Source organism: Acinetobacter sp. YH12021 (assembly GCF_013420145.1).
Taxonomy (GTDB): domain Bacteria; phylum Pseudomonadota; class Gammaproteobacteria; order Pseudomonadales; family Moraxellaceae; genus Acinetobacter; species Acinetobacter towneri.
In genome coordinates this window covers 1-56,688 of record NZ_VOYT01000012.1, presented here as the reverse complement: position 1 = coordinate 56,688, position 56,688 = coordinate 1, and the positions used below count along the sequence as shown (strand labels likewise).

The 56,688-nt window shown below is 42.4% G+C and carries 58 protein-coding genes and 2 pseudogenes (1 of these 60 only partly in view); 27 read left to right on the top strand and 33 right to left on the bottom strand.

Annotated features, from left to right (window positions below; all coding sequences use genetic code 11):
• The 10 genes from FTT91_RS10270 to FTT91_RS10225 form a co-directional block, all read right to left on the bottom strand.
• Positions 1-332 carry the 5' portion of an FKBP-type peptidyl-prolyl cis-trans isomerase gene (locus tag FTT91_RS10270; RefSeq protein ID WP_180169360.1) on the bottom strand. 358 nt of this gene lie to the left of the window's left edge, so only the first 332 of its 690 coding nucleotides appear in the window; it begins with the start codon at positions 330-332; the stop codon falls past the left edge of the window.
• Positions 333-388: 56 nt separating this feature from the next.
• On the bottom strand, positions 389-1,093 hold the full coding sequence (locus FTT91_RS10265) for an FKBP-type peptidyl-prolyl cis-trans isomerase (RefSeq protein ID WP_004974091.1): 705 nt from the start codon (positions 1,091-1,093) through the stop codon (positions 389-391).
• Between the two features lie 238 nt (positions 1,094-1,331).
• Positions 1,332-2,354 (bottom strand): NAD(P)-dependent alcohol dehydrogenase, encoded by a 1,023-nt coding sequence (locus tag FTT91_RS10260; RefSeq protein WP_180169359.1) that lies wholly within the window; start codon positions 2,352-2,354, stop codon positions 1,332-1,334.
• A 40-nt stretch (positions 2,355-2,394) separates the two neighbouring features.
• A complete protein-coding gene (locus FTT91_RS10255; protein ID WP_180169358.1) occupies positions 2,395-2,979 on the bottom strand; it encodes a DNA-3-methyladenine glycosylase I in 585 nt (194 codons plus the stop codon).
• 40 nt (positions 2,980-3,019) lie between these two features.
• A complete protein-coding gene (locus FTT91_RS10250) occupies positions 3,020-3,265 on the bottom strand; it encodes a hypothetical protein (protein ID WP_004974096.1) in 246 nt (81 codons plus the stop codon).
• An 18-nt stretch (positions 3,266-3,283) separates the two neighbouring features.
• Positions 3,284-3,823, bottom strand: coding sequence for a M23 family metallopeptidase (locus tag FTT91_RS10245; protein ID WP_180169357.1), 540 nt, complete (start codon positions 3,821-3,823; stop codon positions 3,284-3,286).
• Between the two features lie 60 nt (positions 3,824-3,883).
• Entirely contained in the window at positions 3,884-4,918 is a 1,035-nt protein-coding gene (mutY, locus tag FTT91_RS10240; RefSeq protein ID WP_131261235.1) for an A/G-specific adenine glycosylase, read from the bottom strand.
• 136 nt (positions 4,919-5,054) lie between these two features.
• Entirely contained in the window at positions 5,055-5,417 is a 363-nt protein-coding gene (locus tag FTT91_RS10235) for an HIT family protein (RefSeq protein ID WP_070155794.1), read from the bottom strand.
• Positions 5,418-5,486: 69 nt separating this feature from the next.
• Positions 5,487-6,227: a dienelactone hydrolase family protein gene (locus FTT91_RS10230; protein ID WP_136144130.1), complete on the bottom strand. Its 741-nt coding sequence runs from the start codon at positions 6,225-6,227 to the stop codon at positions 5,487-5,489.
• Positions 6,228-6,434: 207 nt separating this feature from the next.
• The gene (locus tag FTT91_RS10225) at positions 6,435-6,593 is read right to left on the bottom strand and encodes a DUF1328 domain-containing protein (RefSeq protein ID WP_179994334.1); all 159 of its coding nucleotides are present in this window, start codon (positions 6,591-6,593) and stop codon (positions 6,435-6,437) included.
• A 191-nt stretch (positions 6,594-6,784) separates the two neighbouring features.
• Between FTT91_RS10225 and FTT91_RS10220 the strand changes: the two genes are divergently transcribed.
• Both FTT91_RS10220 and FTT91_RS10215 read left to right on the top strand, forming a co-directional pair.
• Positions 6,785-7,237 carry a YcgN family cysteine cluster protein gene (locus FTT91_RS10220; protein WP_136144131.1) on the top strand — a complete coding sequence of 151 codons (453 nt, stop codon included), beginning with the start codon at positions 6,785-6,787 and terminating at the stop codon, positions 7,235-7,237.
• A 117-nt stretch (positions 7,238-7,354) separates the two neighbouring features.
• A complete protein-coding gene (locus FTT91_RS10215; protein WP_004974112.1) occupies positions 7,355-8,623 on the top strand; it encodes a replication-associated recombination protein A in 1,269 nt (422 codons plus the stop codon).
• A gap of 114 nt (positions 8,624-8,737) precedes the next feature.
• Here the strand turns inward: FTT91_RS10215 and FTT91_RS10210 are convergent, their stop codons facing one another.
• From FTT91_RS10210 to dapA, 4 genes are all read right to left on the bottom strand, one after another.
• Positions 8,738-8,950, bottom strand: a complete 213-nt coding sequence (locus FTT91_RS10210; protein ID WP_004974113.1) for a cold-shock protein — start codon at positions 8,948-8,950, stop codon at positions 8,738-8,740.
• Positions 8,951-9,309: 359 nt separating this feature from the next.
• The gene (purC, locus tag FTT91_RS10205; protein ID WP_004974116.1) at positions 9,310-10,029 is read right to left on the bottom strand and encodes a phosphoribosylaminoimidazolesuccinocarboxamide synthase; all 720 of its coding nucleotides are present in this window, start codon (positions 10,027-10,029) and stop codon (positions 9,310-9,312) included.
• 36 nt (positions 10,030-10,065) lie between these two features.
• Positions 10,066-10,665 carry a hypothetical protein gene (locus tag FTT91_RS10200; protein WP_026438344.1) on the bottom strand — a complete coding sequence of 200 codons (600 nt, stop codon included), beginning with the start codon at positions 10,663-10,665 and terminating at the stop codon, positions 10,066-10,068.
• A 14-nt stretch (positions 10,666-10,679) separates the two neighbouring features.
• A complete protein-coding gene (gene dapA / locus FTT91_RS10195) occupies positions 10,680-11,579 on the bottom strand; it encodes a 4-hydroxy-tetrahydrodipicolinate synthase (protein WP_131261232.1) in 900 nt (299 codons plus the stop codon).
• A 1,002-nt stretch (positions 11,580-12,581) separates the two neighbouring features.
• On the opposite strand from dapA, the gene mhpT reads away from it, so the two are divergent.
• The 4 genes from mhpT (at position 12,582) to ppk1 (ending at position 17,375) form a co-directional block, all read left to right on the top strand.
• The gene (gene mhpT / locus FTT91_RS10190; protein WP_131261231.1) at positions 12,582-13,808 is read left to right on the top strand and encodes a 3-(3-hydroxy-phenyl)propionate transporter MhpT; all 1,227 of its coding nucleotides are present in this window, start codon (positions 12,582-12,584) and stop codon (positions 13,806-13,808) included.
• Positions 13,809-14,004: 196 nt separating this feature from the next.
• Positions 14,005-14,406 carry a hypothetical protein gene (locus FTT91_RS10185; protein ID WP_131261230.1) on the top strand — a complete coding sequence of 134 codons (402 nt, stop codon included), beginning with the start codon at positions 14,005-14,007 and terminating at the stop codon, positions 14,404-14,406.
• A gap of 47 nt (positions 14,407-14,453) precedes the next feature.
• On the top strand, positions 14,454-15,080 hold the full coding sequence (gene pncA / locus FTT91_RS10180; protein ID WP_104852749.1) for a bifunctional nicotinamidase/pyrazinamidase: 627 nt from the start codon (positions 14,454-14,456) through the stop codon (positions 15,078-15,080).
• 231 nt (positions 15,081-15,311) lie between these two features.
• Entirely contained in the window at positions 15,312-17,375 is a 2,064-nt protein-coding gene (gene ppk1, locus FTT91_RS10175) for a polyphosphate kinase 1 (RefSeq protein WP_131261229.1), read from the top strand.
• 106 nt (positions 17,376-17,481) lie between these two features.
• Here ppk1 and FTT91_RS10170 read toward each other — a convergent pair whose 3' ends face one another.
• Entirely contained in the window at positions 17,482-18,741 is a 1,260-nt protein-coding gene (locus FTT91_RS10170) for a hypothetical protein (protein ID WP_180169356.1), read from the bottom strand.
• A 78-nt stretch (positions 18,742-18,819) separates the two neighbouring features.
• Here FTT91_RS10170 and serB point away from each other — a divergent pair, with 78 nt between their 5' ends.
• The 3 genes from serB to FTT91_RS10155 all read left to right on the top strand — a co-directional run bounded on the left by serB (position 18,820) and on the right by FTT91_RS10155 (position 21,466).
• Positions 18,820-20,040: a phosphoserine phosphatase SerB gene (serB, locus tag FTT91_RS10165; protein ID WP_004974136.1), complete on the top strand. Its 1,221-nt coding sequence runs from the start codon at positions 18,820-18,822 to the stop codon at positions 20,038-20,040.
• A 401-nt stretch (positions 20,041-20,441) separates the two neighbouring features.
• Positions 20,442-20,777, top strand: coding sequence for a ciprofloxacin tolerance protein AciT (gene aciT / locus FTT91_RS10160; RefSeq protein ID WP_180169355.1), 336 nt, complete (start codon positions 20,442-20,444; stop codon positions 20,775-20,777).
• A 209-nt stretch (positions 20,778-20,986) separates the two neighbouring features.
• Positions 20,987-21,466, top strand: coding sequence for a hypothetical protein (locus FTT91_RS10155; RefSeq protein WP_004974140.1), 480 nt, complete (start codon positions 20,987-20,989; stop codon positions 21,464-21,466).
• A gap of 62 nt (positions 21,467-21,528) precedes the next feature.
• Here FTT91_RS10155 and dtd read toward each other — a convergent pair whose 3' ends face one another.
• Positions 21,529-21,969, bottom strand: coding sequence for a D-aminoacyl-tRNA deacylase (gene dtd, locus FTT91_RS10150; protein ID WP_004974142.1), 441 nt, complete (start codon positions 21,967-21,969; stop codon positions 21,529-21,531).
• Positions 21,970-22,202: 233 nt separating this feature from the next.
• Between dtd and pncB the strand changes: the two genes are divergently transcribed.
• From pncB to FTT91_RS10130, 4 genes are all read left to right on the top strand, one after another.
• Positions 22,203-23,408 (top strand): nicotinate phosphoribosyltransferase, encoded by a 1,206-nt coding sequence (pncB, locus tag FTT91_RS10145; protein WP_180169354.1) that lies wholly within the window; start codon positions 22,203-22,205, stop codon positions 23,406-23,408.
• Between the two features lie 164 nt (positions 23,409-23,572).
• Entirely contained in the window at positions 23,573-24,415 is an 843-nt protein-coding gene (locus tag FTT91_RS10140; protein WP_180169353.1) for a sulfurtransferase, read from the top strand.
• The gene (gene asd, locus FTT91_RS10135) at positions 24,412-25,263 is read left to right on the top strand and encodes an archaetidylserine decarboxylase (RefSeq protein ID WP_104852745.1); all 852 of its coding nucleotides are present in this window, start codon (positions 24,412-24,414) and stop codon (positions 25,261-25,263) included. Before FTT91_RS10140 ends, asd begins: the two co-directional genes overlap by 4 nt.
• A gap of 89 nt (positions 25,264-25,352) precedes the next feature.
• Positions 25,353-26,279 (top strand): LemA family protein, encoded by a 927-nt coding sequence (locus FTT91_RS10130; RefSeq protein ID WP_158660398.1) that lies wholly within the window; start codon positions 25,353-25,355, stop codon positions 26,277-26,279.
• Positions 26,280-26,325: 46 nt separating this feature from the next.
• On the opposite strand, the gene phoR is transcribed toward FTT91_RS10130, so the two are convergent.
• The 3 genes from phoR to FTT91_RS10115 all read right to left on the bottom strand — a co-directional run bounded on the left by phoR (position 26,326) and on the right by FTT91_RS10115 (position 29,242).
• Entirely contained in the window at positions 26,326-27,684 is a 1,359-nt protein-coding gene (gene phoR / locus FTT91_RS10125) for a phosphate regulon sensor histidine kinase PhoR (protein ID WP_104852743.1), read from the bottom strand.
• Positions 27,685-27,693: 9 nt separating this feature from the next.
• Positions 27,694-28,404: a phosphate regulon transcriptional regulator PhoB gene (gene phoB, locus FTT91_RS10120; RefSeq protein ID WP_004974162.1), complete on the bottom strand. Its 711-nt coding sequence runs from the start codon at positions 28,402-28,404 to the stop codon at positions 27,694-27,696.
• A gap of 118 nt (positions 28,405-28,522) precedes the next feature.
• Positions 28,523-29,242 carry a TetR/AcrR family transcriptional regulator gene (locus FTT91_RS10115; RefSeq protein ID WP_004974164.1) on the bottom strand — a complete coding sequence of 240 codons (720 nt, stop codon included), beginning with the start codon at positions 29,240-29,242 and terminating at the stop codon, positions 28,523-28,525.
• A gap of 213 nt (positions 29,243-29,455) precedes the next feature.
• Here FTT91_RS10115 and FTT91_RS10110 point away from each other — a divergent pair, with 213 nt between their 5' ends.
• Entirely contained in the window at positions 29,456-30,295 is an 840-nt protein-coding gene (locus FTT91_RS10110; RefSeq protein ID WP_180169352.1) for an SDR family oxidoreductase, read from the top strand.
• 26 nt (positions 30,296-30,321) lie between these two features.
• Here FTT91_RS10110 and FTT91_RS10105 read toward each other — a convergent pair whose 3' ends face one another.
• The 5 genes from FTT91_RS10105 to FTT91_RS10085 all read right to left on the bottom strand — a co-directional run bounded on the left by FTT91_RS10105 (position 30,322) and on the right by FTT91_RS10085 (position 35,624).
• A complete protein-coding gene (locus tag FTT91_RS10105) occupies positions 30,322-31,689 on the bottom strand; it encodes an MATE family efflux transporter (protein ID WP_180169351.1) in 1,368 nt (455 codons plus the stop codon).
• A 114-nt stretch (positions 31,690-31,803) separates the two neighbouring features.
• A complete protein-coding gene (locus tag FTT91_RS10100) occupies positions 31,804-32,958 on the bottom strand; it encodes a methionine aminotransferase (protein WP_180169350.1) in 1,155 nt (384 codons plus the stop codon).
• Positions 32,959-33,116: 158 nt separating this feature from the next.
• Positions 33,117-34,445 carry a DUF445 domain-containing protein gene (locus tag FTT91_RS10095; protein WP_180169349.1) on the bottom strand — a complete coding sequence of 443 codons (1,329 nt, stop codon included), beginning with the start codon at positions 34,443-34,445 and terminating at the stop codon, positions 33,117-33,119.
• A gap of 18 nt (positions 34,446-34,463) precedes the next feature.
• Entirely contained in the window at positions 34,464-35,039 is a 576-nt protein-coding gene (locus FTT91_RS10090) for a hypothetical protein (RefSeq protein ID WP_180169348.1), read from the bottom strand.
• A gap of 45 nt (positions 35,040-35,084) precedes the next feature.
• Positions 35,085-35,624 (bottom strand): DUF924 family protein, encoded by a 540-nt coding sequence (locus FTT91_RS10085; protein WP_179990727.1) that lies wholly within the window; start codon positions 35,622-35,624, stop codon positions 35,085-35,087.
• Between the two features lie 318 nt (positions 35,625-35,942).
• Between FTT91_RS10085 and gshA the strand changes: the two genes are divergently transcribed.
• Positions 35,943-37,520 carry a glutamate--cysteine ligase gene (gene gshA, locus FTT91_RS10080; protein WP_180169347.1) on the top strand — a complete coding sequence of 526 codons (1,578 nt, stop codon included), beginning with the start codon at positions 35,943-35,945 and terminating at the stop codon, positions 37,518-37,520.
• A gap of 18 nt (positions 37,521-37,538) precedes the next feature.
• Positions 37,539-38,072, top strand: a complete 534-nt coding sequence (locus FTT91_RS10075) for a disulfide bond formation protein B (protein ID WP_178867076.1) — start codon at positions 37,539-37,541, stop codon at positions 38,070-38,072.
• Between the two features lie 142 nt (positions 38,073-38,214).
• Here the strand turns inward: FTT91_RS10075 and FTT91_RS10070 are convergent, their stop codons facing one another.
• On the bottom strand, positions 38,215-39,546 hold the full coding sequence (locus tag FTT91_RS10070; RefSeq protein ID WP_180169346.1) for an alpha/beta fold hydrolase: 1,332 nt from the start codon (positions 39,544-39,546) through the stop codon (positions 38,215-38,217).
• Between the two features lie 308 nt (positions 39,547-39,854).
• Between FTT91_RS10070 and FTT91_RS10065 the strand changes: the two genes are divergently transcribed.
• Complete coding sequence (locus FTT91_RS10065) at positions 39,855-40,439, top strand: YqiA/YcfP family alpha/beta fold hydrolase (protein WP_180169345.1); 585 nt, start codon at positions 39,855-39,857, stop codon at positions 40,437-40,439.
• Between the two features lie 14 nt (positions 40,440-40,453).
• The gene (gene parE / locus FTT91_RS10060) at positions 40,454-42,334 is read left to right on the top strand and encodes a DNA topoisomerase IV subunit B (RefSeq protein ID WP_004974183.1); all 1,881 of its coding nucleotides are present in this window, start codon (positions 40,454-40,456) and stop codon (positions 42,332-42,334) included.
• A gap of 76 nt (positions 42,335-42,410) precedes the next feature.
• Here parE and FTT91_RS10055 read toward each other — a convergent pair.
• The 5 genes and pseudogenes from FTT91_RS10055 to FTT91_RS10035 all read right to left on the bottom strand — a co-directional run bounded on the left by FTT91_RS10055 (position 42,411) and on the right by FTT91_RS10035 (position 46,776).
• Positions 42,411-43,112 (bottom strand): annotated as a pseudogene (locus FTT91_RS10055) (phospholipase D family protein).
• A 137-nt stretch (positions 43,113-43,249) separates the two neighbouring features.
• Entirely contained in the window at positions 43,250-44,665 is a 1,416-nt protein-coding gene (locus tag FTT91_RS10050) for a DASS family sodium-coupled anion symporter (protein ID WP_136144361.1), read from the bottom strand.
• Positions 44,666-44,842: 177 nt separating this feature from the next.
• Positions 44,843-45,625, bottom strand: a complete 783-nt coding sequence (locus tag FTT91_RS10045) for a sulfite exporter TauE/SafE family protein (RefSeq protein ID WP_180169344.1) — start codon at positions 45,623-45,625, stop codon at positions 44,843-44,845.
• A 172-nt stretch (positions 45,626-45,797) separates the two neighbouring features.
• Positions 45,798-46,535 carry an outer membrane protein OmpK gene (locus tag FTT91_RS10040; protein WP_180169343.1) on the bottom strand — a complete coding sequence of 246 codons (738 nt, stop codon included), beginning with the start codon at positions 46,533-46,535 and terminating at the stop codon, positions 45,798-45,800.
• 67 nt (positions 46,536-46,602) lie between these two features.
• On the bottom strand, positions 46,603-46,776 hold the full coding sequence (locus FTT91_RS10035) for a hypothetical protein (protein ID WP_180169342.1): 174 nt from the start codon (positions 46,774-46,776) through the stop codon (positions 46,603-46,605).
• A gap of 308 nt (positions 46,777-47,084) precedes the next feature.
• On the opposite strand from FTT91_RS10035, the gene FTT91_RS10030 reads away from it, so the two are divergent.
• The 6 genes from FTT91_RS10030 (at position 47,085) to FTT91_RS10005 (ending at position 52,356) form a co-directional block, all read left to right on the top strand.
• Complete coding sequence (locus tag FTT91_RS10030; RefSeq protein WP_004974190.1) at positions 47,085-47,450, top strand: HPF/RaiA family ribosome-associated protein; 366 nt, start codon at positions 47,085-47,087, stop codon at positions 47,448-47,450.
• 164 nt (positions 47,451-47,614) lie between these two features.
• Positions 47,615-48,157 carry an ankyrin repeat domain-containing protein gene (locus FTT91_RS10025; RefSeq protein ID WP_004974192.1) on the top strand — a complete coding sequence of 181 codons (543 nt, stop codon included), beginning with the start codon at positions 47,615-47,617 and terminating at the stop codon, positions 48,155-48,157.
• A gap of 16 nt (positions 48,158-48,173) precedes the next feature.
• Complete coding sequence (locus FTT91_RS10020; protein WP_180169341.1) at positions 48,174-48,944, top strand: transporter; 771 nt, start codon at positions 48,174-48,176, stop codon at positions 48,942-48,944.
• A 172-nt stretch (positions 48,945-49,116) separates the two neighbouring features.
• Positions 49,117-50,949: a protein-disulfide reductase DsbD gene (dsbD, locus tag FTT91_RS10015; protein ID WP_180169366.1), complete on the top strand. Its 1,833-nt coding sequence runs from the start codon at positions 49,117-49,119 to the stop codon at positions 50,947-50,949.
• Positions 50,946-51,626: a glutathione S-transferase family protein gene (locus FTT91_RS10010; RefSeq protein WP_096901631.1), complete on the top strand. Its 681-nt coding sequence runs from the start codon at positions 50,946-50,948 to the stop codon at positions 51,624-51,626. Before dsbD ends, FTT91_RS10010 begins: the two co-directional genes overlap by 4 nt.
• 166 nt (positions 51,627-51,792) lie before the next feature.
• Positions 51,793-52,356 carry an FMN-dependent NADH-azoreductase gene (locus FTT91_RS10005; RefSeq protein ID WP_004974205.1) on the top strand — a complete coding sequence of 188 codons (564 nt, stop codon included), beginning with the start codon at positions 51,793-51,795 and terminating at the stop codon, positions 52,354-52,356.
• A gap of 107 nt (positions 52,357-52,463) precedes the next feature.
• On the opposite strand, the gene FTT91_RS10000 is transcribed toward FTT91_RS10005, so the two are convergent.
• The gene (locus FTT91_RS10000) at positions 52,464-53,375 is read right to left on the bottom strand and encodes an alpha/beta hydrolase (RefSeq protein WP_004974206.1); all 912 of its coding nucleotides are present in this window, start codon (positions 53,373-53,375) and stop codon (positions 52,464-52,466) included.
• A 154-nt stretch (positions 53,376-53,529) separates the two neighbouring features.
• Here FTT91_RS10000 and FTT91_RS09995 point away from each other — a divergent pair, with 154 nt between their 5' ends.
• The gene (locus tag FTT91_RS09995) at positions 53,530-53,967 is read left to right on the top strand and encodes a DUF2147 domain-containing protein (RefSeq protein ID WP_004974208.1); all 438 of its coding nucleotides are present in this window, start codon (positions 53,530-53,532) and stop codon (positions 53,965-53,967) included.
• Positions 53,968-54,061: 94 nt separating this feature from the next.
• Here FTT91_RS09995 and FTT91_RS09990 read toward each other — a convergent pair whose 3' ends face one another.
• Both FTT91_RS09990 and FTT91_RS09985 read right to left on the bottom strand, forming a co-directional pair.
• Positions 54,062-54,409 (bottom strand): Spx/MgsR family RNA polymerase-binding regulatory protein, encoded by a 348-nt coding sequence (locus FTT91_RS09990; RefSeq protein ID WP_096901634.1) that lies wholly within the window; start codon positions 54,407-54,409, stop codon positions 54,062-54,064.
• Positions 54,410-54,954: 545 nt separating this feature from the next.
• Positions 54,955-55,773: an exodeoxyribonuclease III gene (locus tag FTT91_RS09985; protein ID WP_179988755.1), complete on the bottom strand. Its 819-nt coding sequence runs from the start codon at positions 55,771-55,773 to the stop codon at positions 54,955-54,957.
• A 39-nt stretch (positions 55,774-55,812) separates the two neighbouring features.
• Here FTT91_RS09985 and pyrE point away from each other — a divergent pair, with 39 nt between their 5' ends.
• Positions 55,813-56,463 (top strand): orotate phosphoribosyltransferase, encoded by a 651-nt coding sequence (pyrE, locus tag FTT91_RS09980; protein WP_131261213.1) that lies wholly within the window; start codon positions 55,813-55,815, stop codon positions 56,461-56,463.
• 121 nt (positions 56,464-56,584) lie between these two features.
• Positions 56,585-56,688 (top strand): annotated as a pseudogene (locus FTT91_RS09975) (IS5/IS1182 family transposase); the annotation flags it as partial.

The window sequence follows — 56,688 nt, the reverse complement described above, 5'->3', positions numbered from 1 at the left end:
TTTAAAAAGGCTTGCCCAATTTTAGCATTGCTATCGGCTACTTTTTTAAGCTCAATCAGTTGTTTGGCTTCGGCTTGCTTTTTGAATTGAGTCAGCACTCGTGCCATTTCTTCATCGCTTAAACTGGCGGCTTGGTCTTGTGTTGCCATTTTTAAGCCAGCAATGAAGGCTTCGAGATCAATATCTTTTAAGGTTTCCGCATTGCTGCGCCCCATTAAATAACCAAAGCTATAACCGACCTGATCTGCAACAGGACTTTTATTGGTCACGGTTTTGGCAAAACTGCCACTGCTGAGCAGTGCGATACACACAAGGGCAAGGTGTTTTTTCATTCTTTTCGTCCTAAGACCATACAGGAGAGCCAAGCTCTCCTGAAAGGGTGATGTTGTTATTTCACTTCAATCAGTTCAACATCAAAAATTAAGGTGCTGTTGGCAGGAATCATGCCTGGTACACCTTGTTCGCCGTAGCCCAGTTTCGATGGAATATACAGCGTAGCTTTACCGCCTTCCTTCATGAGCTGTAAACCTTCAGTCCAGCCCGGAATGACTTGATTCAGTGGGAATTCAATTGGCTCACCACGTTGTACCGAGCTGTCAAATACTTTGCCATCGACCAGTTTACCCGTGTAGTGCACTTTGACCACAGAGCTTGCCGTTGGCTGTTTGCCTGTGCCTTCTTTAATCACTTGATATTGCAAGCCAGAAGCTGTGGTTTGTACGCCTGCTTTTTTGCCATTTTCAGTTAAGAATGAATCACTGGCTGTTTGCGCAGCTTGCGCTTGAGTGGCTTGTTTTTGTTGCAACTCTTGCTGGAATTGCTCATAGGCTTTTTGTAATTCTTCTTCGGTGTAGGCAGGTTGTTTACGCGCATGACCTTCACGCACACCTGTTACAAAGCTGTTGATGTCTAGCTCTGGTGGGGTTTGATGTGCCACTTCATAACCCAAAGCGTAGCTGATTTTTTCAACCGCAGAAGCATTTGCCGACGCTTTAGAGGTCGCCACTGCTGGGTTTTGAGAGGCATAATAAACAGGAACAAGTGCAGCACCGCCTAAAATTACAGCAACAGCGATGGGTAAGGCTTTACTCATAGGTTTTCTCAAATTCATTTTATAGTTAAAAAAGCAGCATTCATCTTAGCAGACTTTTTCACAGACTTTTCTAGTTTGGCACGTGGCTTTGCAGCCTGTGTCGATTCAACTTTTTAATATATGCTGCTTACGCAGTTTATTCTATAACAGACTGAATATCTAAAACATTTTTTATACATAAATCTTGCCCATCTGAGATGAGCAAGACCGTTAAATTGGGCAAGATTTAACTTAAAAGTCAGTCAAAGTCGGCCTTTAACACAACCCGATAGCGTGCCTTGCCCTGATGCAAATGTTCAATTGCCTGATTGATCTGTGACATCGGAAAAACTTCCACCTGTGGGGCAATCTGTTTGCGTGCGGCAAATTGTAGTAATTGACGCAGCGCTGCAGGCGAACCTGTCGATGAACCAGTAACCGATTTTGCACCACCAATCAAGCTGCCTGCCTTAATAGGCATGGGTTCCAGCGCTAAACCTAGCATGTGAATAGTGCCATGCGGTGCCAGCGTGCTTAAATAGGCATTCCAGTCCAAGCTCACATTTACCGTACTTAAAATCAGGTCAAATTTGCCACGTTGGGTTTTAAGCGCAGCGGCATCACGGCTGTTCACCACATGATCTGCCCCCATGGCCAACAATTCTGCAGTTTTGTCGGGGTTAGTACTAAAGGCCGTAATTTCACAGCCCCATGCTTTTAAGAGTTTGATTGCAATGTGGCCTAAGCCACCAATACCAATCACAGCAACATGATGCACTGCCTGAATTTGGTGTTTCAGGATCGGATCAAATACGGTAATTCCCCCACAGAGTAACGGCCCTGCACTGATAAGATCGATCGCATCGGGTAAGGGGATGACCCATTGCCAGCCTGCTCGGACTTTGTCGGCAAAACCGCCTGCATGCCCGACAATGGTGGCTGTAGTGCCATTGCTGCATAGTACTTGTTCACCCGCAATACAGGCATCGCAGTATTGGCAACTGTCTGCTGTCCAGCCAATGCCTACACGTTGCCCCACGGTTAAGCCTTTGGCCTCACTGCCTAATTGGGTAATCGTGCCAATAATTTCATGTCCTGCCACCACAGGATAGACCGAAGAATGCCAGTCATTTTGAATGACCGAGAGATCGGAATGACATAAGCCGCAATATTCAACTTTGACTTCCACCTGATGTGCCTGCAGTTCACCTGCATCAAACTCATAGGCTTGTAGTGGTTCACCCGCTTGCATTGCGGCATAGGCTCGAATGGTATTACTCATATTGCACTGTCCTTGTCATGGGCTGACTGTGTGATTACGGCTAAGGATTAGTATGCTGAACCTGTGTCAGGGTTTTAAAGTTGCAGTGATTTTCATGGTCATTGACCATACCAACGGCCTGCATAAAGGCATAACAGGTAGTTGGCCCTACAAATTTAAACCCTTTTTTCTTTAAGGCTTTAGACATGGCCAAACTGGTTGTGGTTTGTGCAGGGGCAAGACGATAGTCTGGCACGTCATTAGAAATTGGCTGCTGTGCGACAAAATCCCAAAGCCATGTCACGACGTCTATATCGGCATCTTTTAGTTTTTGCCATGCACGTGCGTTGTCACTAATTGCTTGTAATTTGCCTCGATGGCGAATTAATCCAGCATCTTGTAATTTGAGCGTAAGATCATCATCACTAAATGCGGCAATTTCAGCAATGCTGTATTGGAAAAAATGTTGACGATACGCCTCACGTTTTTTTAATACAGTAATCCAAGACAAGCCTGCTTGCTGTCCTTCCAAACACAGCATTTCAAATAAATGTGCTTCGGCAAATACAGCTTGTCCCCACTCTAAATCATGATAGGAAATATAGAGCGGATCATCGGAACACCAGCCACAGCGTTGTATCGTCATGGGTCATGCTCCTTATTGAATAGATGTGAATGGGACAGGCTTAAAGCTGAAATGCTGCCCATTGGTCATGTTGGTTATCCCAATAATATAGTTCTGCCTGTTGCAGATCGTGAAAGGAAATCCAGTTGTCTTTACCGATTTTATCTGAATAGCCTGTGCTGATGAGCAGGGCATCTTCAGTAATTTCCATGACCCAGCCTTGATGGACTTGTCCTGCCAATACAATTTTTTGTTGATTGCCAGATTCTGCAAATTCCACCAATCGATTTATCAAGGCTTCAGACATGAAATGTTCCTAACAAAATTAACGTAAATAAGGATAAGGATTGACCGCACCGCGTCCTTTACCATTTAAATAAAGTCCGTAATGCAAATGTGCGGCAGTGTGTCGGGCGTTGCCTGTATTGCCGACATAGCCAATATGCGTTCCTGCCTTGACATAATCGCCCACGCTTAAACCGCGTTTATGTCCATCCAAGTGTGCATAGTAATGCCAAGTGCCTGCAGGCCCTAATATCCAAATTACTTTACCACCTAAGCGATTATCGCGTAAGTCTGCAATTAAACCTTCTGTAGCGCTATACACTTTGCTGCCTTTGGCGGCAAGAATATCAATGCCTTCATGCAAACGTCCGCTACTACGAGATGCACCCCAAGTGTCATTCAACTGATGCGCTTTAATGCCCTGCACAGGAATGGGCAAGCGAGTTTTTAAACTCATTTGATTGAGTTTTTGCACCAAGGCAGGCGGGAGTGGGGTACTAGGACGTTTCGGTGCAGAACTACAGGCCGCAATCAATAAGGTAAAGAGTGACAGGCTTAAAACAGCAATCCATCGAAACATAAGACATCCTTGTAATGGCAGTGAAAGCAAAGATTTCATTCATCACGATGCTTGACTATGTCACAGATTGATTGCCGAGATCAATTTTTTCATGGCCGTCGGAATGCCCAAATCGCTGGCTTGTTGCGGACTATACCAATCTGCATTCAGTTCTATTGCCAAGTGTTCTTGTAGATCAGCATCGACCTGAAAACACAGTGCTTCAAGCTGCCAAGTGAAATGGGTAAAGCTATGTGAAATCTGTGCGCGTTGCTGTACTTGTTTAAGGCTCAAGCTTTGACACAGTTGCTCAAAAGCCTGTGCATCTTCAATGACAGGCAAACACCATAGTCCACCCCAAAGTCCTGTATTGGGACGTTGTTGCCATAACCACTGATCTGCGCATTGCAGTACTAAGACCTGTGCAGATTTAACGGGTACGGCTTTTTTCGGTTTTTTAAAGGGCAATTCCTGCTCTAAACCTTGTTGATGTGCTTTGCAGTGTTGTTGCATTGGGCAATATAAGCACAGTGGTTTTTTGGGGGTACAAATGGTGGCGCCCAAATCCATAATAGCCTGCGTATAGTCGTGATTACGCACTTCGGGGCAGAGCTGTTCTGCCAGTTGCCACATGGCACGTTCATGTACAGGTTTGGATAAATCATCTTCAATAGCAAAAAAACGTGCTAAAACCCGTTTGACGTTGCCATCCATAATGACGCCGTATTGGCGTAAACCCAGCGACATCATGGCACCACCCGTAGAGCGACCAATGCCCGGCAAAGCCATCCACTGTTCGAGCGTACTTGGAAAATGTCCTTGCTGTGCCACAATGGCTGCGGCTTTATGCAAGTTGCGGGCGCGGGCGTAATAGCCTAAACCTGCCCAATACGGTGCAACTTCATCCCAAGTTGCACGTCCTAAATCTTGCACTGTCGGAAAGCGCTGCAAAAAACGCTCAAAATATTGCAATACGGTTTTGACCTGAGTTTGTTGCAGCATGATTTCAGACACCCACACCGCATAGGGATCATCGGCGACTTGCCACGGCAGGTCATGGCGTCCGTGTTGATCGAACCACGTGAGGAGAGCATCGGAAAATGAAAAAGCAGTCATGCGAACCCAGTTTGTAAAGTAGCGGCTTAGTATAGCCAAACTGGCGTGGGAATTACGTGCATAAAAAAAGAAGATGAGCGTGCATCTTCTTCTTTAGGTTTGGTTTCACTTGGTTTGGGATAAAACGAGTCGTGGTTTAAATTTGACCGCTCATACCCCAACGGTTATCCAATTTTAAGGTCTGACCTTCATAGCGTGGAATAATGTGGATGTGTAAATGCTCAGATTTAGCATCAAACACATCGCCATCATTAAAACCCACATGGAAACCTGCAGGTTGATGACGCAATTGCAACTCATTGCGCGCCAATTCTAATAAAGACAATAAACTTTTACGTTCTTTGTCTGTAATGTCAAAAAAAGAGCCGACGTGACGTAGCGGAATGATCACGCAATGTCCTTTAGACAGGGCATTGGGTTCAGGCAAAATTACCCCAAATTCATTTTTTGCCAAAACATCATAATCATCAAAATTGCAATAAGGGCATTGCTCAGTCATTGTTATATCCTCTTCTTTAAAATTTTCTTGGCTTGCGTTGAGTATATGCTGCGTAATGTGAACAGCAGATTAATCTGCTAAACGACGATCCAACACTTCATACATGGCAGCTAAACCTTGTTGCTCTGCCGATGCGTTATAGCCTAAATCGACCCCATTGGCTTTGGCACGTTCATCAGCTTGAGGGTTACTAAAGCCGTGTTTGGCATCTTCAAAAATAATCACTTCATGCTCTACTTGAGCCGCGTGCATTTCTTCACGGAAACTTGCGACGTCGTCTAAAGTCACCATGCTGTCCAGTTCACCATGCAACACCAAAATCTCGGCTTGTACCTGACCTTGTTGTGCAGGGGCTTTCGGGCTGAGGTTGGCGTGGAAGGTCACCACTGCTTTTAATGCTGCGCCAGAACGAGCCAAATCCAGAACGACTTTGCCGCCATAACAGAAACCAATTGCAGCGAGTTTATCGCGATTTACTTCAGGTTGGGCAGCTAAAGTGTCCAAAGCTGCAGACGCACGAGTCACAATTGTGTCAGCATCTGCAAAAGTTTGCATCATCCATTCATTGGCTTGGGCTGCGGTGGTGGTGACTTTTTTATCGCCATACATATCAATCGCTAAGGCTGCAAAACCATGTTCAGCCAATTCACGCGCGCGTTGTTCGGTGTATTCGTTACGTCCCCACCATTCAGGTGCGACAATCACCCCCGCGACAGCTTGTGCTGTTTCTGGTGCAGCAAAATAACCGATCAGTTTGCTGCCATCTGCAGCCGTATATTCAATTTCGCGAGTTTTGATTGCTAAAGCCATGCCTTATTCCTTATCGTTTTCAATGCCATGATTAAAGCATAATAATATGGCACGCATTTTTAAAAACAGGGTAAATACTGCCTATAAATGTGAGAAAATATTTTTAAAATAGCCAAATTGGCATTTGTTGCGTAAAAAGCGGACATAAAAAAAGAAGGAAAAATCCTTCTTTTTTATCTGATTTTTAGGAATTTATAGACGAGGTCACTAGATTTTTCCGCGAGAGAGGAAACCAACAACTGCCAAAATCACAGCAATCACCAATAAAATAATGGCAAAGTCTTTGGATAAACCTGCGACACCACCAAAACCAAGTAAACTCGCGATTAACGCAATCACTGCGAAGATTATAGCCCAACGAAACATAATTGTTCTCCATGTGTTTTTATAGCTTCTGAATTTAGTATAGGGAGCTGAACGCAGCACACTGTTTTGTTTTTGTGTATTAAATGTTCAGTTGTTTGAGTTAAGTGTTTGATTCATTTAAAGACTAAACAAAAGCAACAAGTTGAAACAAGACTGTTATAATGACGCAGTTTTGTTATTTTCTGTGCGCTATGTCTGATCAATTACGACCTGAATTTTGGAAAAACTATCCGCTGAATGCCTTAAATACTGCGGAATGGGAAGCCTTGTGCGATGGTTGCGGTTTATGCTGTTTGGTCAAACTAGAAGATGAAGACACGCAAGAAGTGGCCTATACCAAAGTGGCGTGCAAGTTACTGGACTGTAACACAGCACGTTGTTCAGATTATGCCAATCGCTTTGACTTTGTGCCCGATTGCATTCAACTTACCCCCGAAAAACTAGAAAAAATTCACTGGTTGCCGCCAAGTTGTGCCTATCGTCGTTTAAAACAGGGCAAAAATTTGCCATCTTGGCATTACTTAAATACGGGCTCACGCCAAAGTGTGATTAAAGCCAAAAAATCTGCGGCAGGGCGTTGTATTTCAGAACTGGATGTTGCAGAAGAAGATATAGAAGATTATGTGGTGCGTTGGGTGCGTTAATTCATACTGCAGAATAAACTTTGAATCGTGTTTTAGCGATAAATCGGTACGATTAGAAATACTCCAAAGCTTGAGATCATAGTAGACTAGGTTGAAGTCAAGTATAGAAATAACAAGATGTCAGAGAGTCATATTCCACTGCCTGAGCGTTTGCGTCCACGCGATTTATCGCAAATTATTGGTCAAGATCATCTTTTAGGTGAGCAAGCGCCGTTACGCCAAATGATTGATCAGGGGCATTTGCCTTCAATTATTTTCTGGGGGCCACCAGGGGTGGGGAAAACCACCATCGCTTTGCTGTTGGCGCAGGCGGTAGATCGTCCTTTTATCAGCCTTTCTGCCTTGAATACTGGGGTCAAAGAGCTGCGTGAAATTATTGCCGAAGGCGGCGATTTGCTCACACCAGTGGTGTTTATTGATGAAATTCATCGCTTTAATAAGTCGCAGCAAGATGCCTTATTAAATGCGGTGGAAAAGGGCAAAATCACCTTAATTGGTGCGACCACTGAAAATCCATCTTTTGAAGTCAATAGTGCGCTGCTTTCACGTTGTCAGGTCTATACCTTAAAGGCTTTAGATGCCGATTCGATTCAGACTTTGCTTACTCAAGCCATTCAGCAAGATCAATTCTTAAAAGACCGTTATATTCAGATTGAAGAATTTGATGCTCTGATTCAGTTTGCTGCAGGTGATGCACGCAAGGCTTTAAACCTACTGGACTTGGTGGCAAGCACCTTTGAACCCGAGGTGGAAAATATCATCACCAATGCGATTGTGGTCAAGGTTGCGCAACAAAACATTGCCCGTTATGACAAGTCAGGCGAGCAACATTATGATTTGGTATCGGCTTTTATTAAGTCAATTCGTGGCAGTGACCCCGATGCTGCATTGTATTGGATGGCGCGCATGCTCAAAGGCGGTGAAGACCCGAGCTTTATTGCGCGTCGCATGTTGATTGCTGCTTCGGAAGATATTGGCAATTCAAATCCGAATGCCTTGTTATTGGCAGGCGAGTGTTTCCGCTCGGTACAAGTGCTGGGTATGCCCGAAGCGCGGATTATTTTAGGACAATGTGCAGTATATTTGGCAACCAGTGCCAAAAGTAACAGTACTTATTTGGCAATTAATAAAGCCATGGATTTGGCTGAAAAAACCGCCAACTTACCTGTGCCACTGCATTTGCGTAATGCACCGACCAAACTGATGAAAGAACAAGGCTATGGCGTAGATTATTTGTATCCGCACAATTACCCAGAGCATTTTGTGCTACAGGACTATTTGCCGCCTGAACTGAAAGGCACAAAGTTGTATGAGTCGGCACGTAATAAACGTGAAGTGGAAGGTGAGCGTTTACAACAACGTCGTTGGCAGCAGACTCAATCCTAAGCGATTTGGTATAGCTGAAAAGATATTTGTAAAAGTATTGGCATAAAAAAAGCTCAAGAATCAACTTGAGCTTTTTTAGATTTGTTTGCAGCCTTGAGTGCTGCATTCAAAGGTTTAAAGCGGTTTGATGTTTACAGCATTCGGGCCTTTTTGACCTTGCGCAATGCTGAATTCAACTTGCTGACCTTCGTGTAAAGTCTTGAAGCCTGAGTGTGCGATTTCGCTGAAATGCGCAAACACATCTGGACCAGATTCTGGTTGAATAAAACCAAAACCTTTAGTTTCGTTAAACCACTTTACCGTGCCTTTCATTGTCGGATTTGACATAGGGAAATATCCTGCTGAATTTTAATATGTTGCAATCTAAAAAAGATTTGGAATAACTGGGAAAAAGATGCGACTTAAAATCTGAACAAACGAAGGATTACAAAATAAAACTACGGACTTAGACGATTAAAACGAACTTCATATTTTTCTAGTATGACAACAAGCATACACGGAATTGCAGAATACACAATTTAAATTCAGATAAATTTAAAAATAGGCAGACAGACTGGGCATTGTGGATGGGGCGATTTTTTCAAAGATTTGGTTTGTAAACCCTGTTTGGTCTACAGCAAAATACAAAAAACCGAGCAATGTTGCTCGGTTTTGGGAATTCAGCTTTTAAAATTGAAAAGCTTGAATTAGATATTGTCTAAGTCGATGCCTAAACGTGCAGCAACTTCTTCATAAGCTTCAACCACACCGCCTAAACCTTGACGGAAACGGTCTTTGTCGAGTTTCTTCTTGGTGTCTTTGTCCCATAAACGGCAACCGTCTGGAGAGAACTCATCACCCAACACAATACGGTCGTGGAATACACCAAACTCAAGTTTGAAGTCGACCAAAATCATGTTACCTGCATCAAACAATGCTTTTAATACATCGTTGACTTGGTAAGTTAATTCTTTCATTTTTGCCAATTGTTCAGCATTGGCCCAACCTAAAGCAATCGCTTGAGATTCGTTTACCATTGGGTCGCCAAGAGCGTCATCTTTAAAGAACAATTCAAATGTAGGTGGGGTCAGTTCTTTACCTTCTTCTACACCTAAACGACGGCAGAGTGAACCTGCAGCGTAGTTACGAATAACGCACTCTACAGGAATCATGTCTAACTTTTTCACCAATACTTCGTTTGGTGTAAGTAGTTTTTCAAAGTGAGTTTCGATACCCGCTTCAGCCAATTTTTCCATGATAAAGGCGTTAAAACGGTTGTTCACCTTACCTTTACGATCTAGTTGTTCGATTTTTTCGCCATTGAACGCAGAGGCATCATCACGAAAGACTAAAATCAGGTGGTCTGCACTGTCTGTGGTATAAACAGATTTTGCTTTACCAGTATAGAGCAAGGTTTGTTTTAACATGAGGGAACCTTTTTCAAAAAAAAATGCCTAGTACGGCTAGGCTGGCCAATTTTGGTAAATCTGGGCCAACAGATCTGCAGCTTTTTCTTGATCTGCAAAGCTGTTATCGGCATTGAATACAGCTAGGTTGTTGCTCGAACCGACAGAGGTCAATCTTAAGACATAAATCTGTTGATCGACCTTAATGGTTGCCTCGTAACGGTTCTTACTTTGACCAACAATGCTGTAATTCAGACTGCTGAGGGTGGCAAGTGTGTATTGCCAAATTGTAGCAGAATTTCCATCAATTTTGAGCAACGGATTTTGGTTTCCGTCAACTACGGGTTGAGGACGTCCAATTTGCGTACTGTCTTGAACTGTGTTGCTGCTGGCTTGCATGGCTTCAGGACGTGGCATCGCAAAACGGTTGCCACGTGCATTTTCAAGCTTAGGTGCATTTGCCGTTGCTAAAGGGTCAACGCTTGGTGCAGGATACAACGGTGTTGCAGGTCGAACCACAGAACCTTCTGGATATTGAAGTGGTGCTAAAGTAGCGGCGTCTTTATAGTCCAATGAACCATTATTGATGGCAAGAGAACTACAACCAGCCAAACTCAATACTGAAAGTGCGGCGATAAAACCAAAACGTAATTGCATCATACTAAGCTCTTTTATTGAATGACACCCGCAGCCTGAAGGGCTTCGCGTAACGGTGCACGATATTGTTCTGCAAGCGGAGTTAATGGCAGGCGAATTCCTGTACCAATTAATCCCATTTCATGAAGTGCCCATTTCACAGGAATTGGGTTCGATTCACAAAATAGAATATTGTGTAAATTTGCAATCGCACTGTTTTGTTGCTCTGCACCTGCAGCATCACCTGCGATTGCAGCCGCGCAAACTTGGCTCATGGCTTTTGGTGCAACATTGGCAGTTACAGAAATATTGCCTTTTGCACCGTGCAGCATCAATTGATATGCCGTAGCGTCATCGCCTGAATACACCACCATGTTTTTGCCTGTTAAGCCAGCCAATAATTGCTGACCACGTGGCACATCGCCCGTTGCATCTTTTACGCCCACAATATTTGGGATGTCTGCAAGACGGATGACCGTTTCATTTGACATATCTACACCAGTACGACCCGGTACATTATATAAAATGATAGGTAAATCAACTGCTTCTGCAATTGCTTTATAGTGCTGGTATAAACCTTCCTGAGTTGGCTTATTATAATAAGGCGTTACCAATAAGGCCGCATCTGCGCCCAATTGTTGTGCTTCTTTGGTCAGTTCGATGGCTTCATGCGTTGAGTTTGCACCAGTACCAGCAATGACAGGAATACGCTTATTTGCGACGCGAATAATTTCTGCGATCACTTTGGTGTGCTCTTCCATACTTAAGGTCGATGCTTCACCAGTTGTACCTACAGCAACAATACTGTTGGTACCTTGTTCTATGTGCCACTCAACGAGCTTCTCGAGACCTTTCCAATCTACGCTGCCATCTTCTAACATTGGGGTGACAATTGCGACAATTGAGCCTTGAATGGTCTGTGCTTGCTGAGTCATTTTTTAAAAAGATCCTATTTTTCCATCCACAGAGGTGTAGAAAAGGTAGATGTGGATGGTTGCAGTATTTTGATTTGGGTCAAAATTCAATCAAATTGATTAAATAATGCTTAGCCAAATTATGACTGATTCAGTGTGTCAGAACAATATGCTTTCGTCAAAGCAATCATAAACTTTGTTTAATTTAGTATTTTAGGATCAGCAGCTTGTTGTTCAAAATAAAAAAATAATAACCATCTCCTTTGTACCCAAATTTTCATTGGTATGGCACAACCCTCATCAGCACTTTTTTAGCCTCAAGTTTGAAATACAACGCTGAATATAGGGTCTGTTGACATTTCATAAATGGCTTGCGCTGTAGGCTAAAACTGAGCAGATCAGGCATGAAACGCAGGGAATAGCGAGACTATTGCCAAGTTTCATAACGCAATCTGAGAAAGTTTTAGCCACATGAGCAAGAACAAAGCGCTGCTTTGTTTGCTGCGCAAGGGGGCGAGCATATTTTTTGCTGCTATTGCGTTATGTGCCAGTCATTTAGAATGACTAAATTTCCTGTCTCATGCCTTATATCAGCTAAAAAATCTTGCGAGATATATCTCTCACGTCGCAAACATAGATGAATTGTCAACAGACCCTAGATATTTATATAAAAAAACGCTCAATTCAGACCTTATAGCTCTTATATCTGACTGTTTTAATCGGGATATTTTGATTTTTGATTCTTAAGAATAATAGCTTTTAAGTCTACCTATGTTGTCGCTGACTTCTTAAATGGTGAGAAATCTTGCGCTGAATTTACTGCTTTAAGCGGGAAAATAGCGTGTAATTTGCCAGATTTATTGTTTTTTTCGCTATGTTTTTTTCTACATGCTGCGCAACACGTTTGCGCTGATCTGAAAAAATTCACTTTGGTCTAACACTTATTGATAGCTATTGCTGCAGTTTAAAACTGCGCAAGATGCAGGCTTTCACATGGCTATCTAATTCTAGTAGAGGGACCCAATGGATAGATCAACACAACATAGCGATCAGCGGCATGCGGTTATTACCGTCGCGATCTGCTTTTTAATTGCAGTGATTGAAGGTCTGGATATTCAGGCAGCAGGTATTGCTGCGGCAGGTATCCGTGAGCATTTTGGTTTAGACAGCTCGCAGCTTGGGGTATTTTTTAGTGCGGGTATTTTAGGTTTATTGCCAGGTGCTTTGGTTGGCGGACGTTTTGCAGACCGTATTGGTCGTAAAAAAGTATTAATCTGGTCTACAGCAGTCTTTGCTTTATTTACCTTATGTACGGTGTGGGTGAATAGCTTTGAAAGCCTATTGGCGGTGCGCTTCTTGGCAGGTGCGGGTTTAGGGGCAGCCATGCCAATTTTAATTACTTTGGCATCTGAAGCTGTTTCGCCACAAAACCGTGGTCGTGCTGTGGGCTTGATGTATTGTGGTATGCCTGTGGGTGCAGCCATTTTATCTTTAATTGCCAGTACAGATTTTGGCTCAAACTGGAAAAACATTTTCTATTTGGGTGGTTTGCTGCCATTTATTGTCATTCCATTGATGATGTGGTTATTGCCAGAATCACGTGAATTCTTAAAAGCACAAGCGGCAGGTAAAGATGTCACAGCACAAAATGCTGCGCCAAAAGCATCTTTTAAAGATTTGTTTAATTCACAAAACTTATTGCGTACCTTATTTATTTGGGTGAGTTACTTCTTTACCTTGATGGTGGTTTACATCATGTTGAGCTGGTTACCATCTTTATTTATGGAATTAGGTTTCTCGCGTAAAGAAGGCAGTACTGCACAGTTCTATTTCATGGTGAGTGCGACAGTCGGTACTGTAATTTTGGGTATGCTGACCGACCGTTGGAAAAAAGCCTACGTGATTTTATTGATGTATGGTGGTATTTTGGCAGGTTTATTTGCTCTAAATGCAGCGGGTTCACTCATGCAAATGTATATGGCTTCAGCTTTGGTCGGTGCTTTTGTGATTGGCTGTCAGGGCGTGTTATATGCTTTTGGTAGTATTGTCTACCCAACCGAAGTACGTGGTACTGGGGTCGGTGTTGCCTCTGCTGTTGGTCGTGTAGGCGCAATGCTTGGCCCTGCTATTGCAGGTCAGTTGTTGGCAGCAGGCTTTGGTGCGGCTGGGGTTATTTCAGCAGCCATTCCATGTATTATTATTTCAGCCATTTTCATGTTGTTATTGGTACGTCGTATTCAAACTGTTTAAAAGGATGAGAACAGTTGAAAGACCAAATAGCCTGCACCTGCAGGCTATTTTTTTGTATGTTGATCGCTGATTTTTGAGAGAAAATGCTCGAATGAAGTGTGACAAGTACTGTCGCAAAGCTGCCTGTTCTACTGGGTGGCAATGACGCAAGCAGGGTATAATAAGTCCTAAAAAACAGTAAATATAAGAGTATCATTTGAAGCAGAAAAAATTGATTGCAGAATTTCAGTTGGATCAACAGCAGTTTTCGCTGTATCTGATTGAATATGAATTTATTTTAGAACTGAAACGCCATTTTCGAGCAACACGGACTTCTCCAAAACAAAACGCGTGGCTGGCATTTGCCGATCAAGCTACTTATGAAGATGTCAACGCAGGTATTGATGCCTTTCAGGTGATGCGTTTAACCCGACAGCATTTGGTCAATTATTTAACTCGGCATCCACTGCCTTATTTTTATTTTCATGCCGCGACTGCACGCAAAGCCAAAATCTATCCACGTTTTGTACGGCAATTATTGTTACAGCTACCGAACTATCAACATTGTGCCGAAAACGATTCTTTTTATTTTTATCAAAGCGATACAACTCAGACTTAAATTTCAGCTATGCTGAGGGTAGCGTTTAAGATGGGGAAAGAAACAGCATGCAGCAGCTGAATAATGCCTTGATTGTGGTTGATGTGCAAAATGGTTTTTGTCCAGGAGGTAATTTGGCGGTTGCAAATGCCGATCAAATTATTCCCTGCATTAATGCGTTGGGACGTGTGTTTCAGAACATTGTGATCACCCAAGACTGGCATCCTGCAACGCATGTGTCCTTTGCTGCCAACCATGCAGGCAAACAGGACTATGAGCAGATTCAGCTCAGTTATGGCGAGCAAGTGTTGTGGCCTGTGCATTGTGTGCAAGGCACAGCTGATGCTGAATTACACCCAGATCTAGATTTGCCTACAGCACAATTGATTATACGCAAAGGTTTTCACGAGCAAATAGACAGTTATTCTGCCTTTATGGAAGCAGACCGCAAAACCACCACAGGCTTGGCGGCCTATTTAAAAGCCCGTGAAATTGATACGGTTTATATTGTGGGCATTGCCACCGACTTTTGTGTGGCGTGGACGGCAATAGATGCCTGTGAGTTGGGTTTTAGCACCTATGTGATTGAAGATGCCACCAAAGCGATTGATTTAAATGGCTCTTTAGAACAAGCATGGCAACAGATGTTGGCACAAGGAGTACAGCGAGTACAAAGTCAGCACTTACTTGGCTAAAACTAGATAACGAACTGGCCGCGAAAGGGAAGGGCGAAATCTTCCTTTTTTCTATAAAAATAGATTAAATGTAAAATAAAATAAATAAAAATCAATTTTTTACATATACTCAATTTTGACGAAATGTTCTGCGATTGATTGGGGTGTAACATGATTGTCATAATCTCTACCTACCATGCCTTGCACAGAGGCGAAATAAGCAGACTGTCTTAAAAACAGCATAGAGAAGATATGGAACACTTTCAGCATTCATCTGATACTTATTTTAATCGTGAACTCTCTTTAATTGAGTTTAACCGTCGGGTCTTGGCGCAAGCTTTAGACCCAGAGTTACCTATTTTAGAGCGACTCAATTTTTTAATTATTTTTTCACGTAATTTAGATGAGTTTTTTGAAATTCGCGTTGCAGGTTTAATGAAGCAACTCGATTTGAATGCCATTACCCGTACCCCAGATGCCATTCCGACTGAACAGGTCTTGGTAGAACTGTCTGATAAAGTGCATCAGGCGGTGAAGCAGCAATACGACACTTTAAATTATGCCATTTTGCCGCAGCTGCAAAGTTTAGGGATTCACTTTATTCAATACCATGACATTGTGGATAAACATAAAGCGTGGATTGCCGATTATTTTGCCCGTCAGGTACAGCCTGTTTTAACGCCAATTAGCCTAGACCCATCGCATCCATTTCCGCGTTTGGTCAATAAAAGTCTGAACTTTATTGTCAGTTTACAAGGCAAAGATGCTTTTGGACGTGAAATTGAAATGGCGATTGTGCCTGCGCCACGCTCTTTGCCACGTTTAATCAATTTGCCAAAAGAAGTGGCAGGTAGTGCGACTGAACATATTTTCTTGACTGCGATTATTCAGCAGCATATCAATGATCTGTTCCCAGGCATGAAAGCCACAGGTTGCTATGCGTTTCGAGTGACCCGCAATGCCGACCTGATTTTGGCCGAAGATGTCGATGATTTGGCAGTTGCCTTAAAAGATGAATTATCGTCACGTCGTTTTGGGCGTGCGGTACGTTTAGAAATTGAAGATGATTGCCCGCAAGATATTATTGATTATTTGCTCAGAGAGTTTGATTTAGATGAGCAGCAATTATATCGGATTAGCGGGCCGATTAACCTGTCGCGTCTGACCAGTAGTTTTGACCGACCTGAATTGAAATATCCACCTTTTGCACCTGTGATTCCAAAAATATTTCGGAAGCAAAAACCGATGTTTGAGATTCTGAAAAAGCAGGATGTGTTGCTACATCACCCATTTGACTCTTTTCAGCCGGTGATTAATTTACTCAAAGAAGCGGCGAAAGACCCAAATGTGTTGGCGATTAAGCAAACGCTGTATCGTAGTGGCCCAGATTCTGAAATTGTGCAGGTACTTGCAGAAGCCGCACGTAATGGCAAAGAAGTCACTGCCGTGATCGAGCTACGCGCACGTTTTGATGAAGAATCCAACATTATGGTCGCCAACGTCTTGCAAGAGGCAGGCGCAGTGGTGGTGTATGGCATTGTCGGCTATAAAACCCATGCCAAAATGATTTTGATTGTGCGTCGTGAGCAAGATCAGTTGGTGCGCTATGTACATTTGGGTACAGGCAACTATCATGCGGGCAATGCACGTATGTACACCGACTATGGTTTGATGACCACACATCCTGATATTTGTGAAGATGTGCATCGGGTGTTTCAGGAACTCACAGGCATGGGCAGATCGGCAAAATTAAAAAACTTGCTGCATGCACCATTTACCTTGCACAGTGAATTGCTCAAACTGATTGAACAAGAAATCGGGTTTGCACAAGCAGGCAAAGCTGCCCGAATTATCATTAAAGTCAATGCATTGACTGAGCCTGAGTTAATTACGGCTTTGTACCGTGCTTCGCAGGCAGGGGTACAGGTCGATTTAATTATCCGCTCGATTTGTTGTTTGATTCCAAAAGTGAAAGGTATGTCTGAGCGTATTCATGTCCGTTCGATTGTGGGACGCTTTTTGGAGCATACCCGCGTGTATTATTTTGAGCATGGTGGTGCAAAAAAATTGTACTGCGCCAGCGCAGACTGGATGGGGCGCAACTTATTTTCACGGGTGGAAACTTGCTTCCCTATTTTGGATGAGAAAATTAAACAGCGTATTGTAGAAGATGGCTTGCTGAGTTATTTGCATGACAATCAAAATGCGTGGGAGCTACAAGCCAATGGCGAATGGCAGAAAGCTGCTGTGGTGGGGCAGGCTGCTGTACACAATGCGCAAATGTATTTGGTCGAGCAGAAGCAGTTGAATGTGTAAATTGGGCTGCAGTAAATGGATGTGATCTAGCATCTGTGAGTATAAAAAACCTGAGTATGTGTGCATACTCAGGTTTTTATGCTTTTAAGGCATCTCATGGATTATTTTAAGAAGCTCTTGAATGTTTGCCTTTTAGAATTTCAGTTCGCAGGCTTTGCGCCAACTCAGCCGATTGGCTGTCCATGCCATTAACCATAAAGGCATGGCGCATCAGCACATTGGTCGGATTTGGCATACTCACCAATTCATAATGCGTAGACAGTTCATCTAGTAATTCATTCGGTAAATGCACTGCATTTTCACGAGCAGATAATTGATGCACCAAACGCTCTGCTGCCTGCACTGCAGATAACTGCATGGCTTCGACTCCGGTTGATAAACCACTGCGAGTTTGCAACACAAAACGCTTTTCTTCACGATAACGCTTATACAGCACTTCAGACAATAACTGGAACACCGTGCCAATCATGGCCATACAGGCTGCTGCATTTGGTGTATTGGCTGCAATACTGAGTGTTGCGCCATCTTCATGGAATGGTTGTACTGTTTGAATGTCGGAACGGTTTAACTTGTAGTGTTGTACGCACAGTTCAATGCTTTTGTTCAGGAAAATCTGACATAAGCTAAAATAAGGCACAGACACACTTTGCGTGACCGTGTCTAATAATTGTTTCGGGTCATAAAACTGAATATTCAGCGCAATGTTGTTTTGCTCTTGGCTTTGCTCAATGGCTTTGTTTGCTTTAGGCGACATCACAGGTTTAGGCTGTTGCTGTGCCTGCGCAAGTGCCAAAGCCGTTTGATGTTTTTCTTGTTCAAGGGCTTGCGTCAATAATTGTAATTCGTGTTTAAGGCGAGATTCATTATTAATGCGTGCTAAATATTCACTACGACTTGGACGGGCAATCGCGCGATAAGCCAACCATAACAAGCCATGAACCAATAATGATAAAAGTGTCGCTAACCATTGGGTACGCAGAATTTCACCAATACTTGGCTGAATTAAGGTAATTTCAATGCTGCCGACTTTCTTTTCATTGATGATTGCATCGCGGACAAAGACTTCACCTTCACGGGTACGTGACTGCCCACCTGTTGCCAAGACCTGATTTTGCGCATCTAAAATACGAATAGAAGCAATGCTTGGATTGGTGGCATAACGATTTACCAATAACGCCAGTGATACTGTATTGGCAGGTTCCAGCTCAGAAAGGCTGTCTGTGACCAGTTGGCTGGTCATTAACTGCCCCTGATTGGCGCGGTTTTCATTTAATTGGTGTGTTGTTGCAAGCACCAATAAAAAGGTGTGAAAAGCAAAACTTACAATCAATAGGCTAGCAAATAGCCCTTGTCTAGGCGCATTCAAGGTAAAACTTCCAAGGCATTTATATTCAATTTAGATTATGATTCTCACAATAGTTGTAGCTCAGACCCGAGTCAATTCATGCGAGAAATCATTCTTATATCATTTTTAGGACCTGACCAACCTAATCAGTTTACTCGATTAATGCAGGTATTGTCCGCTCATTCCTTACAAATCTTAGATGTTGGCCAAGCTGTTATTCATAATCAACTGACTTTAGGTATTGTTGTTGCATCAGAAGACCAGACTGCAACTGCTTTAGCCATGAAGGAGATTCTGATTTTAGCACATGATATTGGCTTAACTGTGCGTTTTAAACCAATCTCTGCAACTGAATATGAGCAATGGGTCAAAGAAGGCGGTCGTACCCGTTATATCGTGACTGCACTGGCACCAGAGCTGAATGCCTCACATTTACAGGCGGTCACGCATATTGTATCTAGCCAAGGTTTTAACATTGAAACTGTAACCCGTTTGTCGGGTCGCCCACAGCTTAATGTAGCCGAAGATGAACCTAAACGTGCTTGCATTCAGTTTGGATTAAGTGGACAAATGCTAGATGCAGTTGCCATGCGTGCTGCGTGTTTAAGCCTGTCGAATGAACTGAGTGTGGATGTCGCGGTACAAGAAGACAATGCCTACCGTCGTAACCGCCGTTTGGTGTGTTTTGACATGGACTCAACGCTCATTGAACAAGAAGTGATTGATGAGTTGGCGATTGAGGCAGGTGTGGGCGATCAGGTGGCGGACATTACCGAACGTGCCATGCAGGGTGAACTGGATTTTCAGCAAAGTTTCCGCGCGCGCGTAGCATTGCTCAAAGGTTTAGATGCTGCTGTGTTGCCTAAAATTGCCGAACGTCTGACCGTGACCGAAGGTGCTGAACGCCTGATTTCAACCCTGAAATCTTTGGGTTATCGCACCGCTATTTTGTCGGGCGGTTTCCAATATTTCGCAGAATATCTGCAGGAAAAATTGGGGATTGATGAAGTGCATGCCAACATTCTAGATGTGGAAAATGGCATGGTTACAGGCGAAGTAAAAGGTCACATTGTGGATGGTGCGCGTAAGGCATTATTGCTACGTGAACTGGCAGACAAAATGGGGATTTCTTTGGAACAAGCCATTGCGGTGGGTGATGGTGCGAACGACTTACCAATGCTTTCTATTGCAGGTTTAGGTGTGGCGTTCCGTGCTAAACCGTTGGTACGTCAAAACGCCAATCAAGCCATTTCAAGCGTGGGCTTAGATGGTGTGCTGTACTTATTGGGCGTGCATGACAAAGACTTGAACCGTGCCTAATATGACAATTCAATGAAAAAAACGCAGCAGTCATGCTGCGTTTTTTGTTTGTATAATCAGCAGATAACGATGAACGGTAAACAAAAACTGTCGATAAAAACCGCAACAGCACAGAATGAAAAAAATATTTTTTAAGGCAAAAAAATAAGGTGTTTTTTTGTAATGACACGCGAATAAAGAGCTAGCTTAGCTTCCCGAAAACTACAAAATTTAAAAAATGTAATGACAATATAATATTGCGACAAGGTGTGTCGCTTTATAAAAATACAAGTCTTTTTTTATCTAGAAAACGCAGCATAATGCAGACATAGAATTTAAATCGACATCCATTATTTATTTAAACGGTATTTGAAGTCGCAGACCAATTCAAAAAGAGGCTGCATCTTTAGACGGAGGTTTTTATGCTAACAGCGAATTTAGCGACCATTGTAGGCTTAAGCCTCGTCGCAGCTGCGTTGATTGCTGTTTTCTTTTCGCCTTATCGTCGCTGGTTAAACTTTATGTTGGCAGGTATGGTGTTTTGGGGTTTATTGGAAGTGGTGCGCTACAGTGTGCAAAGCGTATTTGAACTGCCAATTACCTACAGTTACTTGTCTGCAATTTGCTTGGCGATGACTTTGGTGACTTTATTATTATTACGAGAAGACCGTCGGGCAGAGCGTGCTTTGGCAAAACGTCGCTATATCGAACATACCCCAGTCTATGAAGACGATCAGCAGCAGTGCTCAAGCCGCTAAATCGTACAGACTAAATTCAAAAACTTTAAAAAGATGCAACTGGTTTGCATCTTTTTTGCTTTATCTGTACGGCAGTTTGCGCCATCCAAACAGCGACAAAATTTTAACACCCTCCTAAAGATTGTTATACAAAGCCTTGCAGCAAAAAGCGGGAGTTGTGATAGGATGAGTCTGTTCATTATCCAACAATTACAATAGGCTTCACTGTCATGAAACTTTCTGCAATTCCTGTGGTCAAACTTCCTTTGGTTGATGTCAGCACCGATCCACTTGACCTTCTCGTGGCAGGTTTGGCATTGCGTATGAAACAACTGGCACGTACCAGTCCAAAATTTATTGAGTTGGTGCATGAACGCCAGTTCCGTATTCAAATTGGCACAGACTTGGGTATGGCGCGTCAAATTATTGTCAACAATGGACATATTGACACTGTGGCAGGCGATGCAGAAAAAGCCGATTTTATTTTGCAGTTTGCAGACAGCGAGCAAGGCGTAAAAACCTTAATGAAAGGTGATCCAACTGCATTTATGACAGGCATGCAAAATGGCAGCATTAAAATGGAAGGTGATTTTGGCTTATTGGTGTGGTTTAACCAAGCAGCGAAATTGATTCCACCTAAACTACCAAAACCTGTAAAAGAAAAAATTAAAATGGCACGCCAGTTTATTAAACAAAAAACGGGTAAATAAGCTGCTCAGACCCAAACAAAAACCTCTGATCAATTTTTGACAGAGGTTTTTTTATATGTGATTTACTCGACTTCCAAACAAAAAGTCACAGGCCCGTCATTTACCAAATGCACTTTCATATCGGCAGAGAAAATACCTGTTTCCACCCTGTCAAACTGACTTTTGGCATAGTCCACCAATTGTTCATACAGCGCTTTGGCATCGTTTGGGGGCATCGCAGGGCCAAAATCAGGACGTAAACCTTTTTGAGTCTGTGCCATGAGGGTAAATTGTGAAACCAATAACACACTGCCATTGGCCTGACTGACATTCCAACCCATTTTGCCTTGTTCATCATCAAAAAAACGATATTTTAAAATTTTATCAATCAGCTTTTTGCCTTTCTCAAAATTATCGTCTTTGCCTAAGCCCAAAAATACCAAAATACCCTGTTGAATCTCGCCAGTGATTTCACCATCGACCACGACTTTGGCTTCAAGAACTCGTTGTAATAATGCGCGCATGGGGGACTAATTTTCTCAGTGTGGGGGATGGCTGCAGATTGTAGCAAACTCAGGCACTTTGGCGTGCATTAACATCAAGCATGAAAGCATCAGAACGGCAATGCCCGCAGAAAGATAAAATATCTTGGGAAGGCCACACTTCAGCAAAGTTGTAACAAGATTGTCGATAAATGCCCTTTTTTGCTGAATAAAGTATGCTTTAATGCAAGAAGTACCGCGAAATGATGACCCCTATGAGCCCCATTATTCAATCTCTGCTCGATACTGATTTATATAAATTCACCATGTTACAGGTGGTGCTGCATCAATTTCCGCAAACGCACAGTGTGTATCAATTCCGCTGCCGTAACCTTGAAGATACTGCGTATCCACTGAGCGATATTTTAGCTGAGTTGAACGCACAGCTTGACCATTTGTGTCAGTTGAAATTTAAAGAAGATGAATTGCAGTATTTGCGTAATTTACGCTTTATTAAAAGTGACTTTGTCGATTATTTAGAACTATTTCAACTCAAGCGTCGTTTTATTCAAGCCAGTATTGATGCGCAAGGTCGTTTGGATATTCGGATAGAAGGTCCGATGGTACAGGCCATGATGTTCGAGATTTTTGTCTTGGCAATTGTAAATGAACTGTATTTCCAGCGCATTCGCAATAATGAGGTCTGGGCAGAAGGTGAACGTCGTTTACAGCAAAAAATTGCCCTGATTCAAAGTTACCAACAGCAACAGCAAGCTGAAGATCCACCATTTTTGGTTTCAGATTTCGGTACACGCCGCCGTTATAGTTTTGCATGGCAAAAACATGTGATTACGGCCCTTCATCAAGCTGTACCTGAAGTGTTTCGTGGTACCAGTAATGTATTTCTGGCTAAAGAATTAGGCATTACCCCAATTGGAACAATGGCACATGAGTTTTTACAGGCTTTTCAGGCGCTAGATGTGCGTTTACGTGACTTCCAAAAAGCTGCGCTAGAAACTTGGGTGCAGGAATATCGGGGGGATTTAGGCATTGCCTTGACTGATGTGGTTGGAATGGATGCTTTCCTGCGTGACTTTGATTTATATTTTGCCAAGTTGTTTGATGGCTTACGACATGACAGTGGCGACCCGTATGTATGGGGCGATAAAGCTTATGCCCATTATAAAAAGCTGAAAATTGACAGTAAAACTAAAATGCTGACCTTCAGTGATGGCTTAAATGTCGAAAAAGCATGGGCCTTGCATCAGTATTTTAAAGACCGTTTTCAGGTTAGTTTTGGGATTGGTACCAACTTAACCAATGATATGGGGCAAACTGCGCTGAATATTGTGTTGAAATTGGTAGAATGTAATGGTCAGTCGGTGGCGAAATTGTCTGATAGTCCAGGTAAAACCATGACCGATAATGACACTTTCCTTGCATATTTACGCCAAGTTTTTGAAGTGAAAACATCTGTTTAAAATTTTAGCTCATTCCAGAAACCGAAGAAAATCTTCGGTTTTTTTTCTAGATTAAAGCATGTGATTGTTAAAATTCTGCGAAAGTTATGAAAAAAACAGCATGCCATCAAAAATGACCTATACTAAGTTAAAGTTGATTGCCAAACAGACTGAACCGCATAAAAATGAGCACATCTCCATTCAATTTTGGACTGCTGATTGAAGCAGAAGATTTAGTTCCCTATTTAGGGCATGAAAAATTGCGCATTGTCGATTTGAGCCGCAATTCGGTGTACGAGCAATTGCATCTTCCGCATGCCTTACAGGTCAAACCGAGCATGTTGCTACGTCAAGATGAAGATACGTCGGGTTTATTGCCTGAACATGAAGCTTTACAAGACTTAATTCATTATTTGAATATTTCTCCTGAACATCATGTGGTCGCCTATGACGATGAAGGTGGCGCATGGGCAGGGCGTCTGATTTGGAATTTACACTGTTTAGGCTTTGAAAATACCAGTTTACTAAATGGTGGGATTCACGCATGGTTGGCAGCAGGTTTTCCAACTACTTCTGAGGTTGAACCGCTAACACCCGTCAGCATGCTTGTTCCTGTTGCCGAGCAAAATCAGTATCGAATTCAATATGATGAGCTATTAGAAAAGTGCCAAAACCAGTCGGTGCAACTTTGGGATTGCCGCACCATAGATGAATATACAGGGCTGCGTTTGGCTGCACGACGCGGCGGTCACATTCCTGGGGCATTGCATTTTGAATGGAGTACTGCCCTTAATCGTGAAAATCATTTAAAATTGCATCCCTTAGAACGCACACGACAGCGTCTGGAACAACTCGGATTCAATTTAAACGAACCTGTAGTGGTGTATTGTCAGTCACATCACCGTTCAGGTTTGGCCTACATTTTAGGGCGTTTATTGGGTTGGAAAATTCAGGCCTATGATGGTGCGTGGAGTGAATGGGGCAACCGCCCTGACAGTCCTGTTATTACTGGAGAGTTGCCGTCTTGAGCCTCACATCACGTTTAAAAAAACAAATTTTCATTCAGGCACAACGCGTTGTGCCACAACATCAATTATCACGTGTTGTGGGTAAACTTGCAGCCAGTGAGCATCCTGTGCTCAAAAATGCGGTGATCACTGCATTCAAGGCGCAATACGGCATAGATATGTCTTTGGCAGAACAAAGCAATGCCTTGAAATATAAATCTTTTAATGAATTTTTTACCCGTTCTTTAAAGCAGGGTGTGCGGGAAATTGACAGCAATCCGAACAGCATTGTATCGCCTGCAGATGGGGCGATTTCACAGTTGGGTAAAATTGAAGATGGGGCAATTTTTCAGGCCAAAGGTCAGCAATTTACTGTTGAAAACTTAATTGCCGACCCGCAATTGGCTGAACCATTTAAAAATGGTCAATTTGCAACCGTGTATTTATCTCCGCGCGATTATCACCGTGTACACATGCCTTTTGCAGGCACACTCACCGAAACTTTATATGTGCCAGGTGAGTTGTTTTCTGTCAATCAAACCACAGCCGAAAATATTCCGGGTTTATTTGCCCGCAATGAGCGCATGGTGTGTTTGTTTGATACCGAACTGGGGCGTATGGCAGTTGTTTTAGTGGGTGCCATGATTGTAGCGGGCATTGAAACCGTGGCGACAGGCAAGGTCAAACCATCGGGGCGTTTGGAGCTGAATCAGCACCAATTATTCCTTGAAAAAGGTGCAGAATTAGGACGTTTTTATTTGGGTTCAACCGCGATTGTTTTGTTTGAAGAAAATAAAATGCAGTGGGATGCCGAATTCAAAGCCAACTCTGTGGTGGAAATGGGGAAAAAGTTAGGCTTTTTACTTTAATTTTCAATTTATAACGTTACAATTATCCCTCAATATTAAATATCTGCCTATTTTGTAGGCAGATGCATTATAAAGTGAGGGTTTTATTTATGTGGTTATGGATTTTACTTGCCTTAATTGCAGCGATTATTTATTTGGTTCTTACTTCTTATAATTCGCTGCAGCGTAAGGCGCATGATATTAAAGAGTCTTTATCCAATATTTCTGTCTCAATTAGTAAAAAAGTTAATTTAATTAATCAGCTTATGGATGTTGTTCGAGGTTATCAAGAAAGTGAGCAATTGACACATTTAACAGTAGTTAAAGAAACAGGAATGAATGCTATCTATTCTAGTTATCAAGATAGTAATATGATGTTAACGAACTTACAGGGTATGGCTGAGAGATACCCTGATTTAAAGGCAGACCAACAATACCATCGCTTAATTACAAATATTGAGCAATGTGAGCATGAAATTTCTCAATGGCGCAATGAATATAATGCTCGCGTGAAAGCTTATAACTCACATCGTTCATCTATCCCTACGATTTTTGTTGCTAACGGGATGGGTTTTTCTGAAGCACCATATCTTGATTTAACAATAGAAAATGCAGAACAAACTATTTTAAAAGATTTTAAAATGGATGATGGAGAGCGTTTGAATGCTTTATTTAAATCAGCAAAAGATAATATTGTAGATGGTTCTAAAGCCTTAGCCTCAACCTCTAAAGTTGTATTGGATAAAGCAGCAGATACAAGCAAAAAAATTGCGTCTAGTGAACAAGTACAAGGAATTGTAGATAAAGCAAATGTTTATATGGGGAAGCCAAGTACAACTAAATTCTTCTATTTATTATCTGATTCGACACCAAAAGGTCCTGTAAAAATAGAAGAAATTATTATGTTGGCTGAAGATCCAAATTGGGTTGAACAAGTCCGTTTATCAGAAGTCGGGACAGAACAGTGGATGAGCTTTGAAGAATGGACTACGCTTCATACACAACCAACACTGCAATTACAACAACGTGATATTTAACTTAAATAGACTCTCCCTTCTATTATAAGAGGGGAGAGTTTTCCTATTAAATCTCGTAATACAAACGCTCTTTCGGGAACACAGCTTTGAATATAGAGCCTTGATTTTCTTTAGATTCGACTTCTAAGTGTGCATTATGCTGCATCAAAACGTGCTTCACAATTGCTAAACCTAAACCTGTGCCGCCTGTTTGTCGGCTACGCGCGCTGTCTACACGATAAAAGCGTTCAGTTAAGCGTGGTAAGTGTTTCGGATCAATCCCGATGCCAGTATCTTCTACAGTAAAATAGCCTTGATTGCCATTATCATGCCAGCCAATGGTAATCGTCCCGCCTTTTGGGGTGTATTTAATTGCATTGGTGATTAGGTTGCTAAAGGCGCTGGCCAATTCTACATCTGAACCAATCAGATCATAATGACTGTCAATATTTAAGTTGAGTGTATGTCCATAATCGACGTTATAGGCATGTGCATCGTCAAATAATTGATTCATTAAACTTGGCATTTCAATGATTTGATTTTTGGCGATGGTTTTTTCATTTTCCAGACGTGACAATAGCAGAAGGTCATTCACTAAAGCATTCATGCGTCGGGTTTGTGACTGCATTTGCTCAAAAGCACGTTTCCAACGCGGGTTAATATCATCCTGATCGGTAAAGGTTTCGATATAACCACTCAGCACCGTTAGCGGAGTGCGTAATTCGTGTGAAATATTATCGACAAAGTCTTTACGCATTTGTTCTAGGTTATGCATACGGGTCATGTCGTAAGCAAATAACAAACGGCTATCACCACCAAACTGAGTCATTTTGACTTGCACATATTGCCCTTCATGCACGCTAGATTTCATTTTTAAACCGTCAGGTGCTTGATCAATATGATTAAAATATTCAATAAAACTAGGTTGGCGCAAAATAGTGAGGATGTTGCGTCCACGGTCTAAAGGCTGAATACCCAATAGCTTTTCAGCAGCAGGGTTCCACCATTCAATTTGATGATTTTCATCAATCAGCATCACGGCTTCATCCAACGCCACCAATGAAGACTGGGCGCGATCAATCAACCCGACCATTTCGGCCTGAACGATACGTTCCTGACGTTGTGAGCGATAAACATTGAACAGTAATGCACCCCAAATACCATGCAGATTTGGCGGCACATCATAAGGACGATTGGAAATCCAATCATTAACTAAATAGAGGGAGCGCATTTGCTGAAGAAAAAACAGCAAAAAGGCGAGGCTAATACAAATCCAAAAATACCCAATCCCAAAACCAATCAAGCTTGCAATAATTAGGAAAAAGGCCAATAAACGAAAATCTTGTTTGGCAAAAGTCCATAAACTGCTGTAACGAACTTGTTTGAGGTCACGGGCGAGTTCAGGGACTGGGTAAGGTTCGTACATAAAATAATTTTAGCCTAAAGCAACATCCGCACGTGTCGAGAAGCGATAGCCTGTACCACGTACCGTTTGTACAAAACGGTCTACGCCATACGGTTCTAAAACTTTACGTAAACGACGAATATGCACATCAATAGTTCGGTCTTCAATATATACATTGCCGCCCCAGACTTGGTCAAGCAATTGCGCTCGGGTGTAAGCGCGCTCTGGGTGCGTCATAAAGAACGCCAATAGACGATATTCGGTTGGGCCCATTTCTAAAATATTGTCACCAAAACTGACACGCTGGCTGACTGGGTCCAAAATTAAACCGTTGGCATCAATAGTTTTTTCACCGCTTAAGGCATTGGCACGACGTAAGACCGCTTTAATACGTGACACCAGTTCACGGGTCGAGAACGGCTTAGTCATGTAGTCGTCCGCGCCAGCATCTAAACCTTGAACTTTGTGATCTTCTTCGCCACGTGCAGTGAGCATAATCACAGGAATTTCAGCAAGGTTGTCATCGCGTTTTAGGCGACGGCACAAGTCTACACCGCTGACACCGCCTGGCATCATCCAATCAAGCAAGATAAGCGCTGGACGTTGATCGACAATCATCTGATGAGCTTGTTTTGCATCTTCTGCTTGTAAGCACTGAAAGCCTGCCATATCTAAAGAGGTATGGATCATCTCCCGAATTGGAAGTTCGTCATCGACGATTAAAATGTAGTCATCTTTCACAACGCAATATCCTATAGATGTTAACGGTGGACCGTTTTATTTATGACAGGCTTATTACAAAGATTAATTATGACAGTATCATTGCAGAAAGGGTTGAATGGGCTATTTTTGCAATAATTTATGACAATGTCGAAGAATCTTTCACAAAAGCTTGCTCTTTTTCCGAAAAGGTCTGTAATAACGATAAAAATACAATACGGCAAGAAGACAAGACATCTTCCATGGATTGTTTGAAATCGCTCATCACCCAGCGAATCGCAATTTGGGTGACATAACCATTTAAGCCTGTCGCTACCAGTGAAATTTCTCGGTTGGGGCGGTCTAAATGCGGCATCATCAGCATGACAAAGGCCTGAATCATGCGGTCAAAACGCGACATAGTTTCGTGAATGGTGGCTTGGTTATGTAGTTCTTGCACCAGCATGGCATCAATATAAATAATACGTGCCATTTGCGGGTTATTTTTTAGCGTGGTCAGTAAAGCAGTCAGTCCTGCATCAATCATTTTTTTAGGATCAGCCGAGGCTTGCATAATGGCTTGCATGACATTTTGCTGTAATTCATCAATCAATTTTAAAAAAATGGTCTGAAACAGTTCTTCGCTTTTTTTAAAGGATTCGTAGAAATAGCGCTCGGTTAGTTTGGCTTCGGTACAAATATCTTTTACGGTCACGGCAAAAAAACCATGCGTGCCATAGGCTTGAATACCTGCCTCAATCAGTTTTTCACGACGCGCCTGTTTGCGCTCAGTTAAAGACAAGCCTTTAAACTGACGTTCTTTTTGTTGTTTCTGGGTGGTTTTTTCTGTTTCTGCAGTCACGGGCAGTTGTTCTGTCATGTTCAGTTAAGCCAAATAAGAACCGTAATTAGGCTTTATACTAGCAATAATTATCTGTTAAACCTATGTTTTCAGATTCATTTGCGATATTCGTACTGGCTTATATTGACAATACTTATTGTCAAAATTATATTTAAACCACAGCGCATCGCACAGCCCTACAAAACAACAAGCAGGTCTGAACTGTGCACGCCACATACTCAAGGAAATCACATGAAAAATTTTAAAAATAAAGTTGCCGCAATTACAGGCGCAGGCTCGGGTATTGGGCAGCAATTGGCTGTTCTATTGGCGAAGCAAGGCTGTCATTTATCGCTCAGTGATGTGAATGAACAAGGTTTGGCGCAAACAGTGGATTTGCTCAAAGACAGTAATGTGCGCGTGACCATTAAAAAGGTGGATGTTTCTAAATTAGAACAAATGCGCGAATGGGCAGCTGAAACTGTACAAGATCACGGCTCGGTGAATATGATTTTTAATAATGCAGGCGTGGCGTTGGGTTCTACCGTAGAAGGTGCAAGTTACGAAGAGTTGGAGTGGATTGTTGGTATTAATTTCTGGGGTGTTGTCTATGGCACCAAAGAATTTTTGCCTTTAATCAAACAAACGGGAGATGGTCATATCATTAACATTTCCAGTTTATTTGGTTTAACTGCACAGCCAACGCAGTCGGCTTATAACGCAACCAAATTTGCGGTGCGCGGTTTTACCGAGTCTTTGCGTCAGGAATTGGATTTGGAAAATTGTGGTGTGAGTGCGTTGAGCGTGCATCCAGGCGGGATTCGTACCAATATTGCCAACAATGCTAAAATGAACAACAGCATGCGCACTTTGGGCATGAATCCTGAAAAATCGGCACGTGCTTTTAATAAATTATTGCGTTGCCCGCCTGAAGAAGCGGCGCGCCAAATTTTAGAAGCGGTACAAAAAGACAAGCGCCGTTTATTGATTGGTAATGATGCCAAAACTTTGGATTTAATCCAGCGTATTGTTCCAACGGGTTATCAGAAAGTTACCGCATGGGCGACTAAGTTGGGCAAGAAACGCGGTTAATCTAACTTACAAATATAACAGACCATTCAGACCAAAACCTGAATGGTTTTTTTCTTCCAGACAAATTGATAATACGCACCTTGACCGATGCACAGACTCACAAATGCCAAGGCATAGGCATACCAAATTCCTTGCAAACCCCACCACTGACTGAAGAAATAAGCACACGGTACTTCAATTAAAACAATCGCTAAAATATTGATGATCATTGGAACATTGACCGTGCCACTGGCGCGCATAATGGAGGCAAAAATTGCACTGGCACCAAAAAATAAAATGGCCCATAACACAATAAATAAGAGCTGCTGACCCAGTACCACCACCGCAGGATCGGTAATAAACAACGCCATCAGATATTTAGAAAATAAATAACCCAAGGTGACTAAAATACCTGTAATCAGCAAATTCATGCCTAAGGCTGTACGGGTCACTTTAGCCAGTAATTCGGCTTTGCCTGCACCAATGGCTTGTGCAGCAAAAATTGAAGCGGCAATTGCAATAGATAGCGCAGGAAATTGAATATAGTTCAACACCTGATTAACTGCGCCATAGGCGGCAGTGGCCTCAGCACCATGCCGATTGACCAAACCGACAATCACCAAACCTGCCATAGAGGTAGTGACCATTTGTAAGCCTGTGGGAATCCCTAAGCGTAAAATCACCTTGCTTAAATTGGGTTGATGCCGAATTTGACGTAGTAGATGCACATCCATTTTTAAGGGATGATTCTTTTTATTCAGGTAAATCACCAAAAAAATTAAAACAGCCAGATAGCCCAGAATGGTGGCAATTGCAGGGGCAATAATGCCCAAGCGAGGAAAGCCAAAATAACCTGCAATCAGGATGGGGGTAATCACCAATCCCATTAAACTAGTCAAACTCAGGGCAATGAGTGGCGTAAGGCTATCGCCCACTCCACGTAAAATAGAGGTATAAATAATATAAACAAACAGCAGTGGGCTGCCTGCCAACATCCATTTCACATACGGCAGGGATAGATGCATCACTTTAGGGTCTGTGCCTAATAATATTAAAATTTGTTCGGCAAAAATCACCCCCAAACAGGCAATGAAACTGCCGCCAATTAGGGTCATAAATAAAGTCGAACCGACAATACAACGCACTTTTTCGACATTTTGTGCGCCCCACGCTTGCCCGACCAACACGGTCGATCCTGCCGAAAGCCCAATCACAAAGGCCATCAGGCAAAAAATAATGGGAAAAAATACCGACACCGCAGCAATGGCTTCCACACCGAGCATTTGCCCGACAAAAATCGTGTTAATGGTGCCCGAAAGATTTTGCAAAATATTGGTGGCAATCAGTGGCAATAGAAACACCAAAAAGGTTTTCCAAAGCTGAGGGTGATCGACCAGTGCCTGAGGTCTTGCCATGCCAAATCCTGCGCTTCAATATGCGGTTGTTTGAAATTTCACCCTAGCATGATTTGGTCATAAAAAGCCTTAGCTTTTCAGTAACTCAGTGACATTTCAGTGGAGCTTCATCGCTTAAATTGCCGATAAAATTTCACCTGCACGCAACAGGGTTTCGGTTTTTTTAGCAAAGCAGAAACGGATTAAACGTAAATCATCGGGTGGGGTTTGATAAAATGCAGACACAGGAATACCGACAATGCCGTGCTGCTCGGCTAGAAAATGGCACATATCGACAGCATTTAAGCCGGGACGGATATTGCTGTAATCTAAATTTTGAAAATAAGTGCCTTGTGCAGGGCTGAATTGAAAGCGTGAATTGGCAATGCCTTGATTAAACAAATCACGTTTGTCCTGATAAAACTTTGCCAGTTCTGCAATATGTTCAGGGTGCTGCTGCATATAATTTGCCAAAGCCACTTGCACAGCGCTAACTCCGCAGAAATTAATAAATTGATAGGCTTGGCGAAAGAGCTGCATTAAGGCAGGTGCAGCCGCACAGTAGCCTGTTTTCCAGCCTGTGACATGAAAAGTTTTACCAAAGGAACCCACGACAAAACTGCGTTCCCTAAGCTCAGGAAAAGACAGTGCAGAGCGGTGTTGATGCGCATCAAACACCAAATGTTCATAGACTTCATCGGACAGCACCACAATATTATGTTCCTGAATAACATCAATTAAATACTGCCAATCTTGCGCTGACCATACTGTGCCTGTGGGGTTATGTGGTGTGTTGATGATGATCATGCGGGTTTTGGCATGAATCGCATCTTTGACCATATTCCAGTCCACCTGAAAATGTGGAGCCTGCAGCGGAATATGAACGGCTTTTGCACCCAACAATTTTACACAGGGTGCATAACTGTCATAACTTGGATCAAAAATAATGACTTCATCGCCTGCCTGCAGCACGGTTTGCATGATGCTAAAAATAGCCAGTGTTGCCCCTGGGGTGATGGTAATTTCACTGATCGGGTCAAGCATTAGCTGATCACGCTGTAAAAATTGCTGTGCCAGTTGTTCGCGTAGTGGCAAGTAACCATCGCCCGAAGGATATTGATTGAAGCCTGCGTGTGTGGCTTGGCTTAAAGCATCCAGTAATGCTGCAGGTGGGGGAAAGTCGGGAAAACCCTGCGATAAATTTAAGGCATTCAGTTGTTGTGCCAAGTTAGACATGGTACTAAAAATACTCAGACCTTGAGCAGGCAGTTTCGCGTGAATATCTAGCATAGTGGGGTTCTGGTTGTGGCAGCAGCTTGTTTTACATCGTAGCGTTTTCAGGGGGGAATGCAAATGGGGTAAAGGGTGATGATGTGGTTTGAATAGATCGTTCGAGGCGTTATTTTTGATTGAACACCTCAAGATCGACTTATCAAAAAAAATTCATCTCAAATCAACTCCACCAATGCCCGAATAATCCCCAATCCCAGACCAATAAATGCACCTACCACTACACCATTGACCCGAATCATGTGTAAATCACCACCGACTTCGTTTTCAATTTTGCCAATCATTTCGCGCGAGTCCCATTCATGAATGCGCTCACTAATAAAGCGAATTACTTTTTCACTATATTGATCTGACAAGTTCACCGCAATCGTACTCATTTTTTCATTCAGTAATTGACGTACTGCGGTATTGGCAATGATATTTTCACCGACTTGCTGAATAACAACACGCAGGTTTTGTGCAATTCCCGAATCAGGTTTTTGTAAATCTTCCTTAATCGCATTGCAGAGAATCACCACTGCACCACTGATAAAATTCAAGACTTGTGGACTGTCTAATAGGGCATTTTTAGTGTCATTTAGACGTAGACTGGCACTGCTGTTGTTATCTGCCAGTTGTAACATCAGTTGTTGCCCAGCCTCTTCAATTTTTTGTCGCCAAGGGTGTTCAGGGTCTGCCAACATAGATTCGACCCGTTGCAGTAAAGAATCTATGGTGCGTTGCTGCACATCAATTCCAATCCAGCTCGCACCTTTGGCCAGTTTCCACACGCCAAGCTCTTTAAACAATTGACGGGTCAATTCACGGCTTTTTTCAGGATGTTTCAGCATCCAGTCATGGGCAAGGTCTAAACCGCGTTGCAGCACATCCTGATGAAAGTCATTTTCCAAAACCGCACGCAGCATTTCACTGGCCAAATGGTTGACCTGCGTGTTGCGAACCCATTGCACACTGTTGCTTTGAATAAAGCGCCCAATTTGTTCTTGCCCGACAAATTCAAAAATTTTCGGTACAGTCTGCTGAATGACTTGGGTCACTTGCGCATTATTTTGTGGATTCGCCAACCATTTTCCCACGGATAAAGATAAGTCAGTGCTGTGCAGGCTTTTTTGTACCACTTGGGGCGATAAAAAGTTTTCCTGTACGAAACGCCCCATCGACTCGGCAATACGGTCTTTGTTGCGTGGAATAATTTCGGTGTGATCACGTAAGAATTTAGGAATTGGCATTTTGCCAAAAGGATTGCGAAACAGCACCGTAATCGCATACCAGTCTGCCAGACCACCGACCACGCCTGCTTCGGCAGACAGCATTAGTATGTGAATCAACCACGTATATTCAGGCAGTAATTTTGCGGTCAGCATTAATGCCAGCCATGCCAGCACGGCAATCACTAAAGCAATGGTGGCAAAGCGTTTACTGCGTTGCAGGCTCGGAGAGCTATGCTGCGAGCTGCTCGCTAAAGTGTGGTCAGACGCTGTATTCATGCAGGCATCCTTATCTCATTAGGGCGCGGCAGGGGCAGAGGTTGGTGGGGGTAATGGTTGTCCTGTGAGACTTAAACCATATTTTGCCCCCAGTGATTGTAAAATTAGGCTCGCATCAAAGGCATCTTCAGGTGCAGATTTTTGATCTTTAAAACACTGAATGGTGTAAGACACTTGAGTCGGATCGAGGGTCACCACTTGCGGCATATCATAGAATGGGTCAGGCCAGAATGGTGCGCGACGATGATAATATCCATACGGCGAATAGCTATACGGATAGTAACTTGGTGCAGGGTAAACCACGGCTTGTCTAGGTGGTTTCTGGCTACGGTTACTCGGATCATCTAAAACTTTAAAAAAGCGAAAACCGTGTTGCAGCGTGGTTTGTGCTGCTTTCACCAAAGTAATTTCTTCTGCAGTGCCAAAACTCATGTTATGACCCGCTAAAAAACTAATCCGATAGGTTTGCGCATTCAGTGGTGTGGTGCTGTATTGCCCCAACTGCTCAAAGCTGAGCGGTTTAGAGGATGTCGTGGCACAGCCTGTAAACAGCAAACTGCTGGCAAGGGCAAGACCGAGTAGGGAATATTTCATGTGAAAGCTCCTGTACACATCAACCAGCCAAGACAAGCTCGCCAGTTAGAAACTGCTATTGGGTTGGGTTAAAAACTCAAGTTCTTCTGCACTCGAAGGACGTCCCAACACCTGATTCCGATGCGGATAACGCCCAAAACGGTCAATAATCACTTTATGTTTCAGTTCATAGCCCAACACGGTGGGGTCATTCAAACTTTCAAACAGCGTCAATGCGACTTCGTGAATACGTTTGGATTCACTGTGCATAAACGGCATATATAAAAAACGGCGTTCGGTTGGGTTTAAGTCCTGATCCAATTTTAAGTGAATCATTTCCTGTGCCAACACCAAGGCTATTCCATCTTGGGCAAAGGCACGCGGGTCATTACGGTATAAATTACGTGATAATTGATCTAAAACAATGATTTCAGCCAAACGACCTGCGGGTGTTTCGCGCCATGTCCATAGTTCTCCTTGTGCCGCTTGTTGCAGTACATCGGTAAATTTTTCTGCAAGCACGGCATCAAACTCTGCGCTTTTGACAAACCAGTTCGGTTCCGCAGCAGGAGAAAACCAAAAATCTAAAAAATCCTGATAATTCATACGCTTTATTATTTACCTCTGTTCTTTTGATTATAAAATCACAAATTTAGCATGTCTTATAGTGCAACTTTGTGATAAAAAATTGCCAAATTAAAATTTATTGACGTTGACCACTTTATTAAATGTCAGCATGCCCCAAAATCATCATTTTGTTAGAAAAAACAGCCCAAGCGCATGTGCTGATGCCAAATCAAGTTATACTTGAACGGTAGCAATTTCATCTCAGATCATCTGCATGATAGAGAAAATTGCCACCGACCCAAAATCAGCCTGTGGTTTATGTCGTATTTGTAGTGTATTGGATTAAGCGAGAGTGTAATGAGTCAACCCGAACCAAATGCGCAAGATGTTCTACCAACATGGGTAGACGCTGCGTTGCTTCAAGGGATGTTGCGCGGGATTGAACGCGAAAGTCTGCGTATGCAAAGCGATGGCTTCTTGTCGCAGCAAGCACATCCTCAAGCCTTGGGTTCGGCACTCACACATCCGCATATTACTACGGACTATTCCGAAGCGTTGATGGAGTTCATTACTCCACCGCAAAGCAGCATTCAACACGCGCTTGATTATTTGCGAGATATTCATAGCGTGGTGCATCAGCACTTAGGCGAAGGTGAAAAACTTTGGCCGCTGTCGATGCCATGTATGCTTGATGAAACCGATGACGGTATTCCACTGGCGCAATATGGCAGCTCCAATATTGGGCGCTTTAAAACTTTGTATCGCCGTGGTTTAGGTGTGCGCTATGGTCGCCGTATGCAGACTATTTCAGGGGTGCATTATAATTTATCCTTCCCTGAACATTTATTTGCTGCCTTGCAACAACATGAAAGTGATGAGCAGCTCAAAGCACTGAGTTTGCAAGATTATCGTAGTCATCGTTATTTAGGTTTAATTCGTAACTTTATTCGTTTAACACCATTGGTGATGTTTTTAGTCGGTGCAAGTCCATCGGTTTGTCAGTGTTTTATGACGGGGCGTGAACATCATTTGCTGCCGTTGTTAAGAGGCACGTTGTATTTACCGTATGCGACTGCATTGCGTATGGGTAACTTTGGCTATCAAAACTCGGCGCAGAAAAAACTTGGTATTCATTACAATGATTTAACAGGTTATTTGGATGGTTTGCAAAAAGCCGTAAAAACCCCGTACTTGCCATTTAGCCGCTTAGGTTTAGATGATGCCACGGGTGAGCCAATTCAAATTAATGACCATGTGCTGCAAATTGAAAATGAGTACTATAGTTTAGTGCGCCCAAAACAAGTGCCACAAGAGGGTGAAACTCCATCTCAAGCACTTGCTAATCGTGGTATTGGTTATGTCGAATTACGCGCGGTAGATGTTAATCCGTATAGCCCAATTGGGATAGATGAACATACCGCAGGCTTTTTGGAAGTCTTAGCATTGTATTGTTTGTTGCAAGACAGCCCAGCCTTGTTAGATGCGGAACAAAGCATCATCGAAAAAAATCAGGCCGAAGTGGTCAATCGTGGGCGTGCGCCAAATGCGCACATTCAAGAGAGCGATGTTAAAACCCCAATTGAAGCGTGGGGACAGCAGTATGTCACCGCTATGCAACCTTTGGCTGTTTTACTCGATCAAAGTTATGCGACGCAGCTGTATTCTCAAGCTTTAGAACGCATGATGGCGCGTTTGCATGAAGTCGATGAAACTCTGTCGGCACACATGATTGCCGATACTATTCGTCATGGTGGTACGTGGGGCTTTGGCAGTTATATGGCACAGCAACATGCACATGCGTATGAACAACATACGCTTCGTCCTGAAACACAAACATATTTTGATGAAATTGCAGTGCAATCTATTCAGCAACAACAACAACTTGAACAAGCACAAGGTCTGAGTTTTGCAGACTATGTCGCACAATATAGATAACAGTTCAGGGATTTAAACATGCAATTGAGTTATCGTCTGCTAAGTGGTGTTTTATTTTTAGCCAGTGTCATTGGGATGACATTTGCATTGTATTTGGAGCATGTGCAAGGTTTAGCGCCGTGTCCACTGTGCGTTTTTCAGCGGGTGGGCCTAATTGCATTGGGCTTGGTTTCACTGATTGCCTTTGTGCATAACCCTAAATCTAACGTGGTTAAGCGTATTTATGCGCTGTTCGGCAGTATTGGAATTTTATGGTCGGTGGGTGTGGCAGCACGTCATGTGTGGCTGCAAAACTTACCGCCTGATCAAGTGCCAAGCTGCGGCCCAGGACTGGATTATTTGGTAGATGCTTTACCCATGAAAGCTGTGTTGCAACAAGTGCTGTCGGGTTCAGGTGAATGTGCTGTGATTGATTGGATGTTCTTGGGGCAGTCTTTACCCGTGTGGTCATTGCTGTTCTTTAGCGTGTTGGCACTCATCAGTTTATGGCAATTGCTGCGTAACTATCCGTTTGTGGCATCGACTACATTTGGCAAAGTGAAGAAAAAATAAATTCGGGCTACTTGCTCACTGAATTGATAAAAATGCGCCATCTCAATGTAGATGGCGCTTTTTTATTTGTGTATTTAGGGGCTGTTGAAAATCCATCTAAAAATCATCGTGTTGTAGCGTATTTTGAACTGTTTAGACTATGTTAGGTGAGCGCGATGCCTTCTAAGCTTGACCAATCGCCAATAAATTCATGAATTTGCTGCTCTGGTACTTCTTCATGCGCAGGATAAAACCATTTCACCAATTGCTCAGCCACACTCGGATGATATTGCAACTGAAAATGGTTCAGACCATAGAACACAGCTTTGTGTGATTCAGACAGTCTTAATTGAAACCGTGGGTTAGGGTGCTCCCCCAAAGCACTTTTTACACTGACCAAATAGTCGCCAATGACTTTGCGGGTCAGGTTCTGCTTTTTCTCGAACTCAATACTGCCTGCCACGAAATAAGCATTAATATGGGTTGGCAAAGGTGCAGGTTTGCGGTTGTCATCGACCTGTCCAATTCGTGCCTGATTATGTTCCCAGTCATCATCTCGCACACTGCCATAGCGCAAATCTAAAATGCCGTTGCTGCGAATGTTGACCAAATGCCCGACAATTTTCACAATAGGAAAGCGACCTAATTTTTCCTGTAAATGGAAACCAAAACGCTCCAAAACAGCCCCATGATGTGGTGAACCCAAGCAGACCAGATTTTCGACCAAGTGAATCCAGTGCTGCAAATTTTGCTTACCGTAAAACAGCGCACTGCGCGACACCAAGCCACCCATGCTGTGCCCAATTAAATCAATACTGGTAATTTTAGGATGACGCTGAATTAAATCATCTAAGGTATTGGCAAGACTGCGGCCATTGGCAGAAATGCGACGCCCTGTATTGTAATTCAGATATAACATGGTGTTATGGTCACGTTGTGCCAGTAATTTTTCACCAAAACCACCAAATTGGTGTGTAGTCCAATCGAGGTGATTGCGGCATAAACCGTGCACAAAAATCACCACACGCCCAGACAAATCGCCTTGTTGGACTTCGCCATAATGGTCATAGAGCACCATAGGTAAGGCGAGCGGATTTTGCTGTTCGAGTAGATAATCTCCCAATACGCCATTCAGTACACCGACTAAAAAATGCAGGCTTGGTGTGAGTGCTTTGTCATGTAAGTTGGGAAATTGCGCAATAATTTGACGTAAACCTGGTGCAACAAAGTGATAGCCGTATTGTTGTAAGCTGTGAAAGGCAAACTTATACAGCTTTTGAAAAGTCGCGGTTTTTTGAAACTTTTGCGAGCGTTGTTCGCTCATGCCAAATACGCTGAGCAAAACTTCACGCTGAATGGTTTGAATCACTTCGCTCATGACGGCATTCAGGCGCGTGCTGACCAACTGTGCCAAGCCTTCTAGGATATCGGCCTGACTTGGAGGTGTACGGTCCCATCTACAATAGGTTTCATGCAGCGGTGTTAAACTTGGCATACTGTGTTGCCCCTTGTGTTCCCATATACCGAACGCTTTATTTTTACTTGGGTTCGCGGTATAAACTCAAGGGTCTGTTGGCATTTCATGAATTTACAGGACTGTAAATTTTTAGATGAATTGTCACCAAACCCGATACTTTTATTTTATCGTGTTCATCTTGAACTACTTGTAAAATACCGATGAATGCCAAGATGTTCGCATCTTTTTGTCTAACAATTGCATTTTTCCATGAAAATTAAATTAAAAACGCAAAATAAGTGCTGTATCAGCCAAAAATTGAATGGTGTTACTTAGAAATGTCACGCATGAATTTAATTTATTTACATGGTTTTCAGAGCAGTCCTTTGTCCATGAAAGGGCAGCTATTGTATGCCTATGTGCAGCAGCATCGCCCTGATATTCAGATGCATTTGCCCGATTTAAATGCTCCACCTTTAGCGGTTTTGGCAAACGTATCGGCATTGATTCAACGTTTGCCCAATGTGGCATTGGTGGGCAGCAGTCTAGGCGGCTTTTATGCGACACAACTGGTCGCACAGCATCATGTGCCTGCTGTTGTGATTAACCCTGCTATGCGACCATGGCAATTGTTTCAGGACTTGTTTGGCGATGTGCTGCCCTATGTGGTACATCCGAACTGGAGCTTAACTGCAGCGCAATTGGATGACTTAGCAGACATTGCGTTGCCAGTTGCGCAAGATGCAGACAAAATATTGGTGTTATTGCAACAAGGCGATGAAGTTTTGGATTATCGTGAAGCGCAGCGTTATTATAGTGCTGCCTCACCTTCGGCCATGATCATGACTGAAGCGCACGGCAATCATGCCATGGATAATTTTGCAGACAAAATTCCGATGTTACTGCAATTTTTATCGGATTCCCTAGCTTAAGGAAACAGTACAACGTGTCTCAATATACCGCTCAATCTCTTGAAGTTTTATCTGGTTTAGATCCAGTACGTCGTCGTCCGGGCATGTATACCGACACCACACGTCCAAACCATTTGGCGCAAGAAGTTATTGATAATGCGGTGGATGAAGCACTTGCAGGGCATGCCAATAAAATTACCGTAAAAGTCTATAAAGATGGCTCTTTGTCGGTAGAAGACAATGGCCGTGGTATGCCTGTCGATATTCACCCAGAATACGGGCAAAGCGGGATTGAAATTATTCTGACCAAGCTGCATGCAGGCGGTAAGTTCAGCACCGACAACTACCAATTTTCGGGCGGTTTGCACGGGGTCGGTATTTCTGTAGTGAATGCCTTGTCCAGTCGGGTTGAAGTGACCGTACAGCGTCAGGGCAACCTGTATAAAATGGCTTTTGATCAGGGCGAAGCCGCTGCACCTTTAGAAGTCTTGGAAGGCAAAGCGCCAAAACGTGCTTCGGGTACGTTGGTACATTTCTGGCCTGAAGCTAAATATTTTGATTCACCTAAATTTGCGCTAAAAGCCTTAAAGCACAATTTAAAAGCCAAAGCGGTACTGGCTGCAGGTTTAGAAATTCATTACATTGATGAAATTAACGATGAAAAAATTGTCTGGCAGTTTGAAAATGGTCTAGTCGACTATTTGATGGATGAGCTGGAAGATCGTGAGATTGTACCTGCTCCTGCTTTTGTGGCGACAGGTGAGGCAGAACGTGCTAGTGCAGAATTTGCAATTTGTTGGAACGTAGAAGGTGGCGAGCAAATTCAGGAAAGTTATGTCAACTTGATTCCGACTGCGCAAGGCGGTACGCATGTCAATGGACTACGTTCTGGTGTGACCGATGCTTTACGTGAGTTCTGTGAATTACGCAATTTATTGCCGCGCAATTTAAAGCTATCTGCCGAAGATGTTTGGGATGGGGTTAACTACATTTTATCGTTAAAGTTCCAAGAGCCGCAGTTTTCTGGGCAGACCAAGGAGCGTTTATCGAGCCGTGAAGCGGCAAGCATTATGCAGAATATCGCCAAAGATGCTTTTGCCTTGTGGTTGAACCAAAATTCTGACATTGCCATGCAATTGGCAGAAATGGCAATTTCCAAAGCAGGTCGTCGTTTAAAAGCAGCGAAAAAAGTAGAACGTAAAAAAATCGTTTCAGGCCCAGCTTTGCCGGGTAAATTAGCCGACTGCGTGGGACAAACCCGTGAAGAATCGGAACTATTTATTGTCGAAGGTGACTCTGCAGGTGGTTCTGCTAAGCAAGCGCGTGATAAAAACTTTCAGGCGATCATGCCAATTCGTGGAAAAATTTTAAATACGTGGGAAGTGTCTTCGGACGAGGTTTTGGGTTCGCAGGAGGTACACGATATTGCAATTGCGATTGGGGTTGACCCAGGTAGTGATGATTTATCTGAATTGCGTTACGGTAAGGTTTGTATTTTGGCCGATGCCGACTCAGATGGTTTACACATTGCCACTTTGCTGTGTGCTTTATTCGTGAAACATTTCCCAAGTTTGGTGGAAGATGGGCATTTATACGTCGCCATGCCGCCGTTATTCCGTATTGATGACGGTAAAGATGTGCATTATGCGCTGGATGAAGATGAGTTAGAAAACACGCTGAAAAAAGCCAAAACCAAAAATCCGCAAATTACCCGATTTAAAGGTTTGGGTGAAATGAATGCCAGTCAGTTACGTGAAACCACGATGGATCCAAATACACGCCGTTTGGTGCAACTCGATTTGGATGATAGTCATTTTACCGCGGGTTTATTGGATAAATTGCTGGCCAAAAAACGCTCTGCAGACCGTAAAGTGTGGTTAGAGCAAAAAGGTAATTTAGCCGATTTGGCGGTTTAAGCTGATTTAATTTAGAAAAAGCATCCATTATTTCAAAAAAGTAATGGATGCTTTTTATTGTAATTTTGATTGGTGTTTATAATTCAATATTTTCAGGCCATAAAAAATATCCACCATATTGACTGGTTTTAAATTCTGCACCTACGTCTTTGCCTTGTTGAGTGAGTATGTGCTTTCCAGCATCATTGATATTTAATAAGCCTTTTTCGGTAAAATGAGCCAACAATTCATTGTTTTTCATTTTATGTTTTGCTGCAAGTTTAGATGATGTTAATTTACCAACATTATTGTCATTGGTTTCTTCAACAGATTCATTTGTTGGTTCGGCTTTCACTTCATTTAAACTAATTCTAACTTCATCACTAATACGAATAATACGTTGCGCTTCTTCATAAGCATCTTTAAAGACATCTTGATCTTCATATTTGCGAATCAAAATGCCCATTTCGTTATTATTAATTTGGCTAAATTCATAAAGATTTAGACTAGAAATAATACATTCAGATTCATTGAGATAGCATTTAGCATGTAAGTTTTTACAAAAACTGAGCCGAACAAAATCAAGTTTTTGCATCCATTATATTTCATCAGGATGTAAATCACTTTTTCCATAAACGATTCGAATATCAATTTTGAGTCGATCTTTATCTTCAAGTAACTCTTTAATACGGTCATTTAAACGTAAATATGGGCTAATTAAAATTAACCTTTCTTTGGCATTTTTTATCAGTTCTTCTAAGAAAAAATTGGTCGCGCTCGTATTTAAAAACTTAGCCATTTAACCCTCCTCATTGTGTCTAAATTATTATGTCCTGAGTATAGCGAATTTATTTAGGTAATGATTTGATGATTAAAAATATTCTAAAATTGAGGCGAAAAAAATGGAGCATCTTGTGCTCCATTTTTTATTGATCCTTAACTAAAGAACCAATATACAAATAATGAAATAATAAATACGCACATGACGTTCAACACCATGCCCACACTCATCATTTCACTTTGTTTAATTTGACCTGTACCAAATACAATCGCATTTGGTGGCGTTGCCACAGGTAACATAAAGGCACACGATGCACCAATACCAATAATCACCACTAAAATTTCTTTTGGAATACCCATTTGGTCTGCAATTGCAGCAAATACAGGGACCAATAATGCAGCAGACGCCGTATTACTGGTAAATTCAGTTAAGAAAATAATGAAAATGGTCACCGCAAAAATCACCACCAATGGCGAAGTATCACCAAAGGTATTGGCAAGGGTTTGACCCAACACCAAAGATGCACCTGAATCTTTTAAGATTGCACTGAGGGTTAGACCACCACCGAACAGTAATAACACGCCCCAATCGGTATTTTCAGCTACTTGCCTCCATGAGGCAGTACCTAGCATGACCACCAAACATGCAGCAGCTAATGCAGTCCATGTATCGGGTTGGCTAATACCAAAGGTTTCGCTAAGTTTTTTACCAAAAATCCATGCCACTGCAGTACATGCGAATAAAATCATCGTTGCAACACGGGTTTTGGTCCATGGAATGACTTCAGTTTCAAAACGAATTTTCTGGTTTAAATTTGGACGCAATACCAAATATAAGCTGACCAACATGGCTGGCAGTAAAATCAGCACCATTGGTAGACCAATTTTCATCCAGTCAGCAAAGTCATAGTCTAAAGCTTTGGCTGCAATGGCGTTTGGCGGAGAGCCGACCAAAGTACCCAAACCACCTAAACTGGCAGAGTAGGCAATCCCCAATAAAATGAAAATGAAGGTTTTACGTTCTTTAGTGGCATCGAGGTGTGACAACAAGCCCAATGCCAGTGGTAACATCATCGCTGCAGTCGCGGTGTTGGAAATCCACATTGACAGTGCAGCAGTGACCGCAAAAATAGATAAAACCGAAATCCCCAAGTGACCGCCCGACATGGAAATAATCCACATCGCAATTTTACGATCCAGTTTTTGGATATGCAGCGCAGTTGCTAAGGCAAAACCACCAAAGAATAAGAAAATGACAGGGTCTGCAAAAGTTGCTAATGCTTGCTTGGTTGAAATTGGTACAAGTTCTTTGCTGGCATTTTCAAGTGGCATACCTAAAGCCACAGCAAGCACAGGTACTAACAGTGCTGTAATGGTAATGTGTACCGCTTCGGTGAGCCATAAAATACCAATAAAAAGCAACAGACTTAGACCCTTATTGGCGTTTTCATCATAGGGTAAGACGTTATACAAACCGAAAGAGAGCAGGGTCGCAAGAATAACAATGGCCCAAGTCTTAATCAGTTCTTTTCGCTTAATACTGGCTGGCACTTCTATATGGTTATTTTCCATAGAAGTTCGCTCCGTAAAAATGGAATAAAAGGAAAAGTTGGAAGATTGGTCGATGCAAACGACCGAAGCAGTCTTAACAGACTGTTTTTTAAGCTAGTCTTAATTATAGGTGTAAAAAATTATTTAAGCCAAAAAAAATCTAAATAATTTTCCATTTGTTATGTTCATTTTATTGATTTATATCAACAATGCAGGCTGTTTTGTGATGATGGATAATCCTTGAGCAATTGCGTAAATAGCCATAAAACCAAGTAAAGTAAATACAATGTACTTAAATACAGCCTGAGAAATATTTTTACGAATCAGACTGCCCACATAAACCATTGCTACAGAAATTAGGCAAATTAGCGCCAAAACCTTAAATTGTGTGCTGCTAAATTGTTGAATTACTGGATATAACACTGCCAGTTGAATGAGTTTAGAGACAATAAAATTAAGATTACTAATCACCACAATATCGGTTTTACTGTGTTGGGTGCTGAGCAAATACATCATTAAAAACGGTGCCATGGCATTGGTGGCTCCACCAATCACACCTGCTAGAAAACCAAAAATCAGCATATTTTTCAGTGAGGCTGAAATTTGTAAGGGGCGGGTTCTAAACTGATCGGCCACGTAAAGCAGAATCAGTGTCCCCATCGCAAATTTTAAATAGCCTTCATTTAGAATCAGCAGCAAACTGACGCCTAAATAGCTGCCAATTAACGCACTGAGAATTAAGCCCCAATATTTTTTGCAGTAGCCATATAAACTGCTGAATATAGATTGTGTGGCATCGCCCCGCAACATGTATAGATTTAACAGTAAACAGGGAATGAGAACCAAGGCGACTGCGGTACTCAGCGGATACAGCATCGCCACTGCAGCGGTGCTAAGCATGGGAAAGCCAAAACCACTCATGCCATGTAAAATTGCGGCAATGGCACAAAATAGCAGAATAATAAAATCAGTTTTTTGCATGTGAAGTCACATTGCTTTTTATTTGAAATTTAAAGTAAATGTAGCGGAGTTTTAAGTGAAGTACAAATGAGTCGCATGCTAATTTTATACCTGAATATAAATTAAAAAATTTTAACAGCCAATAAAAAAGCAAGACCGAAGTCTTGCTTTTTTGAATAGCGATCAGGCTGGCTTAGAAGTGGTATTTTACCAATGCGCTAACATCGTTTTGATCTACGCCTTTAATACCAAACTTGTTGTTCCAAACAGAGTGTTCGATACCGACATATAAACGTGTATTTGGCGAAATGTGTTTGCCTACATTCCACTTATATTGTGTAGTCCAGTTGAGTTCGCTAGCGTGGTCATCTTCTGCAGTAGACCAGTCTAGGAACGCATCAGCCAAGAACTCTTCAGAACCAATTTTAAATGGTACAGCATAAGTGATGGTCATTTGATAATCATCTTTAGAGATATTCTTATCGTTATCTGCTTTGTAGAAGTTTACATTTGCATATTGCGTATATGGAATGTCTAAAGAGAAACCTACACCGTATAAAAAGTTATTAAATTCAGTATTTGCACCATGTCCTGCATTATGTTCCCAAGTCGTTGCAATGAGAACATCTTTCACTGGGCCAAAAGATAGGTTTTGACCTGTAATTTCACCCAAACTTAAACGTGGTGCTAATTCAAAATAGGTTGAGTCATCATCATTACCATCCCATTGTTGGTCAACGAAGAAGAACACATCAGAATATTTGAGTTTAGCTGCATATTCAGCAGTAAGAGTCGTACGATCTTCAGTACCTAATTTATAGTTTTCACCATAAAGAGCAGTCAGGCTAAAATCTTGCCAAATCGGTGCAGCTTGCGTAAAAGTTGCAGCAGTGGAGATTGCGCACAGCGCAGCAATATGTGTAAGTTTCATAAAAATAGACCCCAATAAAAGCGTTTCAAGGATACAGATTCTTAAGCAAAAATAAAGCAAAATTCGATTATTGACAGGTCATTTCTTGGTATTTTTTGCCAATTCTAAAAGCGCTGCATTTTTTGCAGGATTTAAAACCAATGGTAAAAATAATGTCTAGCTTTTTGCATGCCATGCTAAGCCCCTTAAAAGCATCAAGTTTCTGTGTTGAAAAATCAATCACATCTGCTTGAACAGTCAAATTGGTTGCTTATTGAACATCTGAGCGAAAACTTGTCCTAAAAGGGTTATTCTTTTGCTGCTTTTCTATAAATATCGCTTGCATATTTTTTAGATAGGCCCGATATTCAAGGTATAGGGACACGGTTCTGCAGACTTAAAAGTGTTCATCATTCAAACGGGAGGAAGTTATTCCAAACTAAGTTGAAGATGTACTTTATGCTGTAAAAACAGCACATTATAAACACGCTAAAACGTATATGTATAAAATTATATGTAAGATTTTGGCACAACAAGATTCAGAAATAACGAACGCAAGAGGATGAAATCATGAATATTGAAATCCGTACCGATAAAAACATTCAAAACAGTGATCGATTAATTAGTTACGTTCGTGAAGAACTGAATAATGAATTCCAACGCCACAGTGAGCGTATTACCCATTTTTCAGTACATTTTAGTGATGAAAATGGGGAAAAAGGCGGTGATGACGACATCCGTTGCATGATTGAAGCCCGTCCAGCAGGTTTAAAACCAGTGGTTGTAAATCATCGTGGTCACAACATTGATACTGCAATTCATGGTGCGATTGACCGTTTAAAACGCAGCCTAGAACATGCGTTTGAAAAAAATGAAAACCCTCGTGGTGCACGCCCTGAATTTGTAGATACAGATGTTGGTGGCGACGACGAATAAGGATCAGACAGATTCCAAGAGCCTCGCAAATTTTGCGGGGCTTTTTTGTGTTTGCATGCAGCCAATGCACTAAATTCACGATTTGCTGACATTTATCTCATACAAATGTCGCTTTATTGGGCATAATAGTTCTAAATTAAACATTGAATAAGAGAGCTCTCTGCATGTTAACTGCGCAACAACAAGTCTTGGTGCAAGCAATAGAAGAATTAGACCTTGCCCAAGTGCAACGCCTATTGGCAGACGGTTTAGACCCTAACTTTATGGATGCCGAAAAAGGCCCTGTAATTTCAGTCTGGTCAGATGGTTTATTTCAATGGTGGGAAAAAGTCTGCGAAGCATATGAAGCAGGTCAGCCACTCACAGAGCAGCAAAAACAGCAAGATTTGCAAGTGCATTTAGATATTTTAGAGGCCTTGATTCAAGCCAAAGTGAATTTGCATTTATGGGATGCCGAAGAAATTTACGGCCCATTGTGGGATGCGGCTTCTGCAGCATGTGTTCCTGCGGTACAGCGTTTATTAGATGAAAAAGTCGATCCGAACAGCAAAGATGAAGATGGTTTAACCATTTTATCTTCGATTAGTGATTTATTGTTTGATTGTGATTTTGATGAAATTCAGTGGTCGGATGCTTTGCTAGAAGAACAGCAGACTTTAGAATTGTTGCGTCGTTATGGCGCAAAAATGAGCAAAGAATTGGCCTAAGAGCAGAGATAAAAATATGTCAGCATTAAAAACAGTTGGGTTAATCGTGGCGGCAGGCATCAGCATGCAGGTGAGCGCGGCAGATTTTGAGTTTGATCGTCCTGGTGCAGGAATGAGTACGGGTATTACACCTGTAGGGAAACTGGCTTGGGAACAGGCTTTGCCAAGTGCAAGTTATCAAGAAAGTAACGATGCTTCGGGCGAAAAAGTTAAAACTACTCGCCTTAATGCTGACATGCTGTTACGTACAGGTTTGGCGCAAGATTTAGAGTTACAGCTGGGCTGGCAAGGGCTTGCATGGAGCAAAAGCAAAACTGCAGGTCAATCGGTTGAAGATGATGGTTTGGGTGATGTCAGCATTGGTTTAAAACAAGCCATTGACTTAAATGATGACAAACTTTCTATGGCCGTGTTGTTGCAAGCGCTAATTGCCACAGGCAATGATGGCTTTAGCGAAGAAGATGATATTTATAGCTTGGGTACGGCAGTCAGCTATCAATACAGTGAGCTGTTAAAAACAGGCATCAACATGCGTTACGATGTGCAAAATAGCGATTGGGCGGTTACAGCAATTCCCAATATTCAGTACCGTTTAAGCGATCAATGGTCAGGTTTTTCAGAATTGGTCTATCGTAAAGCAGAAAGTCAGGACAATGAATATGGCTTAACTTCGGGGGTGATTTACGCACTGAATGAACGCACTCAGCTGGATGCCAGTGTCGGTGTAGATTTAGACGGTGCAGATAAAAGTTACCATGCAGGTTTAGGTATGGCGTTCTTGTTCTAAGCCATTTAAACCATTTAAAGCTTTAAAATACGTTGTATGTTGCAGCAGGCCAAAGTTATTAAGTATTAAGCTTGCTGCAGATTCGTTTTCATCCTAATAAAGTTCATGCCGAGGCGAGCAGAACATGAAGCAGTCCTTATTTCAGACCTTTTGGCAAGCTGCTGTTGATCTAATGGCTGATATTTTTCGCTATATGAATAGGGGCTTATCTTGTCTGCTCGCAAGTCTACTTTTATTGTGTTCGCTAAGCCTACACGCAGAAGCACCTTTACTCTCACCCGAACAAGCCTTTCAGTTTAGCGTTGAATCGGTCAATCCCCAACAAGCTGAACTGCGTTGGAACATGCCTGAACAGTATTATTTGTATCAGCATCAATTTAAGGTTGAGCATGGACAGCAAATACTGGCTTTAGAGTTGCCTCCCGCAGAAGATGTTTATGATGAAAACTATGGACATACTCAGGTTTATTATCAACAAGTCAGTTTTAAAATTCCCACGCAGGCTGCACAGCGCTATCAAGTGAGCTGGCAAGGTTGTGCGCAAGATCGACTTTGTTATCCACCACAGCGCATTGAATTTCAGACAGACAGCACTGGTTTGGTGATTTTAGACAATCAAAGCGCAGCACAAAAAAATCTGTGGGGTGGACACAGTAACCCAACCCAGAATGTGTTTTCGACAACACCTGCCAACTCCACGCTAGCATCCTCAACAAGTGTTGCGACAGCGCAACCCATCACTGCACAAGATCAAATGTGGTCAGAAAAACTGGCACAGAGTTCATTTGCTTATGGCTTGCTACTGTTTTTTGGTTTAGGGGTTTTATTGGCCTTTACTCCATGTTCTTTGCCGATGTTGCCCATTTTGACCTCCTTGTTGGTGCGTGAACATAAAGGTGTCAAAGCGTGGACGATTACTCTGGTTTTTGTCTGTAGCATGGCAATGGTTTATGCCATATTGGGTTTAATTGCGTCATCCGCAGGTTTGAATTTTCAGCGTTGGTTACAACAACCTGCTACTTTAATTGCCTTTAGTTTACTGTTTGTGTTGTTTGCCTTAAATTTGTTTGGACTGTTTGAGATCAAGTTACCACGTGCTTGGGTCAATCGACTCGATCAGGCGCAATCTGTGCAAAAAGGCGGCAATTTGGCAGGTGCTGCACTCATGGGCATGTTGTCGGCACTTTTGGTCGGCCCATGCATGACTGCGCCATTGGCAGGGGCGTTATTGTTTATTTCACAAACCCAAAGTCAGTTGCAGGGTGCGCTGCTGCTATTTACGCTCGGTTTTGGCATGGGTACGCCGTTATTATTGGCCAGTGTGCTTGGGGCAAAAGCTTTACCACGCGCAGGCTTGTGGATGCATCAAGTTAAAGTGCTGTTTGCCTTTATTATGTTGGCATTGGCGTTGTATTTTATTCGTCCGTTATTGGGTGAAGCATGGATACAATCGCTTAGTTTGGCACTTGGAGTGGGTTTTGTCGGCTATGTGTTGCATCGTTTGAGTGGCTATCATGGTGCGCTGCGGGCGATTTATCTGAGTGCGTTATTGGTGGTGGTGCCGTATCTGATTTATAACCAATATCAACACAGCCAGCGTTTTTGGCAGCAGGAAAACGATGCGGTTTTAGAATGGCACCGTGCAACGACTGCAACGGAATTACAACAGTTACTTGCCCAAGCTCCGAAAAATCAGCGCATGATTATAGATGTCTATGCCGATTGGTGTGTGGCGTGCCGTCCGATTGAGCAACAGGTATTGACATCTTCCACTGTAAAACAGGCACTTGCAGAATTTTATTTAATTAAACTCGATTTAAGCCATTACGATGCCAGTCATCAAGCTTTGCTGAATAAATGGGAAATTTTAGGGCCACCTACCTTTTTATTTTTGGATGCACAACAACAAGAAATTCGCAGTCTGCGTTTAACGGGTGCGTTTAACGAAAGCACCTTGTTAAATCAACTGCAGCAACTTCAAACCACACAGGAGTCATCGCCATGATGCAGCTGTATATTGCCAATAAAAATTATTCGAGCTGGTCGATGCGCCCGTGGTTGGTACTGAAGGCGTTTGATTTGGTTTTTGAAGAAATACAACTGAACTTTCCATGCGAGCGTGGTGAGGGCGATTTTAAACAACGTGTCCTAGAAATTAACCCCAATGGTAAAATGCCTGCCTTGTTAGATCAGGGCATGTTGATTTGGGATTCTCTCGCCATTTGTGAATACTTGGCAGAGCAATATCCTGAACAGGCACTTTGGCCGCGTGATGTACAGCAACGCGCTTGGGCGCGTAGCATCAGCGCAGAAATGCACAGTGGTTTTACCGATTTACGCAGTTTATGTGGCATGAATATTCGCGCCAATTTAGCAGAAGTGGGTACAAAATTATGGCAAGAACATTCGGGTTTAAGGCAGGATGTGGCACGCATTGAACACATTTGGTCGGCACGTCCTGCAGCAGATGGTTTCTTGTGTGGTGAATTTAGCATTGCCGATGCGTTTTATGCCCCTGTGGTGACACGTTTTATGACTTATGCCTTGCCTGTAAGTGCCAACAGCCAACACTATATGCAGCGGGTGATGCAGCATCCTGCTATGCGCGCTTGGGTACACGCCGCATCACAAGAAGCAATGTGGGTCAATTATTTAGAGCCTTATCAAAAACCAGCAAAATGACTTGGAAAAAGCAGGATTAGGAAAAATACTGCGGAAGTTTTTGTACGGTAAAGTGGTCTTTTTTGTTCCAAAAATAAAACATAGTGTCTTAGTTTTCCCAATTATTCTATTTACGCTGCACGATTAAAATAGCGTTATTAAATGAATACAAGATTGGAACATCCCCATGAAAATTTTACACATCGACTCGAGTATTTTAGGTGAAAACTCAGTTTCACGTCAGTTAAGCCAAGCGATTGTGCAACAATTGACTGCAAAAAATAGCAATGCACAGGTCGATTATTTAGATTTGGCACAACAGCCGATTCCGCACTTAACTGCCGAAATTTTAATGGGGCAGGATGCAGAACAAGCGGCTTTGGGTGAAAAAATCATCCAACAATATATTGATGCCGATGTCGTGGTGGTGGGTGCAGCCATGTATAACTTTGGTTTGACTTCAACTTTAAAAGCATGGATTGATCGCATCAGCGTGGCAGGTAAAACCTTTAAATATACCGAGCAAGGGCCTGTAGGCTTGGCGGGTGAGAAAAAAGCCTATATCGCCAGTAGCCGTGGCGGTGTGTATGGTGATAACAGCCCTGCCGATTTTCAGGAAGATTTCTTGAAAACCATCTTCAACTTTACAGGGGTGAATGATGTAGAAATTATTCGCGCTGAAGGGGTGAGTATGTCGGAATTTAAAGACCAAGCTGTTGCCAATGCGATGCAAAAAATTCAGGCGATTTAACCAACTATTTCAATAAAAAAAGCTCAGTGCCTTGAGGGTGCTGAGCTTTTTTTATATAGATGGATCGGCTAAAAGGGTTGGTTAGCAAAGCCTTGTTATGGTTGAACTTAGCTCTGATCTTGCCGATGTGCAAACTCTGCTAAATCTGCCAATGCACGTTTGGCTTCTTCAAACCACGGTGAAAACATTTGAAAATTGTGCCACATACCCGTGTAGAGTTTGTAATGCACTTCTACGCCTGCCTGTTCGGCTTTTTCTTTAAAACGTGTTGCATCATCCAGCAAAATTTCTTTAGAGCCAATTTGTACTAAAACTGGTGGTAATTCGTGTAAATCATCAAACAATGGCGAAATTTGCGGGTCTGCCCGATCAAGTTCAGGCGGTACATAGTAATCAATGCCTGTTTCCAGCGTTTCAATTGACAGCAGGGCATCATGCTTGCTGTTATAACGCAAGGATTCACTGGTGAGGGTTAAATCTAAAAATGGTGACAGCAGCATTAAGCCACTCACTTGCGGCAATTGCTCATCACGTATTTTTAAAGCTAGCGCCAACGCTAAATTTGCACCGCAAGAATCTCCTGACAAAATAATATCTTTGGCGTGTATACCTTGCGCCAACAGACTTTGATAGACATCAAACACGGCTTCCAAAGCATGTGGAAAAGGATGCTCAGGTGCAAGCGGATAATCGACATGAATCACTTGCATTTGGGTGCGTGCCGCAACTTGACTCAAAAATGCTCGATGGGTATTTAACGAACCCAGAAAAAAAGCCCCGCCATGAATATGAAAAATGAGCTGTGTTGCAGCATTCTGTGGTTTTAATTCTTCGGCATGCAGACCTGCTAAACGCAGCGCGCGTACCTGCACCGACTTTTGCATGGGAAATAAACGGCACATTTGTTCTAGTGCAAAACGTACAGAATTGGGGGGTAAATTAAATTGGCTTGGTTTGCGAATGGTGGTTTTTAAAAACTGCTCTGTAATAATTTGTTTCCACATGGGGTTAATCTTCATGATTTTTCCATCTTGTTCTTTATTTGATCGGATATTTGTGTATTTACCAACATAATTTACAAGGGTACACTAAACGGTCACATTCAAAAATTGCAAATTTGTTGTGACTTTTTAATAATAAAGTTGTCTGATAGTAGACCAGGGAAACAAAACAATGAAAAAAATTGCACTTGCATTCGGGCTGTTAGGTTTAAGCGCTTTGGCCAATGCTGCAGATCCGCTTAACGGCACAGTTTGGAAAACAATTGACGACAAAACCAAACAACCCAAAGCCACGGTAAGATTTACTGAGCAAAAAAATGGAACTTTAACCGCAAGCATTCAGTCAATTTTAACGCCTGGTGAAGAAAATGCCTGTACAAAATGTGAAGGTCCGTATCACAACAAATCACTCAAAGGTTTGACCATTGTTCGCGGTCTGAAAAATACAGGCGGCACGAGCTACGATGGTGGTTCAATTCTTGACCCGCAAACAGGTAAAACCTACAAGCTAAAAGGTAAACTTGCCGATGGTGGTAAGAAACTGGAATTGCGTGGTTTCATTGGTGTAGCGGCATTGGGTCGTAACCAAACATGGATTCGTGCGAACTAAGCATGTATTCCACCTGTGCAGTTGAAATCATATTGCACAGGATATAAAAAAACCTGCTCCATGTGAGCAGGTTTTTTATTGGTATTTTTTAAATTTAACCTAAAGCACGATAAGCCGTTTCATCAAAACCTGCAATAAAGCCTGATTCAGTTTTTAAGACAGGACGCTTAATTAAACTGGTGTGGGTGCAAAGTGCCTCAATTAAGTTGGCTTCACTGGCCAAGGCAGCTTGCTGTTCTGCTTCACTGAGTTTGCGCCAAGTGGTGCCTTTTTTATTCAATACTACATCTTGCCCAAGCACATCTAACCAACTTTTGACAGTGTCGGCATCGATTCCTTGTTTTTTATAATCGTGAAATTCATAACTTAGCCCCAATTCATTGAGTAAATCGAAGGCTTTTTTCATTGAATTGCAGTTTTTAATACCATAAATTTTTAACATATTTTTTTCACGTTAATATCATCAGACTGATTATAGCCTAGCCCAAAATAGCGTTAAGTGCTAGAAACTTGCAGTGAACAATGACTGGCTGTTTAAATGGTATTTGTCATCAATACGTCATACCGATGTCACCAAATTGACACTTGATCGCTCTAAAATGGGACGCATAAACAGAATAAAATGAAAAACTTGATAAAAATAGACTCAAGTGAAAATAAAAAATACAGTGAAGAACAACAGTAATAGCGCAAAACAGAAAATAAGATGATAAAAAGAGAAAACCCGCATTTAATCATCCTGATTATGCGGGTCTCATTTTAACGTCCATTGTTACATCCTTGAAACTAACCAAAACCAGTTAGTTTACTTTCCATCCTTCGGCTTCCAATCCTTTTGTGTCATCCTGACTGTCCCTTTGCCGTGATGCAATAATGCGCTGAATCGACTTGAAGATAAATACACAAAGTCGACAGATTATGTGCGAATTGAACCTCAGTTGAGTGAACAATTGTTCACTCATATAGGCTGTGAAATTTGTGTGAATATTAGATCTTATAATCAATAATCACAGGGGCATGGTCACTAAACCATTCGTCTTTATACACCCAAGCATTGACAGTGCGTGCTTTCCAGTCGGGTGAGCAAGCATGATAATCAATCCGCCAACCAACGTTCTTGGCACGGGCTTGCCCGCGATTTGACCACCAAGAATACAGCTCCGCTTCATGGCGTACTTCACGGAAGGTATCGACATAGCCCAAATCATTGTAAATATGATCTAACCATGCACGTTCATGCGGCAAACAACCTGAAGACTTTTGGTTGCCCGACCAGTTTTTAATATCAATGCGCTTATGCACGATGTTGTAATCGCCACAGACAATGATCGATTTATTGTCTTCACGCCACTGTTTTAGAATTTTTTGATACTCTTCTAAAAAGTGATCTTTCCGCATTTGCGCTTCTTCACCCGAAGAGCCAGAAGGCAAATACAGTGAACAGATGTAAATTGGGTGATCCAGTCCTACATCAAATTCAGCACTGATAAAGCGACCCTGAGAATCGGCCAATTCAAAGCCTAAACCATTTTGCACAGAAACAAAGGGCAAACGGCTATAAATGGCTGTTCCTGCGTAACCTGCACGTTCTGCAGGGAAAAGATGCGTGTGCCAGCCTTCTGGCTTAAATTTATCGGTCCATTGGGCGTGTGTGATGCGGCTTTCCTGCATGCAAATCACGTCTGCTTCAGACTTTTCCAACCATTCGAGTAAGCCTTTGCTTACCGATGAACGCAACCCATTGACGTTAATTGAAACCACTCGAAGAATTTTTTGATCACTCGGATAGCTACTCTTTGGTATCATGCTCAGGTCTTACCTCAATGTATTAATTTGGAGCACCTCATGACATCGCCAGCTCAATTTAACCCGCAAGCTTTTATCGAACTCGCCTTATCACGTGGTGTGCTTAAATTTGGTGAGTTTACTTTAAAATCGGGTCGTGTGAGTCCTTATTTTTTTAACGCAGGTTTGTTGAATGATGGCGAAGCTTTATCGCTATTGGCTTCGGGCTATGCAGATCAACTCATGCAATGCAAAAATGTAGATGTTATTTTCGGGCCTGCTTATAAAGGTATTCCATTTGTGGCAGCTACAGCAGTGGCTTTATCGCAAAATCATGGCGTAAGTGTGCCGTGGGGGTTTAACCGTAAAGAAGCCAAAGATCATGGCGAAGGCGGTGTGTTGGTGGGTGCTGCGGTTGAGGGCAAAAAAGTTTGGATTATTGATGATGTGATTACTGCGGGTACGGCTATTCGTGAAGTGGTGACTATTTTGAAAAATGCAGGCGCACAAATTGCGGGCGTATTGGTGGCTTTAGACCGTCAAGAAAAAGGTCAGGGCGATTTGTCTGCGATTCAGGAAGTGCAAAAAGAGTTGGAAATTCCTGTGCATGCTTTAATTACCATGAAAGATTTAATGAATTATTTAGATGTCAAAGGTGAAAAAGAGGCCTTGGCGAAAATGGAAGCATACCGTGTGAAGTATGGGATTTAAGTTGTTTTGGAGAAGGAAGCGAGAGCTTCCTTTTCGCTTTTATTCAGTTTGATTTTTAATAATATAAGGCTTTGTTGCACAAACCTATCTGTAAAGGCTTTTTCAGCGATATAATTTTCAAATGAAGAAGCCTACACACAAAATCTACCGCACAACCAATTGGCCCGCATATAACCGAGCACTCATGAGTCGCGGAAATATTGCCATTTGGTTTGATCCTGCTAC

What these genes read in the sequence shown, in the direction of transcription:
- FTT91_RS10265 (WP_004974091.1), bottom strand. Translation starts at nt 1,093, where the DNA reads ATGAGTAAAGCCTTACCCATCGCTGTTGCTGTAATTTTAGGCGGTGCT.
- FTT91_RS10260 (WP_180169359.1), bottom strand. Translation starts at nt 2,354, where the DNA reads ATGAGTAATACCATTCGAGCCTATGCCGCAATGCAAGCGGGTGAACCA.
- FTT91_RS10255 (WP_180169358.1), bottom strand. Translation starts at nt 2,979, where the DNA reads ATGACGATACAACGCTGTGGCTGGTGTTCCGATGATCCGCTCTATATT.
- FTT91_RS10250 (WP_004974096.1), bottom strand. Translation starts at nt 3,265, where the DNA reads ATGTCTGAAGCCTTGATAAATCGATTGGTGGAATTTGCAGAATCTGGC.
- FTT91_RS10245 (WP_180169357.1), bottom strand. Translation starts at nt 3,823, where the DNA reads ATGTTTCGATGGATTGCTGTTTTAAGCCTGTCACTCTTTACCTTATTG.
- mutY (WP_131261235.1), bottom strand. Translation starts at nt 4,918, where the DNA reads ATGACTGCTTTTTCATTTTCCGATGCTCTCCTCACGTGGTTCGATCAA.
- FTT91_RS10235 (WP_070155794.1), bottom strand. Translation starts at nt 5,417, where the DNA reads ATGACTGAGCAATGCCCTTATTGCAATTTTGATGATTATGATGTTTTG.
- FTT91_RS10230 (WP_136144130.1), bottom strand. Translation starts at nt 6,227, where the DNA reads ATGGCTTTAGCAATCAAAACTCGCGAAATTGAATATACGGCTGCAGAT.
- FTT91_RS10225 (WP_179994334.1), bottom strand. Translation starts at nt 6,593, where the DNA reads ATGTTTCGTTGGGCTATAATCTTCGCAGTGATTGCGTTAATCGCGAGT.
- FTT91_RS10220 (WP_136144131.1), top strand. Translation starts at nt 6,785, where the DNA reads ATGTCTGATCAATTACGACCTGAATTTTGGAAAAACTATCCGCTGAAT.
- FTT91_RS10215 (WP_004974112.1), top strand. Translation starts at nt 7,355, where the DNA reads ATGTCAGAGAGTCATATTCCACTGCCTGAGCGTTTGCGTCCACGCGAT.
- FTT91_RS10210 (WP_004974113.1), bottom strand. Translation starts at nt 8,950, where the DNA reads ATGTCAAATCCGACAATGAAAGGCACGGTAAAGTGGTTTAACGAAACT.
- purC (WP_004974116.1), bottom strand. Translation starts at nt 10,029, where the DNA reads ATGTTAAAACAAACCTTGCTCTATACTGGTAAAGCAAAATCTGTTTAT.
- FTT91_RS10200 (WP_026438344.1), bottom strand. Translation starts at nt 10,665, where the DNA reads ATGCAATTACGTTTTGGTTTTATCGCCGCACTTTCAGTATTGAGTTTG.
- dapA (WP_131261232.1), bottom strand. Translation starts at nt 11,579, where the DNA reads ATGACTCAGCAAGCACAGACCATTCAAGGCTCAATTGTCGCAATTGTC.
- mhpT (WP_131261231.1), top strand. Translation starts at nt 12,582, where the DNA reads ATGGATAGATCAACACAACATAGCGATCAGCGGCATGCGGTTATTACC.
- pncA (WP_104852749.1), top strand. Translation starts at nt 14,454, where the DNA reads ATGCAGCAGCTGAATAATGCCTTGATTGTGGTTGATGTGCAAAATGGT.
- ppk1 (WP_131261229.1), top strand. Translation starts at nt 15,312, where the DNA reads ATGGAACACTTTCAGCATTCATCTGATACTTATTTTAATCGTGAACTC.
- serB (WP_004974136.1), top strand. Translation starts at nt 18,820, where the DNA reads ATGCGAGAAATCATTCTTATATCATTTTTAGGACCTGACCAACCTAAT.
- aciT (WP_180169355.1), top strand. Translation starts at nt 20,442, where the DNA reads ATGCTAACAGCGAATTTAGCGACCATTGTAGGCTTAAGCCTCGTCGCA.
- FTT91_RS10155 (WP_004974140.1), top strand. Translation starts at nt 20,987, where the DNA reads ATGAAACTTTCTGCAATTCCTGTGGTCAAACTTCCTTTGGTTGATGTC.
- dtd (WP_004974142.1), bottom strand. Translation starts at nt 21,969, where the DNA reads ATGCGCGCATTATTACAACGAGTTCTTGAAGCCAAAGTCGTGGTCGAT.
- pncB (WP_180169354.1), top strand. Translation starts at nt 22,203, where the DNA reads ATGAGCCCCATTATTCAATCTCTGCTCGATACTGATTTATATAAATTC.
- FTT91_RS10140 (WP_180169353.1), top strand. Translation starts at nt 23,573, where the DNA reads ATGAGCACATCTCCATTCAATTTTGGACTGCTGATTGAAGCAGAAGAT.
- FTT91_RS10130 (WP_158660398.1), top strand. Translation starts at nt 25,353, where the DNA reads ATGTGGTTATGGATTTTACTTGCCTTAATTGCAGCGATTATTTATTTG.
- phoR (WP_104852743.1), bottom strand. Translation starts at nt 27,684, where the DNA reads ATGTACGAACCTTACCCAGTCCCTGAACTCGCCCGTGACCTCAAACAA.
- FTT91_RS10115 (WP_004974164.1), bottom strand. Translation starts at nt 29,242, where the DNA reads ATGACAGAACAACTGCCCGTGACTGCAGAAACAGAAAAAACCACCCAG.
- FTT91_RS10110 (WP_180169352.1), top strand. Translation starts at nt 29,456, where the DNA reads ATGAAAAATTTTAAAAATAAAGTTGCCGCAATTACAGGCGCAGGCTCG.
- FTT91_RS10105 (WP_180169351.1), bottom strand. Translation starts at nt 31,689, where the DNA reads ATGGCAAGACCTCAGGCACTGGTCGATCACCCTCAGCTTTGGAAAACC.
- FTT91_RS10100 (WP_180169350.1), bottom strand. Translation starts at nt 32,958, where the DNA reads ATGCTAGATATTCACGCGAAACTGCCTGCTCAAGGTCTGAGTATTTTT.
- FTT91_RS10095 (WP_180169349.1), bottom strand. Translation starts at nt 34,445, where the DNA reads ATGAATACAGCGTCTGACCACACTTTAGCGAGCAGCTCGCAGCATAGC.
- FTT91_RS10090 (WP_180169348.1), bottom strand. Translation starts at nt 35,039, where the DNA reads ATGAAATATTCCCTACTCGGTCTTGCCCTTGCCAGCAGTTTGCTGTTT.
- FTT91_RS10085 (WP_179990727.1), bottom strand. Translation starts at nt 35,624, where the DNA reads ATGAATTATCAGGATTTTTTAGATTTTTGGTTTTCTCCTGCTGCGGAA.
- gshA (WP_180169347.1), top strand. Translation starts at nt 35,943, where the DNA reads ATGAGTCAACCCGAACCAAATGCGCAAGATGTTCTACCAACATGGGTA.
- FTT91_RS10075 (WP_178867076.1), top strand. Translation starts at nt 37,539, where the DNA reads ATGCAATTGAGTTATCGTCTGCTAAGTGGTGTTTTATTTTTAGCCAGT.
- FTT91_RS10070 (WP_180169346.1), bottom strand. Translation starts at nt 39,546, where the DNA reads ATGCCAAGTTTAACACCGCTGCATGAAACCTATTGTAGATGGGACCGT.
- FTT91_RS10065 (WP_180169345.1), top strand. Translation starts at nt 39,855, where the DNA reads ATGAATTTAATTTATTTACATGGTTTTCAGAGCAGTCCTTTGTCCATG.
- FTT91_RS10050 (WP_136144361.1), bottom strand. Translation starts at nt 44,665, where the DNA reads ATGGAAAATAACCATATAGAAGTGCCAGCCAGTATTAAGCGAAAAGAA.
- FTT91_RS10045 (WP_180169344.1), bottom strand. Translation starts at nt 45,625, where the DNA reads ATGCAAAAAACTGATTTTATTATTCTGCTATTTTGTGCCATTGCCGCA.
- FTT91_RS10040 (WP_180169343.1), bottom strand. Translation starts at nt 46,535, where the DNA reads ATGAAACTTACACATATTGCTGCGCTGTGCGCAATCTCCACTGCTGCA.
- FTT91_RS10030 (WP_004974190.1), top strand. Translation starts at nt 47,085, where the DNA reads ATGAATATTGAAATCCGTACCGATAAAAACATTCAAAACAGTGATCGA.
- FTT91_RS10025 (WP_004974192.1), top strand. Translation starts at nt 47,615, where the DNA reads ATGTTAACTGCGCAACAACAAGTCTTGGTGCAAGCAATAGAAGAATTA.
- FTT91_RS10020 (WP_180169341.1), top strand. Translation starts at nt 48,174, where the DNA reads ATGTCAGCATTAAAAACAGTTGGGTTAATCGTGGCGGCAGGCATCAGC.
- dsbD (WP_180169366.1), top strand. Translation starts at nt 49,117, where the DNA reads ATGGCTGATATTTTTCGCTATATGAATAGGGGCTTATCTTGTCTGCTC.
- FTT91_RS10010 (WP_096901631.1), top strand. Translation starts at nt 50,946, where the DNA reads ATGATGCAGCTGTATATTGCCAATAAAAATTATTCGAGCTGGTCGATG.
- FTT91_RS10005 (WP_004974205.1), top strand. Translation starts at nt 51,793, where the DNA reads ATGAAAATTTTACACATCGACTCGAGTATTTTAGGTGAAAACTCAGTT.
- FTT91_RS10000 (WP_004974206.1), bottom strand. Translation starts at nt 53,375, where the DNA reads ATGAAGATTAACCCCATGTGGAAACAAATTATTACAGAGCAGTTTTTA.
- FTT91_RS09995 (WP_004974208.1), top strand. Translation starts at nt 53,530, where the DNA reads ATGAAAAAAATTGCACTTGCATTCGGGCTGTTAGGTTTAAGCGCTTTG.
- FTT91_RS09990 (WP_096901634.1), bottom strand. Translation starts at nt 54,409, where the DNA reads ATGTTAAAAATTTATGGTATTAAAAACTGCAATTCAATGAAAAAAGCC.
- FTT91_RS09985 (WP_179988755.1), bottom strand. Translation starts at nt 55,773, where the DNA reads ATGATACCAAAGAGTAGCTATCCGAGTGATCAAAAAATTCTTCGAGTG.
- pyrE (WP_131261213.1), top strand. Translation starts at nt 55,813, where the DNA reads ATGACATCGCCAGCTCAATTTAACCCGCAAGCTTTTATCGAACTCGCC.